The organism is Phaeobacter sp. CC-HEC084 (assembly GCF_059429255.1).
Window position 1 is genome coordinate 420,001 of record NZ_JCAIJQ010000004.1, and the last position, 47,306, is coordinate 467,306.

Below are 47,306 nucleotides of genomic sequence, written 5' to 3' on the forward strand. Positions count from 1 at the left end.
CGGCGCAGCGGTGCCACATCAACTGGCAGGGCTCCGGCCAGCGCCGCAACCTGCGACGCCCAGGCCCCGGCAGCATTGATCACAATGGGCGCAGTATATGTGTCATCACCCGCCTGCACCTGCCAATCCTGACCTGCATGGGTCAATGCGCTAACCCGCGCCCCGGTCACGATCTGGCCGCCCCGCCGTTTCAACAGGCTGGCATAGCCCGCCAGCATCCGGTCGACGTCGATATCCTGCGCATCCCATTCGATCAGCGCACCCGCAATCCGTTCGAGGCGCAGGATGGGAACCAGTTCAACCGCTTGCTCTGGTGACAACCGCTCCAGCCCGACAGCGCCTGCCGCATAAGCCTCAAGCGCGGGCAGTTCGCTTTCGTCGGCCACCAGCATCTCGCCGCGCGGTGACAGAAGTGAGCGATCCGAAATACCTTCCGGCGCTTCCAGCACCGGCGCCGAGGCCGCGTTGAGGGCACGCAGCGTGTCATTGCCGTAGTTGCGGATGAAGATGGCCGCCGACCGGCCGGTGGCGTGATAGCCGGTCTGCGGCTCTGCCTCCAGAACCAGCACCGACATATCGCGGGCCAGTTCAGCAGCTGCCGAAATCCCGGCGATCCCGCCGCCGATCACGATGACATCAAAGTTCGCGCTCACGCTTCCTCCTGAAACCCGGTGAGGGTTCGTGTCAGGTTTTCGCCAAGCGAGTCGGAGAGGTAGCCTCCCTCCTGCACAAAGAGAACCGGCAGGCCGGTGGCCGCAATCGCCGCGCCGATGCGGGCAAAGCCCTCTTTGGTCACCGCCAGCCCCTCGAAGGGATCGTCAATCGAGGCATCCAGCCCCAGCGCCACGACCAGCACATCGGTGCCAAAGCTTTTCACACGCTGAAGGGCGGTGGCCAGGGTTTTCAGGTAATCCTCGTCCCCGGTGCCGCGCGACAGGGGCAGGTTTAGGTTATAACCCAGCCCCTGACCTTCACCGCGTTCCTGTGCATGGCCCCAGAAGAACGGGTAGAACCGCGCCGGATCCGCATGGATCGAGACAGTCAGCACATCGTCACGACGGTAGAAGATACCCTGGGTGCCGTTGCCGTGGTGCACGTCCACATCCAAGATGGCCGGGCGCAGGCCAGCGGCGCGCAGCCGCTCTGCCGCGATGCCGGAATTGTTGAGAAAGCAAAAGCCCCCCGCCAGATCGCCAAAGGCATGGTGCCCCGGCGGGCGCGACAGCACATATGCCGAGCGTTCGCCGCCCAGGATCAGATCGGCGCCGGTCACAGCCGATTGTGCCGACCAATAGGCCGCCTCCCAGGTGCCCTCGGCAATCGGGCAGGCGGTATCGGCTTGGTGGAACCCTGCCTGCCCCACAGCGGATTTGGGATACCCGTCGGTCCGGGCTGCAGGGTGGATGTTGGGAATGACCTCTTCACCGGCTCCGGGAATACGCTGCCAGCGGGTATAGATGTTCTCCAGAAAGGTCAGGTACTCCGCCGAATGCAGCGCTGCAATCGGGCCAAGACCGGCATCCTGAGGCGCCTGAAAGCTGCACCCGGCTGCCACTGCGCCTGCATGCAGAACCTCGATCCGCTTCGGTTGTTCCGGATTGGGCAGAATGGCGCCGTTCGCCATGAAATGCTTTGGATCGTGGTTCCACTGGCGTTCGTCAAAAACCGCTTTCATGTCTCTCCTCTCAGGGCCGCGCATCCGGCCTCATCCAGTATCATTTCCGTCTGCGACACGGCGGGTTTGAACCCGAGCCTGTCGTAAAACCTGCGCGCATCCGGGCTGTCGTCATAGACGTTGAGCTTCAGAAACCGTGCATCCCATCTGCTCTGCGCCTCTTGCAGCACCGCTGCCAGCAAGCGCTGACCCAGCCTTTGCCCGCGCACATCCGCCGCAACCCAAAGGTCGGCCACATAGACCCCGGCCGCTCCGCGCACGGTGGAAAACACCGGCGAGAACAGGCTGGCGCCGACCGTGCGCGCCGCCACAGGCGGGCCTGCCTCGGCCAGTAGCGCGCCAAAGGCGGGATCGGCGCCAAATCCTGCGCGCAGCAGATCCGCTGCGCTGGCACCATGACGGTCGCCCAGATCTTCCGACAGCTGCGTCAGCGCCCAATGCAACGCGGGCACATCCTGCGCCTCTGCCGGGCGAAACCGGATCTCCATCAGATTGCGGTCCGGTCGGCGCCCTTCAGGGCCAGCATCTGGCGTGCCTCGTCGGGGCTGGCGACCTCGCGGCCCAGGTCCTCGACGATGCGGCGGATCTTGGTCACCTGCTCGGCATTGGTCTTGGCCAGCTGCCCACGGGAAATCATCAGGCTGTCTTCCAGCCCGACCCGCACGTGGCCGCCCATGGCTGCCCCCATAGTGATCAACGGCATCTGGTGCCGCCCCGCCGCCAGAACCGAGAACATGTAGCTGTCGCCAAACAGCTTGTCGGCGATCAGTTTCATATGGGTGAGGTTCTCCGGATCCGGCCCGATACCGCCCAGAACACCGAATACGAACTGAATGAACAGCGGCGCCTTCACGAGGCCCCGGTCCACGAAATGTTTCAGCATATAAAGATGGCTGACGTCATAGCATTCGAACTCGAACCGAGCGCCGCGCTCTTGGCCGATCTCGGTCAGGATCCGCGCTATGTCGCGCGGTGTGTTCTTGAACACCAGATCATCCGAGTTTTCCAGGAACGGCTTCTCCCAGTCGTGCTTCCATTCGGTGATCCGCTCGGCCGCCGGGTAAAGGGCGAAGTTCATCGTGCCCATGTTGAGGCTGCACATCTCCGGCTCGGCCATTTTCGGCGCCGCCAGCCGGTCCTCCAGCGTCATCACGGCGCTGCCCCCGGTCGAGATATTCAGCACCGCGTCGCTGGCCTGCTTGATGCGGGGTAGAAACGCCTTGAAATGTTCGCTGCTGGCCGAGGGCTGACCGGTTTCGGGATCGCGCGCGTGCAGGTGCAGAACAGCTGCGCCTGCCTCGGCCGCGCCCAGCGCGTGCTCGGTGATCTCATCCGCCGTCACCGGCAGATAGGGCGACATCGACGGTGTATGGATCGAACCAGTGATGGCGCAGGTGATCAGGATCTTGGACATGTCTCAGCCGGCTTTCAGTGCAGGGTGTATTTCATCAGTGAACTGGCTGAGCGAGGCATCAAGGCCCTCGATGATCTCATCCAGATGGGTGTCATTCACGATCAGCGGCGGACAGACGAGGATATGGTCGCCCTCCACCCCGTCCCGGGTGCGGCGGGAATAGACGATCAGCCCCTTGTCATAGGCAATATCGACGAACCGCTGATAGGCGTTCAGCCCCTTGGGCAGCGGCGCCTTGGTGTCGCGGTCCGACATAAATTCAAAGGCCGTGAGCAGACCCTTGCCGCGCACATCGCCGATGATTTCGTGCTTCTGCATCAGCCCATGCAGACGTGCGATCAGCTTGTCGCCCATTTCGGTGGCATTCCGGCACAGATCCTGCGCTTCGATTTCGTCCACCACGGCCAGACCGGCAGCGCAGGCCAGCGGATTGCCGGCATAGGTAAACCCATGGGCAAAGCCGCCCGCATCCAGCACCGGGTCGACCAGACGTTCATCGGCGATCATTGCGCCCAGCGGCACATAGCCCGAGCCGATGCCCTTGGACATCACCACGATATCAGGTTGTGCATTCCAGTGCTCACAGCCAAGGAAGGTCCCCGTGCGCCCGGCGCCGGTCATGACTTCATCCATGATCAGCAGCACGCCATAGCGATCACAGATCTCACGGATCCGCTCCATATATCCGAGCGGCGGCACCAGCGCGCCAGTGGAGGCGCCGCCGACCGGTTCCAGAATAAAGGCAAGAACGCTGTCCGCCCCTTCGGCGAGGATCTTTGCCTCCAGCATATCGGCGTAATGCAAACCGGTTTCGCGGTCGTTCGGGTCGAGACCATCCAGATAGGCGCGCGGCGCGGGCACCTTTGGCATTTCGCGCATCATCGGCGCAAAAGGCTGCGACAGGGTGGTATAGCCGGTGACGGCCAGCGCCCCCAGGGTGCAGCCATGATACGACGGGCTGCGCGAGATCACTTTCCAGCGGCTGTCCTGCCCGGTGGCCAGAGCGTATTGGCGGGCCATCTTCATCCCGCTTTCCACCGCTTCCGAACCGCCAGACACGAAGAACACCTTATTCAGACCCTTGGGCATGCGCCCGGCTAGACGTGCAGCCAGTTGTTCAGAGGCTTCGGTTTCGAAATGCAACCGATAGCCGAAGGTGGATTTCTCCATCTGCCGCTGCATCGCGGCCAGCACGTTTTCATTGGAATGCCCGATGTTGCAGACCATCGCCCCGGATGAGCCATCCAGATAGCGCCTGCCATCCTTGTCCCACATATAGACCCCACGGGCCTGTTCCAGCACCGGTTTGCGGCCTCGGCCCTGATAGAAAAGATTGCTCATGCTGTGATCCTGCTCGCGAACGTATCTTGCGTAATACCGTCAGGCGCCAGCCAGCGCCGCGCAATCCTGCGGGCGGAATGCGGCGATGACAGATTGCCCTTCGGCAAAGGGGCGGCCGTCGATCATGTTGATCGCCTGTAGCTGGGTGTCCCCAACGCGCAGGAAATACCGGACGGTCTGCCCCTGATAATCGACGGTCTCGACCACGGCCTCGGCGGTGACGAGACCAGAGGTATCGCTGCCCGGCGCCATCAGCACCAGTTTCTCTGCGCGCAGGACCAGCTTTGCTGCGGCGCCTTCACTGGCGGCGGCAGCCTTGTCCGCGGGCACGGGAACCTTGCCGAACAGCGGCACGTCCAGCAGCGCGGCCTTGGCGTCGCGGGACACACAGGTGCCAGCCAGAATATTGGAGGCGCCAAGGAAATTGGCGACGAATTCGCTGGCGGGGGTATTATAGACTTCTTCGGGGGTGCCGACCTGCTCGATGCGGCCGGCGCTCATCACAACGATCTTGTCCGACATGGCCAGCGCTTCGGACTGGTCATGGGTCACAAAGACGGTGGTGACACCGATCTGGGCCTGAATGCGCTTCAGCTCGACCCGCATGTCTTCGCGCAGGTTGGCATCCAGCGCAGACAGGGGTTCATCCAGCAGCAGCACTTCGGGTTCGATGACGATGGCACGGGCCAGCGCGATCCGCTGCTGCTGCCCGCCCGACAGTTCCTTGGGATAGCGGCTGCCCACGTCCGGCAGCTGCACCAGATCCAGCGCCTCCTGCACCCGGCGGGCCACATCGGATTTGGGGACATCACGGTATTTCAGGCCAAAGGCGATGTTTTCGGCCACGGTCTTGTGCGGGAACAGGGCGTAGTTCTGGAACACGATCCCCAGGTTGCGCTTGTGTATCGGTACATCGTTGACGCGCTTGCCACCGATCAGGATTTCGCCCTCGCTCGGATCCAGCAGGCCCGCGATCATCCGCAGGTTCGTGGTCTTGCCGCAGCCCGACGGCCCCAGCAGCGTCACAAAAGCGCCTTCGGGGATTTCAAGATTGGCCTGATGCACGGCCGTGAAGGTGCCAAAACGTTTGACGATGTTGTTCAGGGTGACGGAACTCACGGGGTGCTCTCCGGATGGAAGGTTCAAAGGTGCCCCCTCCCCGTTCGGGGAGAGGGCAGGAGGGATCAGTAGCCCTTCTGGACGCGACCGAAGGTTTTCGACCAGTCGGCTTCGTGACCGTTCCAGAAGTCCGGATCGGCAAAGGTCAGACCATCCAGCGTGCCGGTGGGGTCAAAGGCCGGCAGGGTCGGGATCTTGTCACCAAGATCGACCTTGGTCGGATCCAGCGCGGTCGGGTAGTTCTGGCCTTCGGCCACCGCGATCGAGGTTTCCGGCGCCAGCATGAAGTTCAGCAGTTCTTCGCAGGCTTCCATCGGCGAGCCTTTCATCACGAAGAGGCATTCCTGCCAACCGAATCCGTTGGGCGGATCCATGTAACCGATGTCATGGCCCTGCTCCTGCAGCGCAAAGATGCGTCCGGACCAGGCTTCGGTGACGTAGATCTCTTCTTCGGCCAGAAGGCTCATCAGTTCGGCGCCCGAACCCCAGTATTTCAGGCTGAGGTCGCGGTGGGTGCGGACCGCATCCCATGCTGCCTCTTCATCCGAAATCTCGTTCGGGTTCTGGCCGGTCTGCAGCGCCGCGTACCACATGCGGGTGCGCCAATCGCTCCAGCCTGCGATCTTGCCCTTGTAGGCTTCCTCGATCAGAATCTTGGCGCCTTTTTCCTTCATCTCGTCGTCCGAGATATGCTTGCGGTTATAGGCCAGACCGGTGGTGCCGTAGTCATAAGGCACGCAGGACAGTTTGCCGCCCGACACGCCGCGGAACACATCGACCAGTTTCGGGATCACGTATTCGAGGTTGGGGATGTTGGCCTCATTGAGCTCCGAGCTGAGACCCAGCGCGTGATAGCGTGCATAGTCGAAGACGCCCGACAGGTGCGCGATGTTATATTCGCCCGGCTGGCTGGCCTTGACGCGCGACAGGTATTCGTCGCCACCGCCGAATGTGCCGTCAACAACCTTGATGCCAGTCTTGCCGGTGTAGGGATCAAAGGCGTGCTTGCGGAAGGCTTCGCTGACAACGCCGCCCCAGCCGTCGAACCGGACCTGCTCGGTGGTTGCCGCGTGCGCGTATTTGGCAAAGGGCGTGGACACGCCATAGGCCAGACCCGCCGCGCCGATCAGCCCCAGAAAGCTGCGGCGATCCAGATCACCGTTCATATAGCGCTCACGGGCGCGCTCATACCGGGTGGTATTGTCCATTTTCTTGGTCATTTCAGTCTCCATGTTGGTCTGTATTTTGTTGGTCTTATTTGGGGAGGGCGCGGTTCTTACGTGCCGCTTTTGCGGGCCATGGCCCGGGCGATGGCTGCACCGAGGAGCGGCAGGCCAACGGTCATCACGATCATCACGGTGCCCAGCGCGTTGATCTCCGGGCTGATCGAGTTTCTCAGCATGGCGAAGATCTGCGTCGGCACGGTTTCCACGCCGCCGGGCTTCCAGAACAGTGTGCCGGTGATGTCGTCGAAACTGATGGTAAAGGCGAAGAGCCCCCCGGCCAGAACAGCGGGCAGCATCAGGGGCAGCGTGATCTGAAAGAAGGTCTGCACCGGCGAGGCGCCAAGGCTCATCGCGGCCTCTTCGACGTCGCGCTTGATCGACACTAGCCGCGCCTGCACCACGAGGATCACAAAGGGCAGCGTGAAGATCACGTGACCTGCCAGCAGGAGGCCAAAGCTTTTGTTGATGCCAAGGAAGTTCAGGAACAGCAGCAGCGCCACCGCCAGCACCACCTCGGGCACCAGGATCGGCGCGATCAGAAGGGTCGAGATCGCATTGGCCCCCGGCACCCGGTAGCGCACCAGCGCAAGACTGGCCAGAACGCCGAGCGTTGTCGAAATCAGTGCGGTCAGCAGACCGAGGATGATCGAGGTACGAAAGGCGCGCAGGATCGCATCGTTCCCTGCCAGTTCCACGAACCAACGGAAGGAAAATCCGGTCATCGGGAAATTGCCAAACTGGCTGGCGTTAAAGCTGAGCAGCACAACCACGGCCACTGGCAGGAACATGAAGATATAGACGAGGACAGCCCAGCCCCGGATCAGGCTCCAGCCCATGTTGAAACGACCTTCCATCAGCCCAGCCCCTTCATCAGCTGGGCCATGCCCAGGTAGCGGTTATAGATCATCACCAGCGCCCCAAGCACCGCCAGAAGCATCAGCGACAGGGCCGAGCCAAGAGGCCAGTTCAGCTGGGTAATGATGGCTTCGAACACGAGGTTGGCGAACATGGCATCGCGCGGCCCGCCCAGAACCAGCGGGGTGATATATGTGCCCGCGCCCAGCACGAAGCAAAGCAGACCACCGGCAGCCAAACCCGGCAGCGATAGCGGCAGGGTGACTTGCAGGAACGCCTGCCAGCGGGTCGCGCCCAGAGAATTGGCGGCGTTTTCAAGATTTGTATCGATGCCGTCGAGGCTGACGAAGATATTGAGAATCATGAAGGGCAGCAGGAAGTGCACCAGACCCAGAATGACCGTCACCTCGTTATAGAGCATCTGAATCGGCTCATCGATGATGCCCAGCGCCAGCAGCGCCGAGTTGAAGGCGCCGGATACACCCAGAATGTTGATCCAGCTCATCGTGCGGATGATGTAGCTGATCCAAAAGGGCAGCATCAAAAGCAGCAAGAGCACCGCCTTATTGCCCTGCGAACGGGCAATAAAATAGGCCGAAGGGTAACCCATCAGGGCGCAGGCCACGGTGGTGATCGCCGCGATGCGCAGGGTACTGATCAGAATATCCCGGTAGAAAGGATCGCTCAGCGCCTCTTGCCAGTTATCAAGGTAGAAACCCGCCACATCGGCGCCGGTAGCGGTGCGCAGCCAGAAACTGTAGACCAGAATAAACAGCAGCGGGACGAACAGTAACAGCGTCACCGCAGACAGGGCGGGGAACAGCAGAATCCAAGGCTGACGCGCCTCTCGTTTTTCGACGGACATGGTCTTTCCCTGTTAACGCCCGCTTAATCCGGGCTTGACGGAAGCATGCAAAACCTGATCACCATAGATCAAATAGATAATCAAAATTGTGAATATAGATGGAATCTATGGAAAACGACGGGCGCTTTGCCCCCGAGCGTATTGCCCGCGAGTTGGACTGGAACCTGCTGCGTACCTTCGTGGTACTGGCAGAAAGCCACTCGATCACCGAGGCGGCACAACAACTGCGGCTGAAACAGCCTTCGGTTTCTGCCGCGCTGAAGAAGCTGGAGGACCGCATCGGGCGCAAGCTGATCGACCGCTCGCCCGGGCATTACCAGCTGACCGATGCCGGGCGGCTGCTCTATCGCGAGGCATTGGACATCAACGGCTCCATCCTGCGGTTGTCCACCCTGATGCGGGAGCTGACGGATGAGGTGCAGGGCCACGTCAAGATCGTCATGGCCAGCCACGTTGTCTGCCCGCTGTTTGACGAGGTACTGGCCGATTTCCACCTCGCACACCCCAAAGCCACCCTGTCGATCGACGTACGCACCAGCGCCGCCGCCATCGCCGAGGTGGCTGCAAAACGGGCCTCCTTTGCACTGTGCCTGGTGCGGGATCACAACCCAAAGCTGGAGTACCGGCGTCTGTACCGGGAATTCTTTGGTCTGTTCTGCGGCCCGCGCCATCCGCTGTTCGGGCGCAAGGATCTGAAATTGTCGGATCTGGCCGGGCACAGTTCGGTCAGCTTTGAAACCGACCGGCTGCACGATGTGCTGAAACCGGTGACAGTAATGCGGGCGCAGGCCGAACTGGGCGACAAGGTCACAGGCCTGTCCAGTCACCTTGAGGAAGTTCACCGCATGATCGTGGCCGGTGTTGGTATCGGCCCCCTGCCCGTCCACGTGGCGGCGCGGGATGTCCGGGATGGGCAGCTCTGGCAGGTCCCGCCATATGATGATCTTCCCGCCATCGACGTGCATGTGGTCTGGAACCGCCACGCCGCAAAAAACCGGGCCGAGGAATTGTTGATCGACGGCTTGCTGGAAGCGATTGCAGCCACCCCGATCGAGCAGCGCACCTATCGCTGAAGCAGTACTGACCTTGAAACCCGCTTACAGGGACAAGCGCCACGCGCCCTTGTCGTCCTTGCAGAACTTGCGCTTTGGCTGCAAAGCCTTCTCCCTACCCTTCATGTGCGCTTCGTGCTGCAACATGATGCAGTTGGCATTTCTGTTGATGATCGTCACCGTACCATGAGCCTCGGTTTCGGGATTGCTCCACGCCTCGACCGTGCCGGTCTTTGGCTGGCTGACGCTGTAGAGGACAGCCTCAGCCTGGATCATCATCTCCATATCCAAAGGCGACAGGCCCGATTCCGCAAGAATACGGCTCAGCGGCTTGCCGATGGAGGGGACGGCAGCCAGAACCGCAATGCTGGCGATGGCGATAACTCTGACAAACCTGTTCATACGTTCGGACCTCGCTAAAAGACTTTTTGATCTAGGCGCACCCGAAAGGCGCTGAATATCAATACACTGCGGTATCCTCAGGCGCATGTCCATCCCATCCACCGGATGGCTGACAGCAATTGTCGCCGTCAGGAAAACTTGCGGAACAGCCGCGTCATATCGAACAGTTCATCCAGCCGTTCATAGCGCTCGCGGGTTTCATCCCAGCCTTCTTCCTGGGTGGCAGCGATCATCGCCTCCAGCAGCATCATGGTGGAGATGTTCGAATCCCATGCCGACGGGATTTCAACCCAGCAATTGAAGGTATAATGGGCAACCGAGGTGATCGGGCTGGCCCATTGGTCCGTGATCAGGATGATTTTCACCCCACGTTCGGCCGCCAGTTCCGCAAGACGCTGCAGGTTGGTTTCATAACGCCGCACGTCGAACATCAGCAAGGTGTCGCCCTCGACCATGTCCAGCACGTAATGGGGCCAGGTAGCCGAAGACGAGGTCATATGCGTCACGTGCTGACGGATCGCCTGAAAGTGGGTGAAGGCGTAATCGGCCAGCGCCCGCGTGATCCGCCCGCCCACCACATAGAGCCGCCCTTCGGTATCCGCCAGCTGGTGCACCGCGCGGTCGAATTGTTCGTAGTCGAGGTTTGAAAAGGTCTGCCCGAGGTTGTCCGTCACAGCTTGTGCAAATCTGTTCAGAAGATGCCCCTCGGGCGCCTCGGACGCCCAGTTCGCGCGTCGCTGCGTCGGGCCGGACACCTGCGCCTCCAGCTCTTTCAGCAGCGCCTGATGGAACTGCGGGTAGCCCTTGAACCCGAGTTTTTGGACCATCCGCGCCACCGTCGGGGTCGAGACCTCGGCATTCGACGCGACAATGGTGATCGAGGCCAACCCCGCCGCAGGATAGTTTTCGAGCAGAGCATTGGCGAACTTGCGCTCGGACTGGGTCAGCGTCGAATAGTGTTCGCGGATCAGCTCTCGCACACTGGCGGCGGGTTTGGACAAGGGGGCACACCTCTATTTCGGTCGATCAAAAAACGGGCATTCGCCGCATCCTACATCGTGCGGAAAACGACCGCAGAAAAAACTGCCTGAAACGATATTGACAGAAAATGCCCTACGTGAAAACATTTTTCCAAAATCGGGGAGTACTGAATGTCACCGGGCGATTCCAACGCTCTGAGCGAGGCTACCGAAGTCTTCAACGCCGACGGCGCGGGGGAGGTGGTGATCCTGTGCGAGCACGCCAGCCACCACATTCCTGCGCGCTACAACGGGCTTGGCCTCGCTGAAGCCGACCACACCAGCCATGCTGCCTGGGACCCCGGCGCCCGGGCGGTGTCGCTCGCCCTGTCCGACGCTCTTGATGCGCCGCTGGTGGCCAGCCGGGTGTCGCGGCTTGTCTACGACTGCAACCGTCCGCCCGAAGCCGCCTCAGCCATGCCGGAAAAGTCTGAAGTGATCACGGTGCCGGGCAACTGTGACCTGACGCCCGAACAACGCGCCGAGCGTGTTGACACGGTCTATACCCCGTTCTGTCAGGCGGTCAGCAACGTGCTGGCAGCGCGCAAGGCCAAAGACCTGCCGACGGTTCTGGTCACCATGCACAGTTTCACACCGGTCTATTTCGGCGAACACCGCGCCGTTGAAATCGGCATTCTGCACGACAGCGACACCCGTCTGGCCGATGCCATGCTGGCCGAGGCCCCTCGCCTGCCGCAGCGTAGGATCGCCCGCAACGATCCCTACGGCCCAGAGGATGGCGTCACCCATTCCCTGCGCCTGCACGGTCTGGAAAACGGGCTCGCCAATGTGATGATCGAAGTGCGTAACGATCTGCTACGCACCCCGCAGGATGAGGCCGCCATAGCCGAAGACCTGCTGGTGCTGCTGCGTCCCGCGCTTGCCGCGCTCAAGGCCGGGAGGCAGGCCAATGCCTAGTTTCATTCTGCGATATGTCCGCATGATCGATGCGCTGAACCGATTCATTGGCCGGTTCGCGATGTATCTGATCTTTGCCCTGATCGGGGTCCTGCTGTGGTCCTCGGTCTCCAAGACCTTCTTCAACCCGTCACTCTGGACACTGGAGACCGCACAATTCGTGATGGTCGCCTATTACATCCTTGGCGGGCCCTATTCGATCCAGATGGGATCGAACGTGCGGATGGACCTGTTCTATGGCGGCTGGAGCACCAGAACCAAAGCCTGGGTCGATGCCTTCACCGTTCTGTTCCTGATGGTCTACCTCGGGATTCTGCTTTACGGCGCGGTCAGTTCCACCGCCTACAGCCTTGGTTATTTCGGGATGGAGCCATTTTCCTTCTTTGGTGACCTCATCTGGACGCTGGTGAGCGAAGGGCCGACCGCGGCTGGTGAAAAACTCGGCTATCTCGAACGCAGTTCCACCGCCTGGCGACCCTTCCTGTGGCCCGTCAAATTCACCCTCTGCTTCGGTGTCTTTTTGATGCTGCTGCAATGCCTTGCCGAATTGTTCCGGGATATCGGACGCCTGCGCGGAGTGGACCTCTGATGCCCTATGAAATGATCGCCCTTGTGATGTTTGCCGGCATGATGCTGATGCTGATGACCGGCCAGCGCGTCTTTGGCGCCATCGGTTTTGTCGGCGCGGTTGCCGGTCTGCTTCTCTGGGGTACCGGCGGTGTCGAGATCCCGTTTTCCGCCGCGATGAAGCTGATGAAGTGGTATCCACTGCTGACGCTGCCGATGTTCATCTTCATGGGCTACGTGCTGTCGGAATCGAAGATCGCCGACGATCTGTACCGCATGTTCCACGTCTGGATGGGACCGGTAAAAGGCGGCCTGGCCATCGGCACCATCGGGTTGATGGTTCTGGTCTCTGCCATGAACGGCCTGTCGGTCGCCGGCATGGCCATCGGCGCCACCATTGCGCTGCCGGAACTCTTGCGGCGCGGCTATGACAAGATTCTGGTGACGGGCACCATTCAGGCTGGGTCCAGTCTGGGCATTCTGGTGCCGCCTTCGGTCGTACTGGTGCTTTATGCGATGATCGCACGACAGCCGGTGGGTCAGCTGTGGCTGGCCGGCGTGGTGCCGGGCCTACTGATGGCCACCATGTTCATCGCCTACATATATTTCCGCGCCCGGATGCAGCCGGACCTTGGCCCGGCGATGACACCTGAGGATCTGGCCGAATACGACCGCGTCAGTGACCACCCGCTGCGCCTGAACCATATCGTTCTGGCCGCGCTGGTGCTGATCCCACTGGTGGTGAAGCTGGACTTCGTAGCGCCGAAATCGGCCATCGGTCTGGCGCTGGCGGCCGCGGCGCTGTCCTTTGTGACCCGAAAGATCCCGCTGTTCTACACCGACCTGTTCCTGAAAGAGAAATACCGCCTCTTGTTCTCGGGCGTGCTGCCGCTGGCGATCTTTGCCGCGATGATGATCCCCTTCGTCAACGGCTGGACCTCGCTGGTCGAAAGCTCGGCCATCGGTGCCATGACCGCCTTTATCGCTGCGGTGCTGAAGGGGCGCATGAACAAGGAGGTATTTGAGACCTCCGTGCGCTCAACGCTGGGCATTTCCTGCATGTTCATGTGGATCATCCTTGCTGCGCTGGGGTTCGGCGCGATCTTCGACGGTCTGGGCGCCGTGAAGGCGATCGAGGATCTCTTCACCACGCAGCTGGGCCTTTCCCCCTGGATGATCCTGATCCTGATGCAACTCAGCTTTGTCATCATGGGCACTTTCCTGGATGACACAGCGATGCTGGTGATCGTGGCGCCGCTTTATGTGCCGCTGGTCGGGGCGCTCGGCTTTGATCTGATCTGGTACGGGGTGCTTTACACCATCACGACGCAGATCGCCTATATGACACCGCCTTTTGGCTACAACCTGTTCCTGATGCGCGCCATGGCGCCGCCGGAAATCGGGCTGAAGGACATCTATGTCTCTATCATCCCCTTTGTCGCTGTGATGATCGTTGCGCTGTCTCTGGTGATGCTGTTCCCGCAGATCGCCCTGTGGCTGCCCGATCTGGTCTACGGAAAATAACCAAAAAGAGCCCTGTTCGGGGGCCCTATTTCAACAAGGAGAAAACGAGATGACGACAAGACGTAAGTTTTTGACCACCGCCGGTGCAGGCGCAATGGCGGCGCCGCTCGCCACACCGGCACTGGCGCAATCCACCATCAAATGGCGCATGCAGACCTATGCCGGTGCGGCTCTGGCCGAACACGTGGTGAAACCCGCCATCGACATGTTCAACCAGATCGCAGGCGACCGCATGCAGATCGAGCTGTATTTCGCCGATCAGCTGGTGCCCACCGGCGAATTGTTCCGCGCCATGCAGCGCGGCACCATCGACGCGGTGCAATCGGATGATGACTCCATGGCATCGCCCACCGAAGTCACCGTCTTTGGCGGCTACTTCCCCTTCGCGTCGCGTTACTCGCTCGACGTGCCGGTGCTGTTCAACAAATATGGCCTGAACGAAATCTGGGACGAAGAATATTCCAAGGTTGGCGTGAAACACATCTCGGCCGGTGCCTGGGATCCCTGCCACTTTGCCACCAAAGACCCGATCCGCAGCCTTGAAGATCTCAAAGGCAAGCGCGTCTTTACCTTCCCGACCGCCGGTCGCTTCCTTAGCCAGTTCGGCGTGGTGCCGGTCACCCTGCCATGGGAAGACATCGAAGTCGCCATGCAGACCGGCGAACTTGACGGTATCGCATGGTCGGGCATCACCGAAGACTACACTGTTGGCTGGGCCGATGTGACCAACTACTTCCTGACCAACAACATCTCGGGCGCATGGGCTGGCTCCTTCTTTGCCAACCAGGGCCGCTGGAACGAGCTGCCGGAAGACCTGCAGACCCTGTTCCGCGTCTGCTGTGATCAGTCGCACTACTACCGCCAGTGGTGGTACTGGGGCGGCGAAGCAGATCTGCGCGTCAACGGTCCGAAGATGGAACTGACCTCGATCCCCGATGCCGAATGGGCCACCGTTGAAGAAGCGGCCTATAAATTCTGGGATGAGATCGCAGCCGAAAGCCCCACCAAGGCGAAGGTTGTCGAGATCATCAAGAAGTACAATTCGGACATGACCAAGGCCGGCCGCCCCTACCGCTACGGCTGATAGGCCCCGGTCTTTGACCTTTCATCCGGCCCGCCACCTATATGCGGGCCGGATACCCTGAACAGGAATTCGCCCGCAGGGGCCGGACGGAAACGAGTCCGCCCCTGCGGGCCGCAACACACAAAGGGCCCCTCATGCTCTCCTTCGACACGCTTAAATCTCAGGTTGCCGACGGCACTGTTGACACCGTTCTTGTGTGCCTTGTGGACATGCAGGGACGCCTGATGGGCAAACGGTTCCACGCCAAACATTTCGTCGCCAGCGCCTGGGAAGAAACCCATTGCTGCAACTACCTCTTGGCCACCGATCTGGAGATGGCGACGCCCGACGGCTATGCCTCCACCAGCTGGGAAGGCGGCTATGGCGACTATGTGATGAAGCCGGACCTTTCCACCCTGCGCCCGATGCCCTGGCTGGAAGGCACGGTGATGGTGCTTTGCGATGTGCTGGACCACCACACCCACAAGGAAATCCCCCATTCCCCCCGCGCGATCCTGAAAAAGCAGATCCAGCGGCTGGCCGATATGGGCTATGACGCGATGATGGCCACCGAATTGGAGTTCTTCCTGTTCGAGAAAAGCTTTGGCGAGATCGCCAAATCCGGCTTCCGCGATCTGACGCCGATCTCGGCCTATAACGAAGACTACCACATCCTGCAGACCACCAAGGAAGAGCACGTGATGCGCCCGCTGCGCAATCACCTGTGGGATGCGGGCATTCCGGTCGAGAACACCAAGGGTGAGGCCGAGGCCGGTCAGGAAGAGCTGAACATCAAATATGATGCCGCGCTCAACACCGCCGATCACCACACCATCGCCAAACACGCGGTCAAGGAAATCGCCTGGCAGCAGGGCCATGCCGCGACTTTCCTGCCGAAATGGCACCAGGACAAGGTCGGTTCCTCCTCCCACGTGCACCAGTCCCTGTGGAAGGATGGCAAACCCGCCTTCTATGACGAAAACGATGAACTGGGAATGAGCCAGCTGATGAAACACTACATGGCCGGGATGCTGAAATACGCGCCCGATTACATGTATTTCCTGGCCCCCTACATCAACAGCTACAAACGCTTCATGAAGGGCACCTTTGCCCCGACCCGGATCATCTGGTCGGTGGACAACCGCACCGCAGGCTTCCGCCTTTGCGGCGATGGCACCAAGGCAGTGCGCGTCGAATGCCGCGTCGGCGGCTCGGACATCAACCCCTATCTGGCCATGGCCGCGCAGCTGGCTGCAGGCATCGCGGGCATCGAGGAACAGCTGAAACTGGCCCCCGCAGCCAAGGGTGACGTCTATCAGGGCGAGACCGGCATGCTGCCCGGCTCCCTGCGCGACTCCCGCGAGGCGCTGAATGGCTCGACCCTGCTTCGCAAGGCCTTTGGCGACGATGTGGTCGACCACTACGTGCGCGCCGCCGAGGTGGAAATCGAAGACTTTGAACGCGTGGTGACCGACTACGAAATCGCACGCGGATTTGAACGGGCCTGACGCCACGGCGCCTTGCTCCGGACCCCGAAATACTGACACGGCAGGGGAAAGCCCCCTGACAGCAAACACAAGAGGATGGCATGAGCCAGACACTGAAATGTATCTCGCCGATCGACGGATCGGTTTTTGCGGAGCGTGAAACCCTCTCGCGCGAGGACGCCTTTGCCGCCGCCGAGCGCGCCCGCGCCGCGCAGGCCGCCTGGGCCGCCCGCCCCCTGCAGGAGCGGATCGACCTGGTGATGGCCGGTGTCGCCAAGGTCGGCGAGATGAACGACGAGATCGTTCCCGAACTCGCCCATATGATGGGCCGTCCCGTGCGCTTTGGCGGCGAATTCGGCGGCTTCAACGAGCGCGCCTCGCATATGGCGGAGATCGCCAAGGAAGCGCTGGCCGATATCGAAGTGGGCGAAGACGAGACCTTCAAACGCTATATCAAACGCATTCCCCAAGGCGTCGTCTTTGTCGTGGCGCCCTGGAACTACCCCTATATGACCGCGATCAACACCGTGGCCCCGGCCCTGATCGCGGGCAATACCGTGGTGCTGAAACACGCGACGCAAACCCTGCTGGTGGGTGAACGCATGGCAGAAGCCTTCCACGCGGCGGGCGTGCCTGTGGATGTGTTCCAGAACGTGTTCCTGGATCACGACACCACCTCTGAACTGATCGCGGCAAAGGCCTTTGATTTCGTGAACTTCACCGGCTCGGTCGGCGGTGGTCAGGCGATGGAGCGCGCTGCGGCTGGCACCTTTACCGGCGTTGGCACCGAACTTGGCGGCAAGGATCCGGGCTATGTCATGGAAGACGCGGATATCGACGCAGCAGTCGACACGCTGATCGATGGGGCCATGTTCAACTCGGGTCAGTGCTGCTGCGGGATCGAGCGGATCTACGTGCATGAAAGCGTCTATGACGCCTTCCTCGCCAAGGCGCTCGAGATCGTCAAAGGCTACAAACTGGGCAACCCGATGGATCCCGAAACCTCCATCGGCCCGATGGCCAATGTACGGTTCGCCAAGGAAGTGCGCGAGCAGATCGCCGAGGCGCTGGAGATGGGCGCCGTGGCCCAGATCGAAACCTTTGCCGAGGATGACGGCGGCGCCTATCTGACACCGCAGATCCTGACCAATGTCACCCACGACATGCGGGTGATGCGCGACGAAAGCTTTGGCCCGGTCGTGGGCATCATGAAGGTCTCCTCGGACGAGGAAGCCATCAAGCTGATGAACGACAGCGAATTCGGCCTCACGGCATCGCTCTGGACCTCGGATGTGGACCGCGCCCAGCGCATCGGCGATCAGATCGAGACCGGCACCGTCTTCATGAACCGCGCCGACTATCTGGACCCGGGCCTGTGCTGGACCGGCTGCAAGAACACCGGGCGTGGCGGCGGCCTGTCGGTGATCGGCTATCACAACCTGACCCGTCCGAAATCCTATCACCTGAAAAAGGTGACGGGCTGATCATGACAAGCTTGGCTCCCTCCACACCCAAGGGCGGCGACCGCCCGGGTGGGCGCGAATGCGCCCGCCGTGGGGGCGGGCGGGCGCAGCCCGGGCCGCAAGCGCCCCGGGCCATTTATCTCGAAAGGTAGCAACATGTCTCTCGTTGGAAACTGGTCCTATCCGACCGCAATCAAATTCGGCGCTGGCCGGATCAAGGAACTCGCCGAGGCCTGCGCGCAGGCTGGCATCAAGAAACCGCTGCTGGTCACCGACAAGGGACTGGCGGATCTGCCCGTCACCCAAGGCACGCTCGACATCATGGAGGCTGCGGGCCTTGGTCGTGGTATGTTCTCCGAGGTTGATCCCAACCCCAATGAAAAGAACCTTGAAGCAGGCGTTGCCGCCTATAATGCAGGCGGTCATGACGGCGTGATCGCCTTTGGCGGCGGCTCCGGTCTCGACCTTGGCAAGATGGTCGCCTTCATGTGCGGCCAAAGCCGCCCGGTTTGGGATTTCGAGGATATCGGCGACTGGTGGACCCGCGCCGACGCCGACGCCATCGCGCCGATCATCGCGGTGCCCACAACTGCCGGCACCGGTTCCGAAGTGGGGCGCGCCTCGGTGATCACCGACAGCGTCACCCACCAGAAGAAGATCATCTTCCACCCGAAGGTGCTGCCCACCGTGGTGATCTGCGATCCCGAACTGACCGTCGGTATGCCGAAATTCATCACCGCAGGCACCGGGCTTGATGCCTTTGCCCATTGCGTCGAGGCCTTCTCCTCGCCGCATTACCACCCGATGTCCCAGGGTATCGCGCTGGAAGGCATGCGTCTGGTGAAGGATTACCTGCCCCGCGCCTATGCCGACGGCACCGATATCGAAGCGCGCGCGCAGATGATGTCCGCCGCAGCCATGGGCGCCACCGCGTTCCAGAAGGGCCTTGGCGCCATCCACGCCATGAGCCACCCGATCGGCGCGCATTTCAACACCCACCACGGCACCACCAACGCGGTCTGCATGCCTGCGGTTCTGGACTTCAACGCCCCGGTGATTACCGACCGGTTCAACCAGGCGGCGGCCTATCTGGGTATTGAAGGCGGCTTTGACGGCTTCCGCGCCTATGTGCAGGAACTGAACGACAGCCTCGGCATCCCGCGCAAGCTGTCGGATCTGGGTGTCACCGAAGCCTCGATCCCCGAACTGGTCAAGGGCGCGATCATCGACCCGTCTTGCGGCGGCAACCCGATCGAGCTGACCGAAGAAAACCTTACAGAGCTTTTCAAAGCCGCCCTGTAAGGACGCCGTCCATTCGCACGTTCGGCCAAGGCGCCTCCCTGTCTTGCAGGGGGGCGCCTTTCCGTTTCGGGACCCGTGCCAGTCTCGTCAGACAGCGGCCCTGTGTCCGGCGCCTAGATCGCGCAGGATCAGTTTTTCGGGCGACTGGCCGACTGGCAGCACAGGCGTTCCACTGGCATCACCAGCCTGCCGTTCTGGCAGAGGCCGCGTGGGATCCGGGACTGGCACTGCGGACAGCAAACGGCGGGTATAGGGATGGCGGGGCGAATGCAGCACCGCATCACGCGCGCCTTCCTCAACCACCTGCCCCAGACGCATGACCATGACCCGGTCCGCAACCTGTTCGATCACCGCCATGTCATGGCTGATGAAAAGGAAGGCTAGCCCGTCCTCGTCCTGCAGGCTTTGCAACAACTCCAAGATCTGCGCCTGAACCGAAACATCCAGCGCCGAAACGCTTTCGTCCGCGACAAGGATCTTTGGCGACAGTGACAAGGCCCGCGCGATGTTGATCCGCTGCCGTTGCCCGCCGGAAAACTCATGCGGATAGCGCTGCATCATGTCCGGCGACAGGCCGACACGGCGAAACAGCTCTGCCGTGCGGTCACTCATCTCCGATCCACTGGACAGGCCGTGAATGACCAGAGGTTCAGCCACTTGCTCGCCAACGGTCATCCGCGCATCCAGCGAGGCACCGGGGTCCTGAAACACCATCTGAATGTCCCGGCGCACCGGCTTCAGCGCGCCTGGGCCCATGCCATAGGTCTGCTGCCCCAGAACCGAGATCGAGCCCTGCCATGGCACCAGCCCCAACAGGGCCTTGCCAATTGTTGATTTGCCACAGCCGGATTCCCCGACCAGCGCCAAGGTTTCCCCGGCACGCACGGTAAAGGACACCTGTTCCACCGCGTGGACCCGCGCCTGCACCCGGTTGAGGATACCGCCGCGCATATCGAACCGCACCGACAGATCGCTGACCTCCAGCACCGGGGCGCCGTTTTGCACCTCGGGGCGGGGCGGCGCGGTGCCAAGACGCGGAACCGCAGCCAGCAATTCCCGCGCATAGTCGCTTTGCGGAGCGACAAAGAGATCGCGCACAGGGGCGCTTTCCACCTCTTGTCCGTGGCGCAGGATCACCACCCGATCCGCCATTTCCGCCACCACGCCCATATCATGGGTAATCATTAGCACAGCGGTTCCATGATCCTTTTGCAAGGCGCGGATCAGATCGAGGATCTCTGCCTGCACCGTCACGTCCAGCGCGGTGGTCGGCTCATCGGCGATCAGAACCTCGGGATCGCAGGCCAGCGCCATGGAGATCATCACCCGCTGCCGCATGCCGCCGGACAATTCGTGGGGGTATTGCTTCAGTCGCCGTTCCGGTTCCGTCAGCTGCACATCCTGCAGCAGTTTCAGCGCCCGCGCAGGGGCTTCTCCGCGACTGCAGGCGCCATGTTCCAGCAGCACCTCGGCCAACTGGTCCTGCACCGTCATCAGCGGGTTGAGCGAGGTCATCGGTTCCTGAAAGATCATCGCCACCCGCACGCTGCGGATATCGCGGTAGCCACGCGGGCCAAGGGTCGTCAGCTCCAGATCGCCGAGTTTCACCGAGCCGCCCGCGATGCGGCACATCGGCTCTGGCAACAGCCCCATGATCGCCAGCGCGGTCATGGATTTGCCGGAACCGCTTTCGCCCGCCAGACAGAGCGTTTCGCCCCGCTTCAGATCAAAAGACAGCCCATCCAGAACCGTCTTCGCCCCCGAAGGGGTGGCGACCTGAACACTCAGGTCGCGCACTGTCAGCACGGTCTCGCTCATTCGAACACCACGTTCGGAAAGTAGAAACTGACCACCCAGTTCGGCATGTCGACGATTTCGGAAATCCGCAGATCACCACAGACGGAACACAAAAGGTACGCGTCCTCGGCCGACAATCCCTTGGTGCGGCCCAGAAGGTCGACCATGGCGCTGACAGCATCCTTCGCGGCCTGCATCATGTCATTGCCGATGCCTGTGGTGACTTCATACCCTTTGGCATCAAGATGGCGCGTCACCGGCCCCGGCGTGGAAAAACGTGGGAAGTTCAGGGTTTCCCCCTTCACCACGTCCAGCGTGACCTCCACATCCATCGGCGATTCAATCGCCGTGCCGCAAACCTCGCCATCGCCCTGCGCGGCGTGGGTATCACCGATGGAGAACAGCGCCCCTTCGCATTCCACCGGCAGATACAGCGTGGTGCCCGCCGCCAGATCACGGATATCGAGATTCCCGCCCATGCGGCGCGGCGGCACCACAGAATGCAGGCCTGCCTCGGCCGGGGCCAGACCGATGGTCCCGGCAAAGGGTTTCAGCGGCACCTTGGCCAGATCGGAGAACAGCGATGGCGCCAGGGTTTCCGCATCGTAATCCCAGACCTTGAGGTAGGGATCGGTGAACTGATCGGCGAGCAGGCCAAAGCCCGGAATATTCGCCGTCCAGCCGAACCCCGAGGGGTGGAAGGCTTCGATCTTGACCTTCAGCACATCGCCGGGTTTGGCCCCATCGACATAGATCGGCCCGGTGACCGGGTTGATCTTGCCAAAATCCAGATTGGGCACATCCGCGCTGGTGCTGTCCTTGTTGAACTGCCCGCCCGAACTGTCGAGACATTGGAAATGCAGGCGCGATCCGGGAGCCACCGTTTCCACGGGCGGGAGCGAATTGTCCCACCCGTGATGGTGTGCACCGTGGATCGTGTAATCACAGTGCTTACACATTTTTATTCAGCATCCTTCGAGTAGATGTAGTCATAGTTGACCGGAATATGGACCGGATCAACGAACAGGCTGTCGTCGCCCGCGATCCTGTCCGAGGTCAGGGTGAAGCGTTGCTCGTTGAAGACCGGCACCCAGGGGGCATCCGCCATCACATCCAGATAGATGGATTTCCACGCCTCGATCCGGGCGTCGGCGTTTTCCGCGCCGGTCATGGCGTCCGCCTCGGCAGCGCGGGCGTCCAGTTCCTCGTTGCAATACCAGGACCAGTTCCAGCCGCCCTGAACCGCGCCGGCGCAGCCCAGGATCGGACCGTAGAAGTTCGACGGATCCGGGAAGTCGGCGATCCAGGCCATGCCGCCGGACCAGATCATCGGCGCCTGATCGGCCTCACCGCCTGCGGCGATCACATTGGCCTGTGCAAGGCTGCGGATCTCGGCGGTGACACCGATCTCCTTGAGGTCCTGCTGGATCGCCTGTGCAATCCGCGGGTTGGGATCGACGTTCATCACATAAAGCTCGGTGGTGAACCCATCGGCAAAACCAGCCTCGGCCAGCATTTCCTTGGCGGCGGCGGGATCAAAGGCATAGCCTTCGTAATCCTCGGCGTAGCCCGGCATCGACGGCGGCAGCGGCTGGTTTGCCGGAACCGCACGGCCGTTGATCAGCTTGACGATACGGTCCTTGTTGATCGCCATGTTGACGGCCTTGCGCACGGCGACATTGTCGAACGGCGCCATCTGGGTGTTCAGTGTGATGTAACCGGTGTGCAGCTGGCCACCTTCGATAACGTTATCCTTCTGTGCCGGATCGTTCATCACCTGCAGGAACTGCGCGGGTGGGATGCCGTCGCCGGGCACATCCGCCTGCCCCTGTTGCAGACGCAGCAGGGCAACGGTGGGCTCCAGTCCGATTTCAAAGGTCACCTGATCCAGCTTGGGCAGGTTGGCGCGGTGGTAATCGGCGAACCGTTCGAACACCACGCGCTGGCCCGGCGCCCATTCCGCCAGTTTGAAGGCGCCCGAGCCGACCGGCTGGCGACCAAAATCTTCGCCAGCCGCCTCGACCGCTTCCTTGGGCACGATGGAGGCAAAGTTCAGCGCCATCACATGGCCAAAGGTCGCGTCGGGACGGGACAGGGTGATCTCGATGGTCTTGTCGTCGATCACCTTGACGCCCGAAAGCCCCTCGCCTTCGCCCGCGTTCCAGCTGTCAAAACCCGCGATCATGCCAAAGAAGCCTGCGCCAGGAGAACGGGTTTCGGGGTTGGTGACGCGCTCTAGCGAGTATTTCACATCCTCGGCGACAATCTCGCGGCCGTTGTGGAACTTGATCCCGTCCTTCAGGGTAAAGGTATGGGTCAGACCGTCCTCGGAAATGGCATAGTCGGACGCCAGTTCGTTGCGCAGCGTCGTTGTGCCCGGCTCATAGCCCATCAGCCCGTCGAACAGCGATTTGATCATCGACCAGTTCTGCCAGTCATAGCCGATGGCGGGGTCCAGCGTGGCGACATCGTCCTTGTAGGTGACGGTCATGGTGCCACCCATCGGGGCATCTGCATTCACCTCTGCGGCTGCCATATGGCCGCACAAAGCCAGTCCGGCGACACCGGTTAAAAGAAATTTCTTCATGATTTCAGTCCTCTGTTGGTTTTACCGTTTCTATTTGGTCTTGATACGGGGATCGATTGCCGGCGCCACGAGGTCCGCCAGAAGATTGCCCAGAACGATCGCGGTGGCCGAAACCATGGTCACACCCATGATGACCGGAATGTCCACGCGCTGGATCGCTTGCCAGGCCAGCTGGCCGATCCCGGGCCAGCCAAAGACGCTTTCCACAACCACGATGCCGGACATGAACAGCCCGATGTCGATGCCGATCATCGCGATGATGGGAAGAATGGAATTGGGAATGACGTGCCGCAGGATGATACGGGCCTTGCCCAGCCCCTTGGCCCGCGCGGTGCGGACAAAATCCTGGCCCAGCACGTCGATCATGCTGGAACGCATCATGCGGCTGTACCAGCCCGCACCGAGAAACCCGAGCGTCACCGCAGGCAGCACCACATGGCCAAAGGTGCCGTAACCGCCAATCGGGAACCAGCCCAGTTTCACCGCAAAGACATAGAGCAGCAGAATGCCGATGACGAATTGCGGCGCCGAGATGCTGACAAAGCTGAAGATCATCAGCCCGTGGTCTGCGGGCTTGTTGCGGCGCAGGGCCGCGACGATACCGATGGTCAGGCCGAACACCAGCTCGGTCACGATGGCCGCAACCATCAGCAACAGGGAGGCAGGCAGCCGCGCGGCGATCAGCTCGGAGACTTCGGCGCGTTGCAGATAGCTGCGCCCCATGTCGCCCTGTAACAGCGCCGTCAGGTAGTTCCAGTACTGCACGACAAAGGGATCGTTCAGCCCCAGCTGATCGCGGATGTTCTGCACCGTTTCGGCGGTGGCCGACCGCCCGGCAATCTGCCGCGCCGGATCGGCCGGCACCAGATACAGCAGGATAAAGGTCACCAGCGTGATCCCCAGAAGGATCAGCACGCTCTCCATCAGGCGGCGGACAAGATAGGCCTGCATCAGTGGCGTCCTTTCAGGGTCGGATCAAGAATGTCGCGCAGGGCATCGCCCACCAGATTAAAGGCCAGCGCCAGCAACAGGATCGCAATGCCGGGGAAGAAAACCAGCCAGGGGGCGGTGGTGAAATAGGTCTGGTTTTCAAAGATGATATTGCCCCAACTTGGCATCGGGGGCTGCACGCCCACGCCAAGGAAGGACAGCGTCGCCTCCAGCAAGACCGTTGTCGAAATCCCCAGAGTGCCAAAGACGACGATGGACGACAAAAGATGCGGCAGCAGGTGTTTGAACAGGATGCGCAGGTGGCCCGCGCCCAGCGCCCGCTGCACGGTGATGAAATCACGCTCGGCCAGCGACCGGGTCTCGGTATAGATCACCCGTGCCATCTGTACCCAGTTCACCATCGCGATGACCAGCGCCACGATCAGCAGCGAGGGCTGAAAGATCGCCGCCAGAACAATCGCCAGCAGCAGCGCCGGAAAGGCCATCATCAGATCGGTAAAGCGCATCAGCACCGCGCCGATCCAGCCGCCGAAATAGCCTGCCGTAATGCCAACCCCGGCGCCCAGCAGGATCGCGATCCCATTGGCAAGGATACCGATGATTAGTGAGGTGCGCGTCCCCAGAATAAGCCGCGAAGCCAGATCCCTCCCCAAAAGATCCGTGCCCAGCGGGAAATCCGCGCCCGGCGGCAGAGGCGCCCCGGCCAGACTTAGCCCGTCAAAGCTCTGCTCAAACGGGTCATGCGGCATGATCCACGGCGCCAGCAACGCGGCGCCCACCATCAGGATGATGATCACCATCCCAAAGGCCGAGCGCGGCCGGGTCATCAGCTCATAAATCACACGTCGGCTGCGCGCGCCGCGGCCTGCTGTCATCTGACCGTCTGTGGCTGCTGTCATCGTCATGCCTGCCCCCGCATGGCCGGGCGCGCCAGAAACCGGACGGCAGCATCTTCCAAGGCGACGCGCTCTACCATGGCAAAGGCACGCAGTTTCTTCAGGGCCGTCGCCTCATCGACGCCCTCAGAGCGCATGATGACAAGAACCGCCTGCAACAACTCCAGCCGCATCGAGGCGCGCCGGTTGCTTTCAGCCTCACGGCGGCGGGTTTCCATGCGCTCCTTGAACCGGGAAAAGCCCAGCACCAGCGCCGAGTAGATATTGGCGGTGGCATTGACCGGCAGATAGGCGTCCAGACCCTGCCGCACGGCCCATTCCAGGCGTCCCGGCGTTTCCGACCCGATCAGCCCAAGGATCGGCATAGGCGCAGATTGCGGCGACCAGGGGAATTGCCCGTCCTCGGCCCGGTCAAGGTCCAGAACCAGCAGATCAGCGCGGACATCTGCCTCTTCCAGCGCGGGCCAGCGCCCTTCGGCCTTGATGCCAAGCGTGCCCAGACGTCGGACCAGTTGATCCCGCATTTCAGCGCTGGGATGCAGGACAAGAGCGTGTTTTCCGGCGAAGCTATAGGTCATTTTACGATCCTCAAACTGGGCGTCTGGAGCGGCGGGGCGGATACAAGGGGAACGCAGGTCAGATAGGGGTCCGCAGCGACGGGGCCCTCGGCAGAAGACAGCAGATGAAACTGTGCGTTCTCGGCCTGCGCGATATGCGGTGTCAGCGATGCGTGTCGGGTGATGGGGTCGATCTGAACCGGCCCCAGAACCGTTTCATGGCGCGCATCGCAGGCCGCATGGAACACCGCCCTTGGCGCGGTGGTCCCGGTTTTCGCGACGGTTTCGGCCAGAATGCGAACGCTGGCATAGGAGGTGGCAAAGACGCAGGAACAGCGCCCGTTCGGCGATTTTTCCCGGGCACGGCGCACGAAATCCTCGGGGCCAAGCGGCTCGAAATAGGTCCCGGCCGAGATGATCCCGTCGCCATATTGGCCCAGCACATCAAGATCCGCTTCGGATTGGTTGCAGGACAGGATTGTCGGGCGCTGTCCGGTGGGCAGTCCGCGCAAGAACGCCTCATTCGACGGACCGATCAGCGAATTGACGACAACATCCGGCTGCTCGGCGATGATCTCGGAGAGGGCCAGATCGGAGTCCACATCGCCAAGCGGTACGAAACGCTCGCCGACGATCTCAACCCCGGCGGCGCTCAGCCGTTCGCGGGCCAGACGCAGCGTTTCCCAGCCCCAGACATAGTTGGAGCCAAGCAGGTAGGCACGGCGCGTGCCTTGGCTCAGCACCCGGTCCAGCAGCGGGATCATATGATGGTTCGGCGCGCCCCCCATGTAGACGACGTGATCGTTGCTTTCGAAGCCCTCATAGGGGCACGGGTACCACAGCATCGCGCCATAACGCTCCAGCACCGGAATCATGTCCTTGCGGCTCCAGGAGGTGATGGCGCCCACCACGTGTGACACACCACCAGCAAGGATATCGCGGGTCATCGCTTCATAGGCCTCGGGGCGGCCCGCCGGATCACAGGTCACGGGCGCAATTCGGGCAATTCCCTCGCGCTCCAGATCGGCGATGGCCAGCTCGGCCCCCGCCAGTCCGGCCTGTCCCAGCGCGGCGTAGGGTCCAGAGGTCGAGAAGACCAGACCAAGATCGAATTCTAGCATAGTACCCCACAAACGAAAAAGCCCCGCCACCCTGCAAGAGGGTGATCGGGGCTCAATTGCCAACGGCGATCAGGTCGCCATGTAGGTCCAATAAGGCTTAACAGGACCGGGAAGTCAAACTCTTCGTGGCCGTTTTGTGACGGCTCAGACGCGGGCGCCGATTTTTTGGGCAGCCGCGAAGGCGGCCCTTTGGCGCCTGTTTCTACCGGTCCCATGACGCCGTAGACTGCCGTCCCGCCTGACCCATGATACCTTTGGCCGCACCGGAGTTGCGGCTAGCCAAACAGCGACAGCAGGATCCCCCCGACACACAAGGCATTGGAAATGATCAGCAGCGCAACCGCCAGAGAGCCAAGGTCCTTTGCGTGTTTTGCCTGCACCGACCATTCGGGCGATATACGGTCGGTCAGCACTTCGATCGCGGTATTGAGCGCCTCAACCGCCAGCAGGAGTGCAAAGAGAATGGCAAAGGCCGCAAGCTGTAGAGCAGAGGCCCCAAGAACCAGCAGCAGGAACCCCGTCCCAGCCCCCGCGACAAGCTCCAGCCGGGCGGCGGTTTCCCCCATCAACCGCTGCAATCCGCCAAGAGAATACCGGGCAGCGGCAAAGACATGCGCAACGCCGGTCACGGCAGGCGGGATTTCTTGCGGGGCTGCGCCCTGCGATTGATCACGTACCGTCATGTTGCGGGCCTCGCGATACGGCAGCGCGACGCCAGATCCAGCTCCGGCTGCCGGACCTCGGTGCGGATGTCGAGGAGGCCCAGAACCGTATGGAACAGATTGTCCTGGCTGACAGGTTGATCGGTCATATCCTTCAGACAGGCGCCATCAAGATGCATCGCATCGCGATAGCTTTCCGGCAGCCACATCAGGAACGGCACCCGAGTCTGCGCCTCCGGCGCCATGAACATCGGCGCGGCATGCAGGTACAACCCACCCTCCCCCAGGGATTCACCGTGATCCGAGATATACATCAACGCCGGTAGAGCATGGTCCTGCGCGTTCAGCATTGAAATCGCCTTGGCCAGGATGTGGTCGGTATAGGCGATGGTATTGTCATAGGCGTTCACGATCTCTTCCGGCGTGCAATAGTCGAACTCGGCTGTTCTGCAATCAGGCGTGAAGCGGGCAAACGCCTCGGGGTAGCGCCTGTAGTAGGCGGGCCCGTGGCTGCCGATCATATGCAGCACCAGCACGGTGTCTTCCTTGATCGCTCCGATCTGCTGCGCCAGCGCCCCAAGAAGCGCCGCATCGCTGCACTCCCCATCGGCGCAGGCCGCCGGATCAAGCGTAACATCGACCTGCCGCGCCCCGGTGCGCCGGGCGATCCGCTGATCCCCGGTGTTGTTGTCGATCCACACAGGCTGCACCCCGGCATGATCCAGCACATCCAAAAGGTTCTCCTGCCCCATGAAAGCGCGATGGCTGTAGTCACTCCGGCCCAGCGCGGAGAACATGCAGGGCAGCGACACCGCCGTCGATGTTCCACAGGACGAGGTTTCGCTGAAATTGAGGAGATCAAGCCCCGCCAGCTGCGGCGTGGTGTTCCGCGCATACCCATTCAGCGCGAAATTCTGCGCGCGGGCGGTCTCTCCGGCGAAGATCACCAGCAGAACCGGTTTTTTTGCCGCCAGCAGGTCTTCCCCCTTGGCTGCATCCTGTCCCAGCGGTGCGACTTCTGTGTTGCTGGCCCGGATTTCCATCTTGGCGTAGCGGGCGATGGCGCCAATGGTGGCGCCGGGCTGGTAGCTGCCCATCAACTCGTGATGCTCTCGGATGACCGAGGCATTTGCCTTGAGGTTGACGAACAGGAAACCGAACGTCATCGCGAAGCTTGCGACAGCAGTCAGCGGCAGCTTCCACAGGATATGCCGGAACTTCGGATAGGTGATGCGCGGCCAGAACAGCAAGGCAGCGGGCAGCACGCCAGTCAGCCCCATGTAACGAAGATAGGGCAGCGTGATCAGTTGCCGGGATTCCGCATAGGTAGTGTTCATCACGTTCTGGATCATCAGCTTGTCGATCATGATGCCCAGGTGCCCCTGATACCATGAGGCCGCCGCCGCCAGCAGAATGAGAATGGCAGCCACCGGGCGCTGCACGCGCGGCCAGCTGAACGGGCTAAGGGTAAAGAACGTCAGCATCCAGACCGCAGCCCCGAACAGCACCACATTCATCGGCGCGCCCTCGAACAGCGTCGAGAGATGCCGCCAGAACGCCGCGTTGAAGGCCACCAGCATATAAGTGGCGACCAATATGTTGAGCATCGTCGGCGACAGCTCCGGTCGCCTGACCTGTGACAGGCGGGCGTTCAGCCTTCTCACGGCTTCGGCAAATCGTCCATGCAAGGGGCATACCTCCGGTAAAATATATCTGGTCTGGGCCGTCTTCAGCTGCTGTCGCCTGGGACGCTTCGTTGCCTCGATCACCGGAAATCTCCGGCCATTGCGGCTGGCGCGGCGCGGACGAAAGAACTGATGACAAGCCTCTGCCTGCGCCACCGGATGCCGCAGCAAGCTTTCAGTAACCTTACATCTCTCCGGGTCGGCCGAAACGCTCCGGGCCAGGAACGTCATGCTTCTGTCAATTAGCTGCGGTACCTCTGGCGCCACGCGCAGCAGCACGGGCGAGCACGATGAAGTACCGCACCCTCTTTCTGTCTGACATCCATCTGGGTACCCCGGGGTGCCAGGCCGAACTGTTGCTTGACTTCCTCAACAGTCACGACGCGGACAGCTATTACCTGGTGGGGGACATCATCGACGCCTGGCGGATCCAGCGCAAAGGCTTCCTGTGGCCGCAGGCCCATAATGATGTGGTGCAGGCAATCCTGGCAAAGGCCCATGATGGCGCCGAGATCTATCTGATCCCCGGCAATCACGACGAATTCCTGCGCTCTTACCTCGGGACGCATTTCGGCGGCATCGAGGTGGTGCAGACGGCAGATTTCATCGCCGCCAACAACAAACGCTATCTGGTGACCCATGGCGACCAGTTCGATTCCGTGGTGGTCAATGCAAAATGGTTGGCCCACCTTGGAGACCGGGCCTACGATTTCATGCTCTGGCTCAACACCCGCATCAACCGGCTTCGGCATCTTTGGGGCGGGCAATACTGGTCCTTGTCCAAATGGGCCAAGCATCAGGTCAAACAGGCGGTCAATTTCATCAGCGAATATGAAAACGTCCTGACTGCCGAGGCCCGGCGCGGTGGTTATGACGGGGTTATCTGCGGTCATATCCACAGCGCCGCCCTCCGCGATATTGGCGAGATTTCCTACGTCAACACCGGCGATTGGGTCGAGAGCTGCACTGCCGTGGCGGAACAGGAAGACGGGCAACTGGTGCTGATCGACTGGACCCGCTCGGCCCGCCGCGCCCATCACCGCAGCCGCCGGGCGCGGCGCAAGGACAAACAGTCCGAAAAAGACAGGCAACTTGAAAATGTATGAGAGGTGCCCCCGATGAGTACGACCGCACAGGCGCGGCTGGATGCTGCCGTTTTGCAGGATGGCGATGCCGCAACCGGACGGCTGGAGCATCTGTTCTCGCGGCTGTTCCTGGGCCTTGTCTATCCGCAGATCTGGGAAGATCCGGTTGTCGATATGGCAGCCTTGAATATCAAGCCGGGAGACAATCTGGTCTGTATCGCGTCCGGCAGCTGCAACCTAATGTCCTATCTCACTGCAGGCCCCGCGTCGGTTACCGCCGTCGATCTGTCGCCTGCCCATGTGGCGCTGGGGCAGCTGAAACTGACCGCAGCGCGCTGCCTGCCGGATCATGCGGCGTTCTACCAGTTCTTTGCCCGAGCCGATCTGGCCAGCAATGTCGCGCTCTATGACCGGTACATCCGCCCCAATCTTGACCCGCACACGCGGGATTTCTGGGACGCGCGGCAACCGATCCGCCGCCGGATCTCCGTGTTTCAAAACCGGTTTTACCGGCACGGTCTGCTGGGGCGTTTCCTCGGCGCTGTGCATCTAGTGGCCCGCCTTGGCCGCGTAGACTTCGCGCCGCTTCTGGCCGCGCGGACGTTAGAGGATCAGCAGGCGTTTTTCGATGAAGAGATCGCGCCGCTGTTCGACATGTGGCTGGTGCGCAAACTGGCCGGGTTCCGCGCCGCCCTGTTCGGCCTTGGCATCCCGCCGGCGCAGTATGACAAGCTCGCCGCTGACGGTGGTGGCGACGTCCTGCCGGTCCTGCGCGAACGGGTGCGCAAGCTGATGTGCGATTTCCCGATCCGGGAGAATTATTTCGCCTGGCAGGCCTTTGCCCGGCAATACGACCCCGCCCCGGATGGATCATTGCCACCCTACCTGAACCGGGAGAACTTCGAGGCTCTGCGGCAGAGTGCAGACAACGGACGGATCGTGAACCGCTCCCTCACCGATCTGCTGGAAGCCGAACCGGACGGGTGCAAGGACGGCTACGTGCTGCTGGATGCGCAGGACTGGATGAATGATACGCAGCTGAATGCGCTCTGGGCGCAGATCACCCGCACGGCAAGACCGGGCGCACGGGTGATTTTCCGCACCGGCGGCAGCGCCGATATCCTGCCCGGCCGGGTCCGGCCCGATCTTCTGAACCAATGGACCTATGACGCTGAAGCCTCGGCCGAAGGTACGGCAGAGGATCGTTCGGCCATCTACGGCGCCTTCCACCTCTACCGCTACAAGGGGCTTTCCCATGTTTGATTCAGCGCCCGATACCCACGCTGATCTGATGGATCAGACCTATCGCCATCAGCGGGTGATCTATGATCTCACCCGCAAATACTACCTGTTCGGACGCGACCGTTTGATTGCAGACCTCGCCCCCAAGGAAGGTGCACATATCCTGGAGGTCGCCTGCGGCACCGGGCGCAACCTGCATCTGGCGGCCCGCAGATACCCGCATTGTGCCTTTTACGGGCTGGATATTTCGTCCCAGATGCTGCGTTCGGCAAAGGCGAAATTGAAAGACCGGGCACAGCTGGCTCAGGCAGACGCCTGCGATTTTGACGGCGCCGCGCTGTTTCAGCGCCCCCGGTTCGACCGGATCTTTGTATCCTACGGGATTTCGATGATCCCGGACTGGAAGACCGCCCTGCGCATGGCAGCGGTGCACCTGAAGCCCGGCGGTGAACTGCATGTGGTGGATTTCTCGGATCAATCCGGATGGCCTGACTGGTTCGAAGCATCCCTGCGCCGATGGCTGGCGAAATTCCACGTCAGTCCGCGGCTGAACCTTGAAACCACCCTGCACAGGATTGCCGCAGAGACCGGCGGCACGGCAGAGCATCGCCAGCTTTACCGCGGCTATGCGCAGTACGGCGTGCTGCGCAGGCCGCGTTGACCTGAAGGCTAGACCACGGCGCGGCTCTCCGGGCCTGCTGCGGACCGCTGCCTCTTTCAAGCAGCACCGGCGAAAAACCGATCACAGACAGGGCATTCCGGGTTGCACAAATGGTTGTCACCGCGGCGATGCCGCGCCCCAAAGAAGCAGACTTCGCTGAGCAAGCACCACAGGCTGAGATCCAGAGATTCACCCAATGGGGCCAGTTGACGTGGATCAACGCGCATATGCGGTAGGCCGCATATACATGCGTCATGCAAGAGATACTAAACGCCATTTATGACTCGACCCGCCGCGCCGCCCTCGCCATCGTTTGGGACGGCGGCGAGCACTGCGTCTGTGAGTTGATGGAGCGGCTTGATGTAAGCCAAAGCCGCATGTCGCGACACATGAAGGTGCTGCGCGAAGCTGGTCTGGTTATCGACCGGCGAGACGCTCAATGGGTCAGGTATCGTCAGAACCCGAGTATCCCGGCAGAAATCGCGGCTGTCATCTCTGCGGTCTTGCTGGCGGAAAACTCTCTCGAACAGGAGATGGCATGACCACAGATACCCAAGGACTCTCCGCGAAGCATGCGGCACCGGATTGGCTGTGGTATGCGGCTGTTGTCGGGGCCGCGGTCGTTGGCTGGCTGGTATACAGGCAGTTGATCCCGTTTTCTGAATGGGTCACCAGCCTTTTGCCCGTTGCCCGTGACAGTCACACCGGCGAAGCGATCGCCTTCTTCGTATATGACGTCCCCAAAGTGCTCCTGCTTCTTACCGGCATCGTCTTCGTGACGGGTGTCCTGCGCAGCTGGTTCAGCCCGGAAAAGACGCGTACCATCCTGGCTGGCAAGCGGGAGTTCTTTGGCTATCCGCTGGCCGCCTTTCTTGGTGTTCTGACACCGTTTTGTTCTTGCTCATCCGTGCCCCTTTTCATCGGTTTCGTTTCCGCAGGGGTTCCCTTGGGCGTGACGTTTTCGTTCCTGATTGCCGGTCCGATGGTCGGCCCGGTCGGACTTGGGCTGCTCTATGCTCTGGTGGGATGGAAAATCGCCACGATCTACCTTGTATTCGGTTTCACGATCGCAACCGTCACCGGCTACGTGATGGGAAAGATGCGACTGGAACGCTATCTGCAGGACTGGGTGCGCGACCTGAATGCAGGTCCTGTTGGTGCCCTCCCCGAGGAGACGGTTACTTTCGTCGACAGGTTGAAAACCGGCGCAGAGCAAGTCCGGGAGATTGTCGGCAAAGTCTGGATCTGGGTGCTGATCGGGATCGGAATTGGCGCGCTGATCCACGGGTATGTCCCCGAAGCGATGATGCTGAAAATCATGGGCGGTGAGGCATGGTGGTCAGTGCCGACGGCGGTCGTCTTGGGCGTGCCGATGTACACCAATGCCGCGGGTGTCATTCCCATCGTCGAGGCACTGCTTGGCAAGGGCGCGGCCCTTGGCACGACGCTTGCTTTCATGATGTCGGTGATCGCTCTGTCGCTGCCCGAAATGATAATTCTCAAACAGGTGCTGACCCTGCGGCTGATCGCGATTTTTATCGCCATTGTTGCCGCCGGTATTCTCGCCACTGGCTATCTGTTCAACTTCCTTCTGTAAACGCCCCCATAGATCCGCTCTTGAAAGGACATCCCGTGAAATCTGTCAAAGTCTACGGTCCCGGCTGCAAGCGCTGTGAAACCACAGAGAACATGGTCCGCGACGCAGCAGCGAAACTGGGCGTTGAAATCACCCTCGAAAAGGTGACGGACGCGAAATCCATCGCAATGGCAGGTGTCATGTCGACACCCGGGCTCGCGGTGGACGGCAAGCTTGTCCATGTGGGCGGACTTCCCGACCCGGCCAAGCTGGAGCAATGGCTAACCGCCTGAGCAGCCGGATCTAAGCTTTAGCAGCCAATTTGCCTGGACACCGCGGACGATGCGCCAAGTCAACAGTCGCAAACCGGACGCAAAGCCAGTCGCAACGGGCTGGTGGTTTCCCGCCCTGGCATGGGGCATCTCGCCAAAGATGTAGTACACGTGACGTCCTCTGTGCAGCTCACTAAGGGCAGCCGTCCGATCAATCTGGCACCCCGCTCCCAAAGCAGCTTTTATCCTCTCGCAGCGGTGTGGTTGCCGCCCGAACCAAAGGTACAGGCTATTGCGTCCCGAAGTCGCTACTTTCCGTTGAGCAATGCGGTCTGGTTTATCGAGATCGTTCCTGGCGTCAGATAACTGGGCAATTCTGGTGGCAGTAATACCGAAAGGGTTTGCAACCTTTTGCAGGTACGTTCCCTTGCTTCCAGAAGATGAAATTCCAGTAAGGAGGCCGCGGCGGCTGTATCGTTGCGCGCCAGAGCTTCAAGAACCGCGATGTGTTCTGAAATGAGACGGCTGGTCCCCGGCGACCGACCAAGAAGCAGGCGGAACATTTCATTGATTGCCAAGACCAAGCGCGATTTTTGAAGGGTCTTGAGCAAGTGGTCGTTGCGGCAGCCAGACAGCGCCTGCACATGCAAGGCGTTTTCCATTTCGGAAATGTCCTCTGCATCCAGATCCCCGTCGTGGCGGTCCAGCTCCCGTGCCCGCACCAAGGCCCGTTCAATGTGGCTTTTTTCGATATGTGGCGCCGCCTCTGCCAGCGCCACAGGCTCCAGCAGGATGCGCAACTGATAGTGATTGCGCACGTCCAGAGCGGTCAGAACCGGCAACACCCATTTGGAGCGCTCATTCTTCTCTACGATGCCGGAACTGCGGAGTTGCGAGAGCATGTCGCGGACGACCGAGCGGCTGACGGAAAAGCGCTCGGTGAGCTTGCTCTCGTTGATTTGCAGAGGGCCGAAGGGAAGGGCGCGGATCAGCTCATCGCGCAGGACTGGCAGGATCTGATCAGGGTTGGACAGCGCTCTTGGAACGCTGCGGCTTGCTGTTGAATCGAACAGGGCCTGTTCAATCGAATCCCGACGGGGCGGGACAGAAGAATCAGTCCCGACCAGAAAGCCCCGGCCTTCGAAGCGGGTGATCATTTTTGCAGAATGGAGCTCGGCAAGCGCCTTTCTGATCGTGGTTCTGCTGGTGCCGAAATGCCGGGCCAATGGCTCTTCGGTCAGGACTTGCCCCGTCTCCAACCGCCCAGCCTCTATGGCATCTTTGATCGCTTGGGAAATCGATATGTATCTGGGAATTATGGACAAATTTCAAACTTCGCTTTTGCGTTCTGTTTCGGATTCCAGCCACTCAACTGACATGCGCCGAGCCCCTAATCCCCAACTGCAACCTATCTTAGGCCGCTGCACTGGGAAACAAAAGGCTTCCCTTTCTTTAAAATGATCTTATGAATACTAAAGATCATTATAATATGGGAGGACACGAAATGGCATATTCAGAAGCGGCGGCGCAGCCCCCGAGGGCGGATGAACAATCGCATCTGTTAGAAGCTTCAATTTTGCCGGTCTGGCTCAATCAGCGGACCATTGGTGGACTAGGCTACGTGTGGATCTGGATTGGTATGGCGGTCATTATCGCGACCTTCCAGCTCGGCGCGGGCGGGGTTGCCGGATTGCCTCTGGCGACGGTGATCGGAACCATTTTCCTTGCCAATCTTGTGCTTGGTCTGGTGATGGCGCTGACGGCAGACATCGGCACCGAGCATGGCATCAGCTTTGCGGTCTATCTGCGGGCGCCGTTCGGCACCGTCGGCACCCACCTGCCTTCGGTCACCCGCGGCATCGTGGCGGCGGCCTGGTTCGGCATCCAGACCTACCTCGGAGCGCTCGCGCTGAACGGTATCGTGTCCTATCTGGGCGGCTTCGACAGCTGGGTCTTCTGGTATGTCGCCTTCGGCCTGATCCAGATCATCAACACCGCGATGGGCATCCGGGCCGTGCAGCTGCTCGCCAGCATTGCGGCGCCTGCGATCATCGCGATCTCGATCTGGATGTATTACACCCTCGAAAACGTCGCCTCGGCGAGCGGCCATAACATCTGGACCTTTGCCGGTGACGCGGAAATGAGCATCGTTGCGCTCTTCGTGGCCAATATGGCGTTCTGGTCGGCACTTGCGGTGGATATCCCCAATATCACCCGCTTTCTGAAGACGAACGGCGGCGAGAAAAGCTTCTTCCGTCGCAACCGCAACATCTTTGCGGCGCAGTTCATCGCCCTGCCGGTGGCGCAGAGCTGGATCGCGCTGATCGGGGCGGTTTCCTTTATCGCGACCGGAGACTGGAACCCGATCAACGTCATTCAGGCGCAGGGCACCGGGGTGACGCTGGTCGTGCTGCTCGCGATGGTCATCCTCGCGCAGTGGTCCACCAACACCAGTGCAAACCTGATCCCGGCCGCGCTGACCTTTGTGAACGCTGGCGCGCCGCGCATCACCTATGCGATGGGCATCGTGATTGCGGGTATCGTCGGTACGCTCACCATGCCCTGGCTGATCCTGAATCACCTGTTCACCTACCTCGGCATGTATGGCGCGATGCTGTCTGCTGTCGGTGGCATCATGGTTTGCGACTATTTCCTGATCCGGGGTCGCCGCCTGAACGTGCCGGACCTCTACCGCGAAGACGGCCAGTTCCGTTACTTTGGCGGCTGGAACCCGGCGGGTCTGATCGCCTGGGCCGTTGGTGGCGGGCTGGCGCTGTATTTCATCCAATACGCTTATGTCGTCGGCTTCCCGGCTGCGATGGCGGTGTATTTCGTCCTGATGAAAGCCTGGGTTCTGCCGCGTCATCAGCAGGCCGAGATCAACGACCCGGACGATGCGAAATACCTCGCGACTTCGGTGGATCTGAACTGGGTCTACACGGCGGAAAACGGCATGCAGCGGGTCAGAACCGCAGACATCCCGTCGGATGCGATCGCTCGCGAAGACCTCTAAGCCGATCAATCCGGGCGGGGCCAGATCGCACCCGCCCGTGGAGACCATCATGATATTTTTTGAAGAGCACCACTCGACCGGGACAACGACAGTTCCGGTGACGGAACGAACGGCCGCCGCGCTGCACGCGCTGGAATGCTGGCAAGAGACAGGCGCCTGCACCGCGATCACCGCAGAACGCGCGATGAGGCAGGCCGCACAGGCCGAAGACCGCGCGTCCCGTGGTCAGGCGTTAGGGCCTCTGGACGGGATCAGCGTCCTGTGGAAGGACATTATCGACCAGACGGGCCAGATCACCACCTGCGGTTCGGCGCTGCGCAAATCCGCGCAGCCTGCGACGCGGGACGCAGCCTGTGTCTCTCTGATCGAGGCCGCCGGTGGCGTATCGCTGGGGCGGACCGGCCTCTCGGAATTTGCCTTCTCGGGCCTTGGCATCAACCCGCATTTCGGCACCCCGCCCTCTGCCCTGTCAGAGACGGTGCCGCTGCTGCCGGGCGGCTCTTCCTCGGGCTCGGCGGTGCTGGTTGCGGCGGGGCTGGCCGATCTCGGGATCGGCACCGATACCTCGGGCTCCGTCCGGCTGCCTGCGGCGCTGAATGGCATCTTCGGCTTCAAGCCCAGTGCGAGCCGCTATGATCGAACCGGCGTGCACGAGCTGTCCCGGACGCTTGATACCGTTGGCACATTCGCGCGGTCCTTTGACGTGCTGCGCGCAGCGGATCACATTCTGAACACGAGGCCAGCAACCAGCCCCGACACGGCAAAGACCGAGATCCTCGATCTGTCAGAGAGCCTCGGGCCGGTCTGGGACCCGGAGGTCACCGCGGCCTATCAGGCGGCGCTGAGCCGTCTGGACGCTGTGGGATGGACCGTGCGCGCCGCACACCTAAAAGCGGTGGACGAGCTGCGCGCCCTGACCGCCACTGCGGGACCACTGGTCGCGATCGAGGCCCGGCGGAAATATGCGGATCTGCTGGCCAGTGACGAGGCCAGCAAGATCGACCCGGTGATCCGCACGCGGCTGCAGCAGGCGCCGGTCCTGAGCGATGCGGACTATGCCGGTTACCTGCAGAAACGGGAGCAGTTGATTGCGGCGGCCCGCGCCGAGATCGGCGACAGGCTGCTCGCCTTCCCCACGGTGCCCTCGCTGCGCCACCCGCTGCCGGTCTACCTGAACGACCAGAAGGCGGCGCAGGAGCTGAACGCCAGACTGCTCGCGGCCACGATGATCGGGAGCCTGCTGGACTGGCCCGGCCTCGCGGTGCCGCTGCGCGATGCAGCGGGCCGTGTCGAAGGTTCGATCCTGCTGTCCGCCGCCTCTGGCAATGATGAGGGGGTGCTGGCTCAGGCCGAGCAGCTCCTCCCCGCACTTACCCATCCAATCTTCAACATCTAAGGGAGAATGAAATGACAAAGAAAATTTTTGTCGCATATGGCGTGGATGTCGATGCCGTTGCCGGCTGGCTCGGATCCTATGGCGGCGAGGACTCGCCCGATGACATCTCGCGCGGGATGTTCGCAGGCGAAGTTGGCTCGCCGCGCCTGCTGAAACTGTTCGAGAAATACGGCATCAAGACCACCTGGTTCATCCCCGGCCACTCGATGGAAACCTTCCCCGAGGAAATGGCAGCGGTCGCCAAGGCAGGCCACGAGATCGGCATTCACGGCTATTCGCACGAAAACCCCATCGCGATGACCCGCGAGCAGGAGATGGCGATCCTCGACAAGTCGATCGAGCTGGCAACCGCGCTGAGCGGCAAGCGTCCGACCGGCTATGTTGCGCCCTGGTGGGAATTCTCCAATGTCACCAACGAGCTGCTGCTGGAGCGTGGCATCAAATACGACCACTCGCTGATGCACAACGATTTCCACCCCTACCGGGTGCGGGTCGGCGACAGCTGGACCAAGATCGACTACAGCCAGCATCCCGACACTTGGATGAAGCCGCTGGAGCGGGGCGAGGAAACCGACCTGATCGAGATCCCCGCCAACTGGTATCTCGACGATCTGCCGCCGATGATGTTCATCAAGAAAGCACCGAACAGCCACGGTTTCGTCAACCCGCGCGATATCGAGCAGATGTGGAAGGACCAGTTCGATTACGTCTACCGTGAAAACGACTATGCGGTTTTCACCATGACCATCCACCCCGATGTCTCGGGTCGTCCGCAGGTTCTGATGATGCACGAGCGGCTGATTGAATACATCAACAGCCACGAAGGCGTGCAATGGGCGACCTTCGACGAGATCGCAGACGACTTTAACGCACGCGCACCGCGCAAAGCGTGATCCAGACGGTGGGAGGGGCCTCCCCTCCCACCAATAAATCACCAAGCCCGGAGGATATCGGCATGTGCGGATTATGCGGAATTTTTGGCACGGATGACCACTGGAGCGCCGCCGGGTTTGAAACCAGGGCCTCGGCAGATCCGGTGCTGCGGCGGCGGGACCGGACGGCGCGGATCGCAGTGGTCAATCGCATGCTCGCCCGCAGGCGTATCCAGCTCTCGGATTGGCAGGGGCAGAGCTATATCCTGCGCAATCTGACCGGGCGGCAGGCCATTGTCAGCAATGTCACCGAGGTCTGGGCCGCGCTTGAAGCGGAGTTCGGCGGCGGTTTCGACCCGCTGGACCCGGCGAACTTTCCCGCCACCCTCCCCGAGGCAGGAGCGCAGTCATGACGCGTCGCACAGCGGTTCCCATCACCCTGCTGACCGGCTTTCTGGGCGCTGGTAAAACCACCTGGCTGTCGCGCGCGCTGCAAGATGACACCGCAGGCCGCGTCGCCGTTCTGGTGAACGAGTTCGGGGCGGTCGGCATCGACCATCTGCTGGTGGGCACCATTGCGCCCGATACCGTGCTGCTCGACTCCGGCTGCATCTGCTGCCAGATCCGTGGCGAGCTGAAAGACGCGATCCTGAACCTGATGAGCCAAGCGCAAAACGGCGAGGTGCCGGAATTCGACCGGATTGTCATCGAAACCACCGGCCTGGCGGACCCGTCGCAAATCCTGTCGACGCTGACCTTCGATCCGGTGCTGCACAATCAGGTCATCCTGCAGGACGTGGTGACCGTGGCCGATGCGCTGAATGGCGCCGCGCTGCACGCGAAGCAGCCCGAGTGGGTGGCGCAGGTGGCAGCGGCCAGCACGATCCTGCTGTCGAAGACCGACCTCGTGCCCGAGGATCGGCTTCTGGACCTTCAGTTGCGGCTAGGGCTGATCAACCCAACAGCACAGCTCCTCGATGCCAGGCAGTGTCCGACCTTTGCGGATATCGCCAGCGATGGCACCAGCGCCCCCGTCCGGGCGCAGACGCGCGCCCCCTCCCATAGCGACGGCACCGGCGCGCAGACCCTGAGCCTCAGCTTCGGCGATCCGCTCGACTGGACCGGGTTTGTCGTCTGGCTCTCTGCGCTTATCCACCGCCACGGCACCAATCTGCTGCGGGTGAAATGCCTGCTCAAAACGCCCGAGGGGATCGTCCTGATTGATGGGGTCGGCCACACGTTGCACCACCCGCGTCACCTTGACAGTGCGATGCCTTCCGATCAAAGCTCGCACCTCGTATTTATCGGCCGTAACGTGGACATGACGTTGTTGCGTGCCTCGTTTGAAGCCTTTTTGAACGTGAAAACATCCTGACAGACATAAAGCAAAATGCCGGAACCACTGACATCGCCGCCGTTGCATACCAACCCACCCGTGCTGCGCGTGTTGGGAACCGGAGTGACGCTGATCGACACCGTCCTCGCCTCGGCAGAGGCTGATCTGGGTATCCGGCTTGAGTTCACCGCCTTGGACGGGATCGAAGCACAACGTCGTGGTGTACTTGCGCCAGACAGTTTCGACATCTACGACCAGTGGTTTCATGACCTTGATCTGGTCTGGCCTGCGCGTTCGCTACGGCCGATCGAGGTCGATCGGATCGACTGCTGGGACGAGATCTGGTCCTGGCCGGTGCTCCAGAGCGACCTCGACAGGACGGCGCCGCGCGGCACGCCGCGAGACCGGTTATTCGTGCAGGAAAGCGGCGAATTGGGGCCGGCAGCCTCAGGCCAGATTTCCATGCTGCCAACGGTGTATAACGCCGACAGTTTTGCTATCGTCGGAGACAGCACCGCCCCCGAGCCCAGGAGCTGGGGCGATCTTTTGTCCGGGCAATGGCACGGCAGAGTCGCCATTCAGGCGGATGCAGCCATTGGCGTGCCCGATCTGCTGCTGGCCTTGCGCGCACGGGGCGAGTTTCAATGTGATAATCCCGGAAACCTGACCCTCGGCGAAATCGGAAGTTTCATCCGCCTCGTCAAACAATATCAACTGTCGGGTCATTTCGCCGGGTTCTGGACCGATAGGACGCCTGGCGCAGATGGGACCGCAAAACTTTCGACAATGTGGTGGTCGAATTACCTCGCGCAAAAGGCCAAGGGTATCCCCATCCGGATGTGCGCACCGCGCGAAGGCTATCGCGGCTGGTGCGGCGGCATGGCCTTGTCCCGGCATCTCGATCAGCGCACCGAGGACCTTGCCTACGCTTATCTGAACTGGTGGCTGTCCGGCCCCGCAGGCGCGATTATGGCGCGCAATGGTGCCTATATGGCTGCCCCCAGCGCGACGCGCGCGCATCTGTCATCGGTTGAGTGGGATTTCTGGTATGGTGGCAAACCTGCCGCTTGCGAAATCCGTGACGCGTTTGGGAATGTCGTCTATCACCCCGGAGAACGCCGCGAGGGCGGTAGTTATGAAACGCGGCAAAGTCAGATCGTGATCTGGAATTCCGTAATGGAAGAGCACAACTTCCTGGTCCGGCTATGGGATCTGATTACCGCTGACGCGCTGATATAGTGGATCCCCCTGTGTCGAAGCGGATTGCCAGAGGCAGCAGTCTTGTGAAGACTTTGGGGCCATACGATACACCAGACTCTGAAAATCCGTCTGATCCTTCTGAACATGTCGAAACCTAGTTTTTGAATTGATCCGGCCCCCATTTCCATCGCCAGTTTCGCCCTCGTCGATCACCCTGGCGGAGTAGATCCGCGGTAGGCTGGGACAAGTCATACGGTCGTCTCCATGTTTTCTGAAGGGGATAAAAATACCAGTGCCCGTTAAGAAGGTCTCAAACAACCCAGGGCGTTTTTTAAACCTGTGGATTTTTTCCTAGTACCTAGCGACATGCCAAATATTTCGCCGCCGTTCACTGCTTTGTCTTTGTTGACCAATCAATCTCTGAAGTCCGCAAACAGCTTGGCAGAACAGAGTGCGTACGACCTTCCCCCTTCTCCGTTGATGGCTCGCGGCTTTGCGGGCCCATTGTTTCAGTTCAATTTCCCCAAAAGTCCAAGCGCGATTGAAGACTGCCAGCGCGCCATTGTTCGGTCTGGCTGTGACTCGTTGGTAGAACACAAAAACGCCGCTGCCCTTTCGGGCGCGGCGTTTTGCGTTATTTTTGGTTGCGGGAGCAGGATTTGAACCTGCGACCTTCAGGTTATGAGCCTGACGAGCTACCGGGCTGCTCCATCCCGCGGAGATTGTTGGTTATGATCGTTAGAGAGAATTTATTTTGGTATTTACTAGGTTTGGCGGTGACCTACTCTCCCAGGGCTTAAGCCCAAGTACCATTGGCGCGACGGCACTTAACTTCCGGGTTCGGGATGGGACCGGGTGTTTTGCTCGTGCTATGACCACCAAACCGAGTAAATACCAAAAGCTTCCGGCTTTTGGTATTGCGAGCTCCGTTGTGTCACGGGGCGCTTTCCAAAAGCGGAAGGTTTCAGATCAACGTTTTGTCCAGGTTTCGTTTTGCTTTTTGGTGTTTATGAGACTGTCTGTTACTGGAACAGATCAAGCCTATCGGGCGATTAGTACCGGTCAACTGAATGCATTGCTGCACTTACATCTCCGGCCTATTGACGTGGTGGTCTTCCACGGCCCTCAGGGATACCTTGTTTTGAGGGGGGCTTCCCGCTTAGATGCCTTCAGCGGTTATCCTTTCCGATCATAGCTACCCTGCACTACCGTTGGCACGATAACAGGTCCACCAGTGGATCGTTCACCCCGGTCCTCTCGTACTAGGGGCAACTCCTCTCAAGTATCCTACACCCACGGCAGATAGGGACCGAACTGTCTCACGACGTTCTAAACCCAGCTCACGTACCTCTTTAAACGGCGAACAGCCGTACCCTTGGGACCTGCTCCAGCCCCAGGATGAGATGAGCCGACATCGAGGTGCCAAACACTGCCGTCGATATGGACTCTTGGGCAGTATCAGCCTGTTATCCCCGGCGTACCTTTTATCCGTTGAGCGATGGCCCTTCCACTCGGGACCACCGGATCACTATGGCCGACTTTCGTCTCTGCTCGACTTGTCAGTCTCGCAGTCAGGCTGGCTTCTGCCATTGCACTCAACGAGCGATTTCCGACCGCTCTGAGCCAACCTTCGCGCGCCTCCGTTACGCTTTAGGAGGCGACCGCCCCAGTCAAACTACCCGCCACGCAGGGTCCCGGATCCGGATAACGGACCGCGGTTAGACATCAAGAGTGCGAAGGGTGGTATCTCAAGGGAGGCTCCACCGGAACTAGCGTTCTGGTTTCGATGCCTACCACCTATCCTGCACATCACAATCCTGATGCCAGTGCGAAGCTGTAGTAAAGGTGCACGGGGTCTTTCCGTCTAACCGCGGGAAGCCTGCATCTTGACAGGCAATTCAATTTCGCTGAGTCGATGTTGGAGACAGCGGGGAAGTCGTTACGCCATTCGTGCAGGTCGGAACTTACCCGACAAGGAATTTCGCTACCTTAGGACCGTTATAGTTACGGCCGCCGTTTACCTGGGCTTCAATTCGGAGCTCTCACTCCTCCTTTTAACCTTCAGGCACCGGGCAGGCGTCAGACCCTATACGTCGTCTTACGACTTCGCAGAGCCCTGTGTTTTTAATAAACAGTCGCCACCCCCTGGTTTGTGCCCCCGGATCCAAGTTGCCTTGAACCCGGGCCTCCTTCTCGCGAACTTACGGAGGTATTTTGCCGAGTTCCTTCAACATCGTTCTCTCAAGCGCCTTGGTATTCTCTACCAGTCCACCTGTGTCGGTTTAGGGTACGGTCTGATGGAGGGCTATTTCCAGGGACTGCTCAGCAGCCCAACCAATCCGATAAGGCTGAACTACAGTCGCAATCCGTCACATCCTCCTGGCCCAGGAATATTAACCTGGTTCCCATCGCCTACGCCTTTCGGCCTCGGCTTAGGGGCCGGCTTACCCTGCTCAGATTAGCTTTAAGCAGGAACCCTTGGACTTTCGGCGAGAGTGTCTCTCACACTCTTTGTCGCTACTCATGTCATCATTCTCGCTAGTGATCTCTCCACCGGATGGCTCACGCCCCGGCTTCATCGAAAGCCTCTTGTCTCCAATCTTCCCGAAGGAAGTAAGGAGACATGAGACTATGTCACACTACGCTCTGCTACCATGCACTATGTGCATCCTCGGCTTCGGCTCATGGCTTGAGCCCCGTTACATCTTCGCCGCAGGACAACTTATTTAGACCAGTGAGCTGTTACGCTATCTTTAAAGGATGGCTGCTTCTAAGCCAACCTCCTGGTTGTTTTGGTCGTCCCACCTGCTTTCCCACTTAGCCATGAATTGGGGGCCTTAGCCGGAGGTCAGGGTTGTTTCCCTCTCCACTACGGACGTTAGCATCCGCAGTGTGTCTGCCATCTAGTACTCCCGGGTATTCGGAGTTTGGTTAGGATCAGTAAGCCTGTGGGGCCCCATTACCCATCCAGTGCTCTACCCCCCGGGGTATTCGGATGACGCTCTACCTAAATAGATTTCGCAGAGAACCAGCTATCTCCGAGTTTGATTGGCCTTTCACCCCTAGGCACAGCTCATCCCGATCTTTTTCAACAGATGTGGGTTCGGTCCTCCAGTGCGTGTTACCGCACCTTCAACCTGGCCATGCCTAGATCACTCGGTTTCGGGTCTGATCCCACGAACTCATTCGCCCTATTAAGACTCGCTTTCGCTGCGCCTTCGCCTAGCGGCTTAAGCTTGCTCGTGAGACCAAGTCGATGACCCATTATACAAAAGGTACGCTGTCAGCCCTCAAGGGGCCTCCAACTGATTGTAGGCGTTCGGTTTCAGGTACTGTTTCACTCCCCTCGTCGGGGTGCTTTTCACCTTTCCCTCACGGTACTGGTTCACTATCGGTCAGTAAGGAGTACTTAGCCTTCGAAGGTGGTCCTCCGATCTTCAGACAGAATTTCACGTGTTCCGCCCTACTTAATACGTCCATCAAAGCTTCCTGTACGGGGCTATCACCCGCTATGGCTGCGCTTCCCAACGCATTCCAGTCACTTATCTGGCTCGGCTGGTCCCCGTTCGCTCGCCGCTACTAAGGGAGTATCAATTGATGTCCTTTCCTCCGGGTACTTAGATGTTTCAGTTCCCCGGGTTTGCTCTTAAAACCCTATGTATTCAGGTTTTAAGTACCTGGTTCAGCAAGATATTGGCTACCGTGGTAACAATATCGAACTGTCAGGTGGGTTCCCCCATTCGGAAATTCATGGATCAAAGCCTATTCTCGGCTCCCCATGACTTATCGCAGAGTATCACGTCCTTCATCGCCTCTTACTGCCAAGGCATTCACCAAACGCCCTTCTCGCGCTTGATCTGGTCCAGAAAGAGACAGTCTTTGACAACTGTCGGATCCGGAAGCTGGTTCACAACCGGATCATCTGTCTCTGAACCAAAAAGCATACTTTCCCGCTCTTCCATCCTTATGCCTGTGATGTCGGTCGCAGGCGGACGAAAGAACAATGCATGATCGGGTAGATCATGCGGGTTAGTGTACTTGACTTGGACAACTCCGTCGTTTCGAACCGGCATACCAGAAGGCGTCTGAGGAAACATGACGTATCTTCCGGCTTGCCTCACCCCGAAGGGATCGGCACCAATCCGAGATCATCCCCACACTCGGGGCGATCAACGGTGTTGTTGATTTTTCTCTCTATACGATGTCAAAACTGCGTCCGATTGGACGGATAAGAACCACTTGCGGTGCTTATCGATCTAATCGGGGAATGGTGGGTCGAGGAGGACTTGAACCTCCGACCTCACGCTTATCAGGCGTGCGCTCTAACCACCTGAGCTACCGACCCATTCTAAATGGGGCCGATTGCAAAGTGGTGGAGCCTAGGAGGATCGAACTCCTGACCTCCTGAATGCAAATCAGGCGCTCTCCCAGCTGAGCTAAGGCCCCTTGCTGAACCTCAGGGGTCTGAGGCTCGACTGTCTGAAGAGATATGAGGACGGCTCGGTCCTGATGTTGACCGGCTTTGTTTGCCGATCTTCTGCTAAGTGATGCACGAGATTAGCAAGCTAATCTGACTAGCATCATCCTTAGAAAGGAGGTGATCCAGCCGCAGGTTCCCCTACGGCTACCTTGTTACGACTTCACCCCAGTCGCTGAGCTCACCGTGGTCCGCTGCCTCAAAAGTTAGCGCACGGCCTTCGGGTAAACCCAACTCCCATGGTGTGACGGGCGGTGTGTACAAGGCCCGGGAACGTATTCACCGCGTCATGCTGTTACGCGATTACTAGCGATTCCGACTTCATGGGGTCGAGTTGCAGACCCCAATCCGAACTGAGACATCTTTTGGGGATTAACCCATTGTTGATGCCATTGTAGCACGTGTGTAGCCCAACCCGTAAGGGCCATGAGGACTTGACGTCATCCACACCTTCCTCCCGCTTATCACGGGCAGTTTCCCTAGAGTGCCCAGCCGAACTGCTGGCAACTAAGGATGTGGGTTGCGCTCGTTGCCGGACTTAACCGAACATCTCACGACACGAGCTGACGACAGCCATGCAGCACCTGTCACTCGGTCACCGAAGTGAAAACCAGATCTCTCTGGCGGT

General features: G+C 60.5%; 41 protein-coding genes, 3 tRNA genes and 3 rRNA genes (1 of these 47 running past the window's edge). 20 read left to right on the top strand and 27 right to left on the bottom strand.

Annotation, left to right across the window (positions count from 1 at the left end; genetic code table 11):
* The 9 genes from AC5SSZ_RS15935 to AC5SSZ_RS15975 form a co-directional block, all read right to left on the bottom strand.
* Window positions 1–653 carry the 5' portion of an NAD(P)/FAD-dependent oxidoreductase gene (locus AC5SSZ_RS15935; protein ID WP_495438792.1) on the bottom strand. It extends 451 nt beyond the left edge of the window, so the window shows 653 of its 1,104 coding nt (coding positions 1–653); the start codon lies at window positions 651–653; its stop codon lies off the left edge, out of view.
* Window positions 650–1,675, bottom strand: a complete 1,026-nt coding sequence (locus tag AC5SSZ_RS15940; protein ID WP_065271738.1) for a histone deacetylase family protein — start codon at window positions 1,673–1,675, stop codon at window positions 650–652. The genes AC5SSZ_RS15935 and AC5SSZ_RS15940 overlap by 4 nt, the downstream gene beginning before the upstream one ends.
* Complete coding sequence (locus tag AC5SSZ_RS15945; protein ID WP_495438794.1) at window positions 1,672–2,163, bottom strand: GNAT family N-acetyltransferase; 492 nt, start codon at window positions 2,161–2,163, stop codon at window positions 1,672–1,674. The genes AC5SSZ_RS15940 and AC5SSZ_RS15945 overlap by 4 nt, the downstream gene beginning before the upstream one ends.
* Window positions 2,163–3,089: a 3,5-dioxohexanoate:acetyl-CoA acetone transferase gene (gene kce / locus AC5SSZ_RS15950; RefSeq protein WP_495438796.1), complete on the bottom strand. Its 927-nt coding sequence runs from the start codon at window positions 3,087–3,089 to the stop codon at window positions 2,163–2,165. Before kce ends, AC5SSZ_RS15945 begins: the two co-directional genes overlap by 1 nt.
* Before the next feature lie 3 nt (window positions 3,090–3,092).
* Window positions 3,093–4,430, bottom strand: coding sequence for an aminotransferase family protein (locus AC5SSZ_RS15955; protein WP_495438799.1), 1,338 nt, complete (start codon window positions 4,428–4,430; stop codon window positions 3,093–3,095).
* A gap of 39 nt (window positions 4,431–4,469) precedes the next feature.
* A complete protein-coding gene (locus AC5SSZ_RS15960) occupies window positions 4,470–5,549 on the bottom strand; it encodes an ABC transporter ATP-binding protein (RefSeq protein ID WP_065271742.1) in 1,080 nt (359 codons plus the stop codon).
* 65 nt (window positions 5,550–5,614) lie between these two features.
* Window positions 5,615–6,757, bottom strand: coding sequence for an extracellular solute-binding protein (locus AC5SSZ_RS15965; protein ID WP_065273615.1), 1,143 nt, complete (start codon window positions 6,755–6,757; stop codon window positions 5,615–5,617).
* Window positions 6,758–6,825: 68 nt separating this feature from the next.
* On the bottom strand, window positions 6,826–7,611 hold the full coding sequence (locus tag AC5SSZ_RS15970) for an ABC transporter permease (protein ID WP_342455910.1): 786 nt from the start codon (window positions 7,609–7,611) through the stop codon (window positions 6,826–6,828).
* 17 nt (window positions 7,612–7,628) lie between these two features.
* Window positions 7,629–8,495: an ABC transporter permease gene (locus AC5SSZ_RS15975; protein WP_065271743.1), complete on the bottom strand. Its 867-nt coding sequence runs from the start codon at window positions 8,493–8,495 to the stop codon at window positions 7,629–7,631.
* A gap of 98 nt (window positions 8,496–8,593) precedes the next feature.
* On the opposite strand from AC5SSZ_RS15975, the gene AC5SSZ_RS15980 reads away from it, so the two are divergent.
* Window positions 8,594–9,568: a LysR family transcriptional regulator gene (locus AC5SSZ_RS15980; protein ID WP_368948910.1), complete on the top strand. Its 975-nt coding sequence runs from the start codon at window positions 8,594–8,596 to the stop codon at window positions 9,566–9,568.
* A gap of 24 nt (window positions 9,569–9,592) precedes the next feature.
* On the opposite strand, the gene AC5SSZ_RS15985 is transcribed toward AC5SSZ_RS15980, so the two are convergent.
* Both AC5SSZ_RS15985 and AC5SSZ_RS15990 read right to left on the bottom strand, forming a co-directional pair.
* Window positions 9,593–9,949 (bottom strand): hypothetical protein, encoded by a 357-nt coding sequence (locus AC5SSZ_RS15985; RefSeq protein WP_495438800.1) that lies wholly within the window; start codon window positions 9,947–9,949, stop codon window positions 9,593–9,595.
* A 128-nt stretch (window positions 9,950–10,077) separates the two neighbouring features.
* Window positions 10,078–10,950 (bottom strand): MurR/RpiR family transcriptional regulator, encoded by an 873-nt coding sequence (locus AC5SSZ_RS15990; RefSeq protein WP_274830968.1) that lies wholly within the window; start codon window positions 10,948–10,950, stop codon window positions 10,078–10,080.
* A gap of 150 nt (window positions 10,951–11,100) precedes the next feature.
* Between AC5SSZ_RS15990 and AC5SSZ_RS15995 the strand changes: the two genes are divergently transcribed.
* From AC5SSZ_RS15995 to AC5SSZ_RS16025, 7 genes are all read left to right on the top strand, one after another.
* On the top strand, window positions 11,101–11,886 hold the full coding sequence (locus tag AC5SSZ_RS15995) for an N-formylglutamate amidohydrolase (protein ID WP_495438801.1): 786 nt from the start codon (window positions 11,101–11,103) through the stop codon (window positions 11,884–11,886).
* The gene (locus AC5SSZ_RS16000) at window positions 11,879–12,475 is read left to right on the top strand and encodes a TRAP transporter small permease subunit (RefSeq protein WP_274830970.1); all 597 of its coding nucleotides are present in this window, start codon (window positions 11,879–11,881) and stop codon (window positions 12,473–12,475) included. The genes AC5SSZ_RS15995 and AC5SSZ_RS16000 overlap by 8 nt, the downstream gene beginning before the upstream one ends.
* Window positions 12,475–13,977 carry a TRAP transporter large permease gene (locus tag AC5SSZ_RS16005; RefSeq protein ID WP_065271749.1) on the top strand — a complete coding sequence of 501 codons (1,503 nt, stop codon included), beginning with the start codon at window positions 12,475–12,477 and terminating at the stop codon, window positions 13,975–13,977. The genes AC5SSZ_RS16000 and AC5SSZ_RS16005 overlap by 1 nt, the downstream gene beginning before the upstream one ends.
* Window positions 13,978–14,026: 49 nt before the next feature.
* Window positions 14,027–15,061 carry a TRAP transporter substrate-binding protein gene (locus AC5SSZ_RS16010; RefSeq protein WP_065271750.1) on the top strand — a complete coding sequence of 345 codons (1,035 nt, stop codon included), beginning with the start codon at window positions 14,027–14,029 and terminating at the stop codon, window positions 15,059–15,061.
* Window positions 15,062–15,195: 134 nt separating this feature from the next.
* Window positions 15,196–16,548 (top strand): glutamine synthetase family protein, encoded by a 1,353-nt coding sequence (locus AC5SSZ_RS16015; RefSeq protein WP_495438803.1) that lies wholly within the window; start codon window positions 15,196–15,198, stop codon window positions 16,546–16,548.
* An 80-nt stretch (window positions 16,549–16,628) separates the two neighbouring features.
* Window positions 16,629–18,011 (top strand): aldehyde dehydrogenase family protein, encoded by a 1,383-nt coding sequence (locus AC5SSZ_RS16020; protein WP_495438804.1) that lies wholly within the window; start codon window positions 16,629–16,631, stop codon window positions 18,009–18,011.
* Between the two features lie 135 nt (window positions 18,012–18,146).
* Window positions 18,147–19,292, top strand: coding sequence for an iron-containing alcohol dehydrogenase (locus AC5SSZ_RS16025; RefSeq protein ID WP_274838790.1), 1,146 nt, complete (start codon window positions 18,147–18,149; stop codon window positions 19,290–19,292).
* Window positions 19,293–19,379: 87 nt separating this feature from the next.
* Here the strand turns inward: AC5SSZ_RS16025 and AC5SSZ_RS16030 are convergent, their stop codons facing one another.
* The 9 genes from AC5SSZ_RS16030 to AC5SSZ_RS16070 form a co-directional block, all read right to left on the bottom strand.
* On the bottom strand, window positions 19,380–21,110 hold the full coding sequence (locus tag AC5SSZ_RS16030; RefSeq protein WP_495438805.1) for an ABC transporter ATP-binding protein: 1,731 nt from the start codon (window positions 21,108–21,110) through the stop codon (window positions 19,380–19,382).
* Window positions 21,107–22,048 carry an acetamidase/formamidase family protein gene (locus tag AC5SSZ_RS16035; protein WP_274833875.1) on the bottom strand — a complete coding sequence of 314 codons (942 nt, stop codon included), beginning with the start codon at window positions 22,046–22,048 and terminating at the stop codon, window positions 21,107–21,109. The genes AC5SSZ_RS16030 and AC5SSZ_RS16035 overlap by 4 nt, the downstream gene beginning before the upstream one ends.
* A 2-nt stretch (window positions 22,049–22,050) precedes the next feature.
* Entirely contained in the window at window positions 22,051–23,676 is a 1,626-nt protein-coding gene (locus AC5SSZ_RS16040; RefSeq protein WP_490363091.1) for an ABC transporter substrate-binding protein, read from the bottom strand.
* Between the two features lie 30 nt (window positions 23,677–23,706).
* On the bottom strand, window positions 23,707–24,627 hold the full coding sequence (locus AC5SSZ_RS16045) for an ABC transporter permease (protein ID WP_495438808.1): 921 nt from the start codon (window positions 24,625–24,627) through the stop codon (window positions 23,707–23,709).
* A complete protein-coding gene (locus AC5SSZ_RS16050) occupies window positions 24,627–25,532 on the bottom strand; it encodes an ABC transporter permease (RefSeq protein ID WP_370571121.1) in 906 nt (301 codons plus the stop codon). Before AC5SSZ_RS16050 ends, AC5SSZ_RS16045 begins: the two co-directional genes overlap by 1 nt.
* Window positions 25,529–26,101: an ANTAR domain-containing response regulator gene (locus tag AC5SSZ_RS16055; RefSeq protein ID WP_495438809.1), complete on the bottom strand. Its 573-nt coding sequence runs from the start codon at window positions 26,099–26,101 to the stop codon at window positions 25,529–25,531. Before AC5SSZ_RS16055 ends, AC5SSZ_RS16050 begins: the two co-directional genes overlap by 4 nt.
* Window positions 26,098–27,201, bottom strand: a complete 1,104-nt coding sequence (locus AC5SSZ_RS16060; RefSeq protein ID WP_495438811.1) for a transporter substrate-binding protein — start codon at window positions 27,199–27,201, stop codon at window positions 26,098–26,100. The genes AC5SSZ_RS16055 and AC5SSZ_RS16060 overlap by 4 nt, the downstream gene beginning before the upstream one ends.
* 275 nt (window positions 27,202–27,476) lie before the next feature.
* The gene (locus AC5SSZ_RS16065) at window positions 27,477–27,884 is read right to left on the bottom strand and encodes a diacylglycerol kinase (protein WP_274869205.1); all 408 of its coding nucleotides are present in this window, start codon (window positions 27,882–27,884) and stop codon (window positions 27,477–27,479) included.
* On the bottom strand, window positions 27,881–29,551 hold the full coding sequence (locus AC5SSZ_RS16070; RefSeq protein WP_495438813.1) for a phosphoethanolamine transferase: 1,671 nt from the start codon (window positions 29,549–29,551) through the stop codon (window positions 27,881–27,883). The genes AC5SSZ_RS16065 and AC5SSZ_RS16070 overlap by 4 nt, the downstream gene beginning before the upstream one ends.
* A 287-nt stretch (window positions 29,552–29,838) precedes the next feature.
* On the opposite strand from AC5SSZ_RS16070, the gene AC5SSZ_RS16075 reads away from it, so the two are divergent.
* From AC5SSZ_RS16075 to AC5SSZ_RS16100, 6 genes are all read left to right on the top strand, one after another.
* On the top strand, window positions 29,839–30,654 hold the full coding sequence (locus AC5SSZ_RS16075) for a UDP-2,3-diacylglucosamine diphosphatase (protein ID WP_495438815.1): 816 nt from the start codon (window positions 29,839–29,841) through the stop codon (window positions 30,652–30,654).
* 12 nt (window positions 30,655–30,666) lie between these two features.
* Window positions 30,667–31,896, top strand: coding sequence for a BtaA family protein (locus tag AC5SSZ_RS16080; protein ID WP_495438817.1), 1,230 nt, complete (start codon window positions 30,667–30,669; stop codon window positions 31,894–31,896).
* Window positions 31,889–32,536 (top strand): class I SAM-dependent methyltransferase, encoded by a 648-nt coding sequence (locus tag AC5SSZ_RS16085; protein WP_495438819.1) that lies wholly within the window; start codon window positions 31,889–31,891, stop codon window positions 32,534–32,536. The genes AC5SSZ_RS16080 and AC5SSZ_RS16085 overlap by 8 nt, the downstream gene beginning before the upstream one ends.
* A gap of 254 nt (window positions 32,537–32,790) precedes the next feature.
* The gene (locus tag AC5SSZ_RS16090; RefSeq protein WP_495438821.1) at window positions 32,791–33,078 is read left to right on the top strand and encodes an ArsR/SmtB family transcription factor; all 288 of its coding nucleotides are present in this window, start codon (window positions 32,791–32,793) and stop codon (window positions 33,076–33,078) included.
* Window positions 33,075–34,133 carry a permease gene (locus tag AC5SSZ_RS16095; RefSeq protein ID WP_495438822.1) on the top strand — a complete coding sequence of 353 codons (1,059 nt, stop codon included), beginning with the start codon at window positions 33,075–33,077 and terminating at the stop codon, window positions 34,131–34,133. Before AC5SSZ_RS16090 ends, AC5SSZ_RS16095 begins: the two co-directional genes overlap by 4 nt.
* 35 nt (window positions 34,134–34,168) lie before the next feature.
* On the top strand, window positions 34,169–34,405 hold the full coding sequence (locus AC5SSZ_RS16100) for a thioredoxin family protein (protein ID WP_065271767.1): 237 nt from the start codon (window positions 34,169–34,171) through the stop codon (window positions 34,403–34,405).
* Window positions 34,406–34,692: 287 nt separating this feature from the next.
* Here AC5SSZ_RS16100 and AC5SSZ_RS16105 read toward each other — a convergent pair whose 3' ends face one another.
* Window positions 34,693–35,709, bottom strand: a complete 1,017-nt coding sequence (locus AC5SSZ_RS16105; RefSeq protein WP_495438824.1) for a GntR family transcriptional regulator — start codon at window positions 35,707–35,709, stop codon at window positions 34,693–34,695.
* A 179-nt stretch (window positions 35,710–35,888) separates the two neighbouring features.
* On the opposite strand from AC5SSZ_RS16105, the gene AC5SSZ_RS16110 reads away from it, so the two are divergent.
* From AC5SSZ_RS16110 to AC5SSZ_RS16135, 6 genes are all read left to right on the top strand, one after another.
* Window positions 35,889–37,397 carry an NCS1 family transporter gene (locus AC5SSZ_RS16110; protein ID WP_495438826.1) on the top strand — a complete coding sequence of 503 codons (1,509 nt, stop codon included), beginning with the start codon at window positions 35,889–35,891 and terminating at the stop codon, window positions 37,395–37,397.
* A gap of 49 nt (window positions 37,398–37,446) precedes the next feature.
* On the top strand, window positions 37,447–38,793 hold the full coding sequence (locus tag AC5SSZ_RS16115) for an amidase family protein (protein ID WP_495438828.1): 1,347 nt from the start codon (window positions 37,447–37,449) through the stop codon (window positions 38,791–38,793).
* Window positions 38,794–38,804: 11 nt separating this feature from the next.
* Window positions 38,805–39,686: a polysaccharide deacetylase family protein gene (locus tag AC5SSZ_RS16120; RefSeq protein WP_274836431.1), complete on the top strand. Its 882-nt coding sequence runs from the start codon at window positions 38,805–38,807 to the stop codon at window positions 39,684–39,686.
* Window positions 39,687–39,748: 62 nt separating this feature from the next.
* Window positions 39,749–40,078: a hypothetical protein gene (locus AC5SSZ_RS16125; protein ID WP_274833907.1), complete on the top strand. Its 330-nt coding sequence runs from the start codon at window positions 39,749–39,751 to the stop codon at window positions 40,076–40,078.
* Window positions 40,075–41,040: a CobW family GTP-binding protein gene (locus tag AC5SSZ_RS16130; protein ID WP_495438830.1), complete on the top strand. Its 966-nt coding sequence runs from the start codon at window positions 40,075–40,077 to the stop codon at window positions 41,038–41,040. The genes AC5SSZ_RS16125 and AC5SSZ_RS16130 overlap by 4 nt, the downstream gene beginning before the upstream one ends.
* A 15-nt stretch (window positions 41,041–41,055) precedes the next feature.
* Window positions 41,056–42,240: an ABC transporter substrate-binding protein gene (locus AC5SSZ_RS16135; RefSeq protein ID WP_495438832.1), complete on the top strand. Its 1,185-nt coding sequence runs from the start codon at window positions 41,056–41,058 to the stop codon at window positions 42,238–42,240.
* Window positions 42,241–42,842: 602 nt separating this feature from the next.
* Here the strand turns inward: AC5SSZ_RS16135 and AC5SSZ_RS16140 are convergent.
* The 6 genes from AC5SSZ_RS16140 to AC5SSZ_RS16165 form a co-directional block, all read right to left on the bottom strand.
* Window positions 42,843–42,919 (bottom strand) — tRNA-Met (locus tag AC5SSZ_RS16140).
* Window positions 42,920–42,969: 50 nt separating this feature from the next.
* Window positions 42,970–43,084, bottom strand: a 5S ribosomal RNA gene (gene rrf / locus AC5SSZ_RS16145).
* Between the two features lie 148 nt (window positions 43,085–43,232).
* Window positions 43,233–46,059 (bottom strand): 23S ribosomal RNA (locus AC5SSZ_RS16150).
* A gap of 410 nt (window positions 46,060–46,469) precedes the next feature.
* Window positions 46,470–46,546, bottom strand: a tRNA-Ile gene (locus tag AC5SSZ_RS16155).
* A 25-nt stretch (window positions 46,547–46,571) separates the two neighbouring features.
* Window positions 46,572–46,647 (bottom strand) — tRNA-Ala (locus tag AC5SSZ_RS16160).
* Window positions 46,648–46,791: 144 nt separating this feature from the next.
* Window positions 46,792–47,306, bottom strand: a 16S ribosomal RNA gene (locus AC5SSZ_RS16165); the annotation flags it as partial.

Coding starts and splice junctions, on each gene's coding strand:
- AC5SSZ_RS15940 (WP_065271738.1), bottom strand. CDS start 1,675: ATGAAAGCGGTTTTTGACGAACGCCAGTGGAACCACGATCCAAAGCAT.
- AC5SSZ_RS15945 (WP_495438794.1), bottom strand. CDS start 2,163: ATGGAGATCCGGTTTCGCCCGGCAGAGGCGCAGGATGTGCCCGCGTTG.
- kce (WP_495438796.1), bottom strand. CDS start 3,089: ATGTCCAAGATCCTGATCACCTGCGCCATCACTGGTTCGATCCATACA.
- AC5SSZ_RS15955 (WP_495438799.1), bottom strand. CDS start 4,430: ATGAGCAATCTTTTCTATCAGGGCCGAGGCCGCAAACCGGTGCTGGAA.
- AC5SSZ_RS15965 (WP_065273615.1), bottom strand. CDS start 6,757: ATGGACAATACCACCCGGTATGAGCGCGCCCGTGAGCGCTATATGAAC.
- AC5SSZ_RS15970 (WP_342455910.1), bottom strand. CDS start 7,611: ATGGGCTGGAGCCTGATCCGGGGCTGGGCTGTCCTCGTCTATATCTTC.
- AC5SSZ_RS15975 (WP_065271743.1), bottom strand. CDS start 8,495: ATGTCCGTCGAAAAACGAGAGGCGCGTCAGCCTTGGATTCTGCTGTTC.
- AC5SSZ_RS15980 (WP_368948910.1), top strand. CDS start 8,594: ATGGAATCTATGGAAAACGACGGGCGCTTTGCCCCCGAGCGTATTGCC.
- AC5SSZ_RS15985 (WP_495438800.1), bottom strand. CDS start 9,949: ATGAACAGGTTTGTCAGAGTTATCGCCATCGCCAGCATTGCGGTTCTG.
- AC5SSZ_RS15995 (WP_495438801.1), top strand. CDS start 11,101: ATGTCACCGGGCGATTCCAACGCTCTGAGCGAGGCTACCGAAGTCTTC.
- AC5SSZ_RS16000 (WP_274830970.1), top strand. CDS start 11,879: ATGCCTAGTTTCATTCTGCGATATGTCCGCATGATCGATGCGCTGAAC.
- AC5SSZ_RS16005 (WP_065271749.1), top strand. CDS start 12,475: ATGCCCTATGAAATGATCGCCCTTGTGATGTTTGCCGGCATGATGCTG.
- AC5SSZ_RS16010 (WP_065271750.1), top strand. CDS start 14,027: ATGACGACAAGACGTAAGTTTTTGACCACCGCCGGTGCAGGCGCAATG.
- AC5SSZ_RS16015 (WP_495438803.1), top strand. CDS start 15,196: ATGCTCTCCTTCGACACGCTTAAATCTCAGGTTGCCGACGGCACTGTT.
- AC5SSZ_RS16020 (WP_495438804.1), top strand. CDS start 16,629: ATGAGCCAGACACTGAAATGTATCTCGCCGATCGACGGATCGGTTTTT.
- AC5SSZ_RS16025 (WP_274838790.1), top strand. CDS start 18,147: ATGTCTCTCGTTGGAAACTGGTCCTATCCGACCGCAATCAAATTCGGC.
- AC5SSZ_RS16030 (WP_495438805.1), bottom strand. CDS start 21,110: ATGAGCGAGACCGTGCTGACAGTGCGCGACCTGAGTGTTCAGGTCGCC.
- AC5SSZ_RS16035 (WP_274833875.1), bottom strand. CDS start 22,048: ATGTGTAAGCACTGTGATTACACGATCCACGGTGCACACCATCACGGG.
- AC5SSZ_RS16040 (WP_490363091.1), bottom strand. CDS start 23,676: ATGAAGAAATTTCTTTTAACCGGTGTCGCCGGACTGGCTTTGTGCGGC.
- AC5SSZ_RS16045 (WP_495438808.1), bottom strand. CDS start 24,627: ATGCAGGCCTATCTTGTCCGCCGCCTGATGGAGAGCGTGCTGATCCTT.
- AC5SSZ_RS16050 (WP_370571121.1), bottom strand. CDS start 25,532: ATGACGATGACAGCAGCCACAGACGGTCAGATGACAGCAGGCCGCGGC.
- AC5SSZ_RS16055 (WP_495438809.1), bottom strand. CDS start 26,101: ATGACCTATAGCTTCGCCGGAAAACACGCTCTTGTCCTGCATCCCAGC.
- AC5SSZ_RS16060 (WP_495438811.1), bottom strand. CDS start 27,201: ATGCTAGAATTCGATCTTGGTCTGGTCTTCTCGACCTCTGGACCCTAC.
- AC5SSZ_RS16065 (WP_274869205.1), bottom strand. CDS start 27,884: ATGACGGTACGTGATCAATCGCAGGGCGCAGCCCCGCAAGAAATCCCG.
- AC5SSZ_RS16075 (WP_495438815.1), top strand. CDS start 29,839: ATGAAGTACCGCACCCTCTTTCTGTCTGACATCCATCTGGGTACCCCG.
- AC5SSZ_RS16080 (WP_495438817.1), top strand. CDS start 30,667: ATGAGTACGACCGCACAGGCGCGGCTGGATGCTGCCGTTTTGCAGGAT.
- AC5SSZ_RS16085 (WP_495438819.1), top strand. CDS start 31,889: ATGTTTGATTCAGCGCCCGATACCCACGCTGATCTGATGGATCAGACC.
- AC5SSZ_RS16090 (WP_495438821.1), top strand. CDS start 32,791: ATGCAAGAGATACTAAACGCCATTTATGACTCGACCCGCCGCGCCGCC.
- AC5SSZ_RS16095 (WP_495438822.1), top strand. CDS start 33,075: ATGACCACAGATACCCAAGGACTCTCCGCGAAGCATGCGGCACCGGAT.
- AC5SSZ_RS16110 (WP_495438826.1), top strand. CDS start 35,889: ATGGCATATTCAGAAGCGGCGGCGCAGCCCCCGAGGGCGGATGAACAA.
- AC5SSZ_RS16115 (WP_495438828.1), top strand. CDS start 37,447: ATGATATTTTTTGAAGAGCACCACTCGACCGGGACAACGACAGTTCCG.
- AC5SSZ_RS16120 (WP_274836431.1), top strand. CDS start 38,805: ATGACAAAGAAAATTTTTGTCGCATATGGCGTGGATGTCGATGCCGTT.
- AC5SSZ_RS16125 (WP_274833907.1), top strand. CDS start 39,749: ATGTGCGGATTATGCGGAATTTTTGGCACGGATGACCACTGGAGCGCC.
- AC5SSZ_RS16130 (WP_495438830.1), top strand. CDS start 40,075: ATGACGCGTCGCACAGCGGTTCCCATCACCCTGCTGACCGGCTTTCTG.
- AC5SSZ_RS16135 (WP_495438832.1), top strand. CDS start 41,056: ATGCCGGAACCACTGACATCGCCGCCGTTGCATACCAACCCACCCGTG.